The organism is uncultured Lactobacillus sp. (genome assembly GCF_946477725.1).
Classification (GTDB): Bacteria; Bacillota; Bacilli; order Lactobacillales; family Lactobacillaceae; genus Lactobacillus.
Window position 1 is genome coordinate 57672 of the sequence record NZ_CAMKZC010000002.1, and the last position, 57671, is coordinate 115342.

At 34.8% G+C, this 57671-nt stretch carries 60 protein-coding genes (2 of these 60 cut by a window edge); 13 read left to right on the plus strand and 47 right to left on the minus strand.

The features are described 5' to 3' along the window. A protein-coding gene (locus Q0R51_RS01545) for a PD-(D/E)XK nuclease family protein (protein WP_294756208.1) crosses the window boundary here: on the minus strand, nucleotides 1–2891 show its 5' portion. It extends 583 nt beyond the left edge of the window; only the first 2891 of its 3474 coding nucleotides appear in the window; its start codon is at nucleotides 2889–2891; its stop codon lies beyond the left edge, outside the window. 75 nt (nucleotides 2892–2966) lie between these two features. Between Q0R51_RS01545 and mvk the strand changes: the two genes are divergently transcribed. From mvk to fni, 4 genes are read left to right on the plus strand one after another with little or no spacing between them, the layout of a single operon-like run. Continuing rightward, nucleotides 2967–3875, plus strand: coding sequence for a mevalonate kinase (gene mvk / locus Q0R51_RS01550; RefSeq protein WP_294756209.1), 909 nt, complete (start codon nucleotides 2967–2969; stop codon nucleotides 3873–3875). 3 nt (nucleotides 3876–3878) lie between these two features. Beyond that, nucleotides 3879–4838, plus strand: a complete 960-nt coding sequence (gene mvaD, locus Q0R51_RS01555) for a diphosphomevalonate decarboxylase (protein WP_294756210.1) — start codon at nucleotides 3879–3881, stop codon at nucleotides 4836–4838. Between the two features lie 36 nt (nucleotides 4839–4874). Then, complete coding sequence (locus tag Q0R51_RS01560; RefSeq protein WP_122026071.1) at nucleotides 4875–5957, plus strand: phosphomevalonate kinase; 1083 nt, start codon at nucleotides 4875–4877, stop codon at nucleotides 5955–5957. 9 nt (nucleotides 5958–5966) lie between these two features. Further along, nucleotides 5967–6983, plus strand: a complete 1017-nt coding sequence (gene fni / locus Q0R51_RS01565; protein WP_294756211.1) for a type 2 isopentenyl-diphosphate Delta-isomerase — start codon at nucleotides 5967–5969, stop codon at nucleotides 6981–6983. A 69-nt stretch (nucleotides 6984–7052) separates the two neighbouring features. On the opposite strand, the gene Q0R51_RS01570 is transcribed toward fni, so the two are convergent. The 4 genes from Q0R51_RS01570 to Q0R51_RS01585 are packed head-to-tail and all read right to left on the minus strand — an operon-like array spanning nucleotide 7053 to nucleotide 10942. Then, entirely contained in the window at nucleotides 7053–7838 is a 786-nt protein-coding gene (locus Q0R51_RS01570; RefSeq protein WP_122037596.1) for an HAD family hydrolase, read from the minus strand. A 15-nt stretch (nucleotides 7839–7853) separates the two neighbouring features. Further along, complete coding sequence (locus Q0R51_RS01575; protein ID WP_294756213.1) at nucleotides 7854–9239, minus strand: RsmB/NOP family class I SAM-dependent RNA methyltransferase; 1386 nt, start codon at nucleotides 9237–9239, stop codon at nucleotides 7854–7856. After that, nucleotides 9223–10197: a hypothetical protein gene (locus tag Q0R51_RS01580; RefSeq protein ID WP_294756215.1), complete on the minus strand. Its 975-nt coding sequence runs from the start codon at nucleotides 10195–10197 to the stop codon at nucleotides 9223–9225. The genes Q0R51_RS01575 and Q0R51_RS01580 overlap by 17 nt, the downstream gene beginning before the upstream one ends. Further along, entirely contained in the window at nucleotides 10187–10942 is a 756-nt protein-coding gene (locus Q0R51_RS01585) for an SAM-dependent methyltransferase (protein WP_294756216.1), read from the minus strand. The genes Q0R51_RS01580 and Q0R51_RS01585 overlap by 11 nt, the downstream gene beginning before the upstream one ends. 84 nt (nucleotides 10943–11026) lie before the next feature. Here Q0R51_RS01585 and lepB point away from each other — a divergent pair, with 84 nt between their 5' ends. Together lepB and Q0R51_RS01595 are read left to right on the plus strand one after the other, a co-directional pair. Beyond that, nucleotides 11027–11605 (plus strand): signal peptidase I, encoded by a 579-nt coding sequence (gene lepB / locus Q0R51_RS01590; RefSeq protein ID WP_294756217.1) that lies wholly within the window; start codon nucleotides 11027–11029, stop codon nucleotides 11603–11605. Nucleotides 11606–11667: 62 nt separating this feature from the next. Continuing rightward, complete coding sequence (locus Q0R51_RS01595) at nucleotides 11668–11859, plus strand: LBP_cg2779 family protein (RefSeq protein ID WP_046324857.1); 192 nt, start codon at nucleotides 11668–11670, stop codon at nucleotides 11857–11859. Nucleotides 11860–12125: 266 nt separating this feature from the next. Here Q0R51_RS01595 and Q0R51_RS01600 read toward each other — a convergent pair whose 3' ends face one another. The 15 genes from Q0R51_RS01600 to Q0R51_RS01670 form a co-directional block, all read right to left on the minus strand. After that, entirely contained in the window at nucleotides 12126–12965 is an 840-nt protein-coding gene (locus Q0R51_RS01600; RefSeq protein WP_294756219.1) for a hypothetical protein, read from the minus strand. Continuing rightward, on the minus strand, nucleotides 12965–13672 hold the full coding sequence (locus Q0R51_RS01605; RefSeq protein WP_294756221.1) for an ATP-binding cassette domain-containing protein: 708 nt from the start codon (nucleotides 13670–13672) through the stop codon (nucleotides 12965–12967). Before Q0R51_RS01605 ends, Q0R51_RS01600 begins: the two co-directional genes overlap by 1 nt. Beyond that, the gene (locus Q0R51_RS01610; RefSeq protein ID WP_046324860.1) at nucleotides 13672–14037 is read right to left on the minus strand and encodes a GntR family transcriptional regulator; all 366 of its coding nucleotides are present in this window, start codon (nucleotides 14035–14037) and stop codon (nucleotides 13672–13674) included. Before Q0R51_RS01610 ends, Q0R51_RS01605 begins: the two co-directional genes overlap by 1 nt. 140 nt (nucleotides 14038–14177) lie before the next feature. Continuing rightward, complete coding sequence (locus Q0R51_RS01615) at nucleotides 14178–15017, minus strand: hypothetical protein (protein ID WP_294756222.1); 840 nt, start codon at nucleotides 15015–15017, stop codon at nucleotides 14178–14180. A 76-nt stretch (nucleotides 15018–15093) separates the two neighbouring features. Further along, on the minus strand, nucleotides 15094–15921 hold the full coding sequence (locus Q0R51_RS01620; protein ID WP_294756225.1) for a hypothetical protein: 828 nt from the start codon (nucleotides 15919–15921) through the stop codon (nucleotides 15094–15096). A gap of 43 nt (nucleotides 15922–15964) precedes the next feature. Further along, the gene (locus tag Q0R51_RS01625; RefSeq protein WP_122026086.1) at nucleotides 15965–16774 is read right to left on the minus strand and encodes a hypothetical protein; all 810 of its coding nucleotides are present in this window, start codon (nucleotides 16772–16774) and stop codon (nucleotides 15965–15967) included. Next, complete coding sequence (locus Q0R51_RS01630) at nucleotides 16774–17478, minus strand: ATP-binding cassette domain-containing protein (protein WP_294756227.1); 705 nt, start codon at nucleotides 17476–17478, stop codon at nucleotides 16774–16776. Before Q0R51_RS01630 ends, Q0R51_RS01625 begins: the two co-directional genes overlap by 1 nt. 10 nt (nucleotides 17479–17488) lie before the next feature. Continuing rightward, nucleotides 17489–17842: a GntR family transcriptional regulator gene (locus Q0R51_RS01635; RefSeq protein WP_294756228.1), complete on the minus strand. Its 354-nt coding sequence runs from the start codon at nucleotides 17840–17842 to the stop codon at nucleotides 17489–17491. Between the two features lie 76 nt (nucleotides 17843–17918). Then, nucleotides 17919–18683, minus strand: coding sequence for an ABC transporter permease (locus tag Q0R51_RS01640; protein WP_294756229.1), 765 nt, complete (start codon nucleotides 18681–18683; stop codon nucleotides 17919–17921). An 18-nt stretch (nucleotides 18684–18701) separates the two neighbouring features. Continuing rightward, on the minus strand, nucleotides 18702–19457 hold the full coding sequence (locus Q0R51_RS01645; protein ID WP_294756230.1) for an ABC transporter permease: 756 nt from the start codon (nucleotides 19455–19457) through the stop codon (nucleotides 18702–18704). Between the two features lie 5 nt (nucleotides 19458–19462). Beyond that, entirely contained in the window at nucleotides 19463–20350 is an 888-nt protein-coding gene (locus Q0R51_RS01650) for an ABC transporter ATP-binding protein (RefSeq protein ID WP_294756232.1), read from the minus strand. Nucleotides 20351–20682: 332 nt separating this feature from the next. Further along, on the minus strand, nucleotides 20683–21924 hold the full coding sequence (pepT, locus tag Q0R51_RS01655; RefSeq protein WP_122037608.1) for a peptidase T: 1242 nt from the start codon (nucleotides 21922–21924) through the stop codon (nucleotides 20683–20685). 13 nt (nucleotides 21925–21937) lie between these two features. Beyond that, complete coding sequence (locus Q0R51_RS01660; RefSeq protein WP_122037609.1) at nucleotides 21938–22735, minus strand: Nif3-like dinuclear metal center hexameric protein; 798 nt, start codon at nucleotides 22733–22735, stop codon at nucleotides 21938–21940. Then, nucleotides 22728–23411: a class I SAM-dependent methyltransferase gene (locus Q0R51_RS01665; protein WP_294756234.1), complete on the minus strand. Its 684-nt coding sequence runs from the start codon at nucleotides 23409–23411 to the stop codon at nucleotides 22728–22730. The genes Q0R51_RS01660 and Q0R51_RS01665 overlap by 8 nt, the downstream gene beginning before the upstream one ends. 71 nt (nucleotides 23412–23482) lie before the next feature. Beyond that, nucleotides 23483–25072: an ABC transporter ATP-binding protein gene (locus Q0R51_RS01670; RefSeq protein ID WP_294756235.1), complete on the minus strand. Its 1590-nt coding sequence runs from the start codon at nucleotides 25070–25072 to the stop codon at nucleotides 23483–23485. A gap of 180 nt (nucleotides 25073–25252) precedes the next feature. On the opposite strand from Q0R51_RS01670, the gene Q0R51_RS01675 reads away from it, so the two are divergent. Together Q0R51_RS01675 and Q0R51_RS01680 are read left to right on the plus strand one after the other, a co-directional pair. Next, complete coding sequence (locus Q0R51_RS01675) at nucleotides 25253–25693, plus strand: 8-oxo-dGTP diphosphatase (RefSeq protein WP_294756237.1); 441 nt, start codon at nucleotides 25253–25255, stop codon at nucleotides 25691–25693. Beyond that, nucleotides 25680–26933 (plus strand): CPBP family intramembrane glutamic endopeptidase, encoded by a 1254-nt coding sequence (locus Q0R51_RS01680; protein ID WP_294756240.1) that lies wholly within the window; start codon nucleotides 25680–25682, stop codon nucleotides 26931–26933. Before Q0R51_RS01675 ends, Q0R51_RS01680 begins: the two co-directional genes overlap by 14 nt. Before the next feature lie 44 nt (nucleotides 26934–26977). Here Q0R51_RS01680 and rpoD read toward each other — a convergent pair whose 3' ends face one another. The 10 genes from rpoD to rpsU form a co-directional block, all read right to left on the minus strand. Continuing rightward, nucleotides 26978–28099, minus strand: coding sequence for an RNA polymerase sigma factor RpoD (gene rpoD / locus Q0R51_RS01685; RefSeq protein ID WP_084619548.1), 1122 nt, complete (start codon nucleotides 28097–28099; stop codon nucleotides 26978–26980). Between the two features lie 13 nt (nucleotides 28100–28112). Then, entirely contained in the window at nucleotides 28113–29921 is a 1809-nt protein-coding gene (dnaG, locus tag Q0R51_RS01690; protein ID WP_294756244.1) for a DNA primase, read from the minus strand. Nucleotides 29922–29936: 15 nt separating this feature from the next. Continuing rightward, entirely contained in the window at nucleotides 29937–32003 is a 2067-nt protein-coding gene (gene glyS / locus Q0R51_RS01695; RefSeq protein ID WP_294756246.1) for a glycine--tRNA ligase subunit beta, read from the minus strand. After that, nucleotides 31996–32913 (minus strand): glycine--tRNA ligase subunit alpha, encoded by a 918-nt coding sequence (gene glyQ / locus Q0R51_RS01700; RefSeq protein WP_046324875.1) that lies wholly within the window; start codon nucleotides 32911–32913, stop codon nucleotides 31996–31998. Before glyQ ends, glyS begins: the two co-directional genes overlap by 8 nt. 243 nt (nucleotides 32914–33156) lie before the next feature. After that, nucleotides 33157–33912 carry a DNA repair protein RecO gene (recO, locus tag Q0R51_RS01705; RefSeq protein WP_046324876.1) on the minus strand — a complete coding sequence of 252 codons (756 nt, stop codon included), beginning with the start codon at nucleotides 33910–33912 and terminating at the stop codon, nucleotides 33157–33159. Nucleotide 33913: 1 nt separating this feature from the next. Beyond that, entirely contained in the window at nucleotides 33914–34822 is a 909-nt protein-coding gene (gene era, locus Q0R51_RS01710; protein ID WP_294756255.1) for a GTPase Era, read from the minus strand. Next, the gene (gene ybeY, locus Q0R51_RS01715; protein ID WP_294756257.1) at nucleotides 34822–35346 is read right to left on the minus strand and encodes an rRNA maturation RNase YbeY; all 525 of its coding nucleotides are present in this window, start codon (nucleotides 35344–35346) and stop codon (nucleotides 34822–34824) included. The genes era and ybeY overlap by 1 nt, the downstream gene beginning before the upstream one ends. A 5-nt stretch (nucleotides 35347–35351) precedes the next feature. Further along, nucleotides 35352–36302: a PhoH family protein gene (locus tag Q0R51_RS01720; protein WP_110446122.1), complete on the minus strand. Its 951-nt coding sequence runs from the start codon at nucleotides 36300–36302 to the stop codon at nucleotides 35352–35354. Between the two features lie 24 nt (nucleotides 36303–36326). Next, nucleotides 36327–36770, minus strand: a complete 444-nt coding sequence (locus Q0R51_RS01725) for a GatB/YqeY domain-containing protein (RefSeq protein ID WP_046324880.1) — start codon at nucleotides 36768–36770, stop codon at nucleotides 36327–36329. A gap of 138 nt (nucleotides 36771–36908) precedes the next feature. Continuing rightward, entirely contained in the window at nucleotides 36909–37085 is a 177-nt protein-coding gene (gene rpsU, locus Q0R51_RS01730) for a 30S ribosomal protein S21 (RefSeq protein WP_009560161.1), read from the minus strand. Nucleotides 37086–37249: 164 nt separating this feature from the next. Between rpsU and Q0R51_RS01735 the strand changes: the two genes are divergently transcribed. The 3 genes from Q0R51_RS01735 (at nucleotide 37250) to Q0R51_RS01745 (ending at nucleotide 39793) form a co-directional block, all read left to right on the plus strand. Next, on the plus strand, nucleotides 37250–38077 hold the full coding sequence (locus Q0R51_RS01735; RefSeq protein ID WP_046324881.1) for a pyruvate, water dikinase regulatory protein: 828 nt from the start codon (nucleotides 37250–37252) through the stop codon (nucleotides 38075–38077). A 150-nt stretch (nucleotides 38078–38227) separates the two neighbouring features. Beyond that, nucleotides 38228–38764 (plus strand): peptide-methionine (S)-S-oxide reductase MsrA, encoded by a 537-nt coding sequence (gene msrA, locus Q0R51_RS01740; RefSeq protein ID WP_294756258.1) that lies wholly within the window; start codon nucleotides 38228–38230, stop codon nucleotides 38762–38764. 150 nt (nucleotides 38765–38914) lie between these two features. Continuing rightward, nucleotides 38915–39793: a YitT family protein gene (locus Q0R51_RS01745; RefSeq protein ID WP_046324883.1), complete on the plus strand. Its 879-nt coding sequence runs from the start codon at nucleotides 38915–38917 to the stop codon at nucleotides 39791–39793. A 49-nt stretch (nucleotides 39794–39842) separates the two neighbouring features. Here the strand turns inward: Q0R51_RS01745 and msrB are convergent, their stop codons facing one another. Beyond that, a complete protein-coding gene (gene msrB / locus Q0R51_RS01750; RefSeq protein WP_046324884.1) occupies nucleotides 39843–40274 on the minus strand; it encodes a peptide-methionine (R)-S-oxide reductase MsrB in 432 nt (143 codons plus the stop codon). Between the two features lie 144 nt (nucleotides 40275–40418). On the opposite strand from msrB, the gene Q0R51_RS01755 reads away from it, so the two are divergent. After that, a complete protein-coding gene (locus tag Q0R51_RS01755; protein ID WP_294756259.1) occupies nucleotides 40419–41603 on the plus strand; it encodes an aminotransferase class I/II-fold pyridoxal phosphate-dependent enzyme in 1185 nt (394 codons plus the stop codon). Nucleotides 41604–41687: 84 nt separating this feature from the next. Beyond that, on the plus strand, nucleotides 41688–42182 hold the full coding sequence (gene tpx, locus Q0R51_RS01760) for a thiol peroxidase (protein WP_294756400.1): 495 nt from the start codon (nucleotides 41688–41690) through the stop codon (nucleotides 42180–42182). Nucleotides 42183–42234: 52 nt separating this feature from the next. On the opposite strand, the gene Q0R51_RS01765 is transcribed toward tpx, so the two are convergent. The 16 genes from Q0R51_RS01765 to prmA form a co-directional block, all read right to left on the minus strand. Continuing rightward, a complete protein-coding gene (locus Q0R51_RS01765; RefSeq protein ID WP_294756260.1) occupies nucleotides 42235–42735 on the minus strand; it encodes an NUDIX hydrolase in 501 nt (166 codons plus the stop codon). Nucleotides 42736–42809: 74 nt separating this feature from the next. Then, complete coding sequence (xylB, locus tag Q0R51_RS01770) at nucleotides 42810–44300, minus strand: xylulokinase (RefSeq protein ID WP_294756261.1); 1491 nt, start codon at nucleotides 44298–44300, stop codon at nucleotides 42810–42812. Continuing rightward, on the minus strand, nucleotides 44300–45025 hold the full coding sequence (locus Q0R51_RS01775; RefSeq protein ID WP_294756262.1) for a D-lyxose/D-mannose family sugar isomerase: 726 nt from the start codon (nucleotides 45023–45025) through the stop codon (nucleotides 44300–44302). The genes xylB and Q0R51_RS01775 overlap by 1 nt, the downstream gene beginning before the upstream one ends. After that, the gene (locus tag Q0R51_RS01780; protein ID WP_294756263.1) at nucleotides 45006–45992 is read right to left on the minus strand and encodes an aldose 1-epimerase family protein; all 987 of its coding nucleotides are present in this window, start codon (nucleotides 45990–45992) and stop codon (nucleotides 45006–45008) included. The genes Q0R51_RS01775 and Q0R51_RS01780 overlap by 20 nt, the downstream gene beginning before the upstream one ends. Continuing rightward, complete coding sequence (locus Q0R51_RS01785; protein ID WP_294756264.1) at nucleotides 45993–47081, minus strand: PTS fructose transporter subunit IIC; 1089 nt, start codon at nucleotides 47079–47081, stop codon at nucleotides 45993–45995. It lies immediately after the preceding gene. Nucleotides 47082–47091: 10 nt separating this feature from the next. Further along, nucleotides 47092–47406, minus strand: a complete 315-nt coding sequence (locus Q0R51_RS01790; protein WP_110446130.1) for a PTS fructose transporter subunit IIB — start codon at nucleotides 47404–47406, stop codon at nucleotides 47092–47094. Nucleotides 47407–47424: 18 nt separating this feature from the next. Next, complete coding sequence (locus Q0R51_RS01795) at nucleotides 47425–47877, minus strand: PTS sugar transporter subunit IIA (RefSeq protein ID WP_174795453.1); 453 nt, start codon at nucleotides 47875–47877, stop codon at nucleotides 47425–47427. Between the two features lie 18 nt (nucleotides 47878–47895). Then, complete coding sequence (locus Q0R51_RS01800) at nucleotides 47896–48840, minus strand: ketose-bisphosphate aldolase (RefSeq protein WP_110446131.1); 945 nt, start codon at nucleotides 48838–48840, stop codon at nucleotides 47896–47898. 78 nt (nucleotides 48841–48918) lie between these two features. Next, a complete protein-coding gene (locus Q0R51_RS01805) occupies nucleotides 48919–49383 on the minus strand; it encodes a PTS sugar transporter subunit IIA (protein ID WP_174795454.1) in 465 nt (154 codons plus the stop codon). Beyond that, nucleotides 49343–50827, minus strand: a complete 1485-nt coding sequence (locus Q0R51_RS01810; RefSeq protein WP_294756266.1) for a PRD domain-containing protein — start codon at nucleotides 50825–50827, stop codon at nucleotides 49343–49345. The genes Q0R51_RS01805 and Q0R51_RS01810 overlap by 41 nt, the downstream gene beginning before the upstream one ends. A gap of 164 nt (nucleotides 50828–50991) precedes the next feature. After that, nucleotides 50992–52842, minus strand: a complete 1851-nt coding sequence (aspS, locus tag Q0R51_RS01815; RefSeq protein ID WP_294756267.1) for an aspartate--tRNA ligase — start codon at nucleotides 52840–52842, stop codon at nucleotides 50992–50994. Between the two features lie 2 nt (nucleotides 52843–52844). Further along, the gene (gene hisS, locus Q0R51_RS01820) at nucleotides 52845–54131 is read right to left on the minus strand and encodes a histidine--tRNA ligase (protein WP_294756268.1); all 1287 of its coding nucleotides are present in this window, start codon (nucleotides 54129–54131) and stop codon (nucleotides 52845–52847) included. A 270-nt stretch (nucleotides 54132–54401) separates the two neighbouring features. Continuing rightward, nucleotides 54402–54839 (minus strand): D-aminoacyl-tRNA deacylase, encoded by a 438-nt coding sequence (gene dtd / locus Q0R51_RS01825; protein ID WP_294756270.1) that lies wholly within the window; start codon nucleotides 54837–54839, stop codon nucleotides 54402–54404. After that, a complete protein-coding gene (locus Q0R51_RS01830) occupies nucleotides 54839–57079 on the minus strand; it encodes a bifunctional (p)ppGpp synthetase/guanosine-3',5'-bis(diphosphate) 3'-pyrophosphohydrolase (RefSeq protein ID WP_294756272.1) in 2241 nt (746 codons plus the stop codon). The genes dtd and Q0R51_RS01830 overlap by 1 nt, the downstream gene beginning before the upstream one ends. 20 nt (nucleotides 57080–57099) lie before the next feature. Continuing rightward, a complete protein-coding gene (locus Q0R51_RS01835) occupies nucleotides 57100–57453 on the minus strand; it encodes a hypothetical protein (protein WP_194240838.1) in 354 nt (117 codons plus the stop codon). Between the two features lie 43 nt (nucleotides 57454–57496). Beyond that, on the minus strand, nucleotides 57497–57671 hold the 3' end of the coding sequence (gene prmA, locus Q0R51_RS01840; protein WP_294756275.1) for a 50S ribosomal protein L11 methyltransferase. 770 nt of this gene lie beyond the right edge of the window; only the last 175 of its 945 coding nucleotides appear in the window; the start codon falls outside the window, past its right edge — the gene reads right to left on this strand; its stop codon occupies nucleotides 57497–57499.

Here is a 57671-nt window from a genome sequence, read left to right on the forward strand (position 1 = left end):
ATTTGTAAAGAGATACCATGATAAAATAATCCTAAATTAAATTTCTTAGCGGAAGACTTATAGTCAATTACTTGAGCTAGTAATTCATTCTGATCAGCAACCCGAGCTAAATCTACTCGATCTATTTTGCCCCTTAAATTGACGTAATGTCTGCCAGAGAGATTAGGAATTTTCAAGTTAAGTCCCTTGACCAGTTCACCATTACCAAAACTAAGTTCTGAATATTTAGCACGTAACGGCGTTTTGGTGACTGCCTTGTGCCAGTTAGTAGCAACTTTAGTAGTGGTTTGGTCAAGACATTTAAATAAAAATTCGTTAAAGGGATCATTCAAAAGCTGCTTATACCGGGCTTCACTCTGCATTTTAGTGCGCGCCACTTTGAGGAGCTCATTAAGTGTTGGGCCATCAATTTCTTCTAAATCGAGTGAGCGTTCATTTAATTCTTTAACTAACCTGTCAAAAGTTTCATGAAAGTAGTTTCCGGCCTGGATGGTATCAAGTTCATTTTCAAATCTTTTATGCAGATGCAAGCCATAAGTTAGAAAATATTCATATGAATTTTCATAGAATGTTTCTAGCTGAGAAACCGAAGAATTAAGGTTACTGCCGTATAATTTTTGCGCCAAGTCAGGCCCAATGTTTTGGGGTTCATTAATAAATTGGCTTGCGGTGATAACTTTAGTCGTCTTTTGTGGTAAGAGATCACGAGTTAGCTTTAATAATTTTTTTACGCCAATATTTTTTTCAGCCTTATTAAGGTAACCTAAGTAGCCTAAACTTGCTTGGGCATTAGTAATAAAAGACAGTAGCTGACTCGTTTCTTCTGGCAGATTATGCTGCAAAAATTCTGCTGCACTAGCGTTCTTAAACCTTTCATAATAAATTGAAGGCTGAACAGTACTACCCTCATCAGTTGCTAAAGAATAAGTTAAGTAAACTTTATCCTGTGCTAAAGCCAGACAAATACCAAACTGGTAATTTTGATCCCAGTTGCTTAATTCTTGTCTGTCTTCAATATATGAGTCTTCACCAAAATCCTTTTTCAGTTCTGCTAGGTTTTCTGGACTTAAAAACCCGGGAGTGTTTTGTATCTGCGGCAGCCCATTAACCGTTGCGCCCATAATAAAAACTTGTTTATAGCCACTAACTTGCACGATACCCATTTCAGATAAATTGACTGCATCAAGTGTGGCCGGAATTTGCGAAAAGGTAGCTTCCTTAAAACCATTGATCAGTACATCAAAAAAGCTCTTAAGTTCAAAACTGTCCGGATTAATCAGTAAATAATCATGTAAGAGGTTGATCAATAAGTCCCACACCTGCTCAGACTGACGCGCTTCTTGCAAGGCTCCACTCTCTTGAGCATCAGCACGCCATTTTTCTAAAATATTATTCACACCGTTTCGAGTTAAAAAGTCGAAAAAGGTCGTGATTGCTTTTTGGGTATCTGTCTCATCTTTTAAGCTTTGGAACAACTTGGTAATTTGTTTAACAAAAAAATCCTTTAGTTTATCTATTTTGTTAACTTCTTCTGGTACCTTGTCTAAATCAATTACCTCTGCAGCCATATATTCAGTGAAACTTCTGCGCCATAAATTATGGTTAATGCCGTGTGCCAGAACAAAATTTTCCAGCTGATCAACATCGTATATATATGCAGATTCATCTTGATACCACTTCGGGATAATGAGCCTAGTTTTCATGATTGCCAGCATATTTTGCGTTTGAAATGGTCTATTTAGCAACTGCGCAATATTTTCAATCAAAACAACCAGAGGGTGATATTTCATTTCCTGCTGCAAGTCATTAAAAAACGGAATTTGATTCTGCCTTAAAATTGGAGTTAAATAGGTTTCGTATTCATGTAAATTAGGTGCCAAAACCAAAAAGTCCTGGTAACGATAATGCCTTAAAGCAACCTGCTGATAAATGGTATGAGCAACGTAATAAGCTTCAGCGTATCTATTGTCAGCACGCACAAGCTGCACCTGATCCAGTTCACCAATTTCACTAACCGTGCCCGTCCAAAATTCATTGAGTAACTCTCTTTTGGTAGGTTTGCGACTAATAGTTGTCGTTGATATTTGATGAGGCAAATTACGAGTTTGAATGTACTGCAATAGCTTATTGATGGTAGTTTGAATAACGTAATCATAGTCTCCCGGTTCAGGTTTAGGGTTAATTTCACCCTCTTTGGTTTTGAATGCCAAAGTGACACTATGAGCTTTAGCCATCAGTAATTTAACGGTTAAGCATTCTTGCAGTGAAAAATGGGAAAAATCACTGAAGTAAAAGTCGGTTGTGCTTAGTCCCTTGCAGTCAGCCAGATATTCATTTAATTGCAATTGAATTTCATTTGAAGTAGAAAATTTACCTTTAATAGCCTCAATGAAAGCAGAATATAAAATATTCAAATCTGCAACTTTGTTTTTGGTTTCAAGATCAAGAGTATCCAGATCAATCTCGTTAAGGTCCAAGTTACCTTCACGTATTTGCAAGATTGTATCATACAGTTGTTTGAGCAAGCCGGGATTTAAATTGGTGGTTTGAAAGAGATGTAGCTGCTCTTTTTTTTGCTCAATGATTTTTGCTAAAAGCATAGCCGCTGCAGCATCATCCAGCTCTGTTGGTAAGCCCTGTTCGGCATCTTTTAAGAAGAACCAGGCCAACCTGGAAAAAGATAAAACTTGTAAATTTTTCACTGATTGCTCTGTCTGGTTTTTACTGGTAGCCAGCCTGTTAATTGCCCTGACTTCTGTGGTAAACTTAATGTGATTAGGAACGATGACAAAAGTTTTATGATTAGGAAAACGCTGATAATTTTCTATTGCTTCCTGTAAAACTTTTTCCTGCATGGGATCGGTTTGCCGACCTAGTAAAATTTTAATCATCTGTTCTGCGCTCCTTTGCCATTATTTTAGCATAGGAACTAAAAATTTTTAAAAACAATAAGGATCTTAAATAAAATGAAATCAAGTTTTTTAGGACACGGAAAAGTTATTTTAATTGGTGAACATTCAGTAGTTTATGGCTATGATGCTTTGGCATTGCCAATCACTTCTTTGCATATTAAAACAACTGTAGAACCATCTGAAAAAATGTGGATGGATACGGCTCATTATCAGGGGCCTTTTTTTATGGCTCCGGATGAATATGATGGCTTAAAATATGTAGTTAAAACAATGTTAAAAAAAGCCGCAAGTCAAGCAGCTCTTAAAATAACCTATACGGGAGAGATTCCAATTGAACGCGGCTTAGGTTCCAGCGCCACCGTGGCACTGGCGACTACGCGCGCAATGAATGATTATTTCCACTTAAATTTAACTGAAACTGAAATTATTAATATAACTAACCACGCAGAAATGATCAACCATGGTAAAGCATCGGGCCTTGATGCTGCCACTGTTAATTCTGATTGCCTAGTCTTTTTTAATCAAAAAGATGGTCCTAAGCCGCTAAGGTCGAAATTACAAGCTACCTTACTTATCATGGATACAGGTGATTTGGGTAGTACGAAAAAAGCTGTCACTCAAGTTCATAAGCTTCTAAATGAATCCCCGACAGCGCAAAACAATCTTGAGCAATTAGGTAGATTAGCTGATGAAACTAAAACTGCCTGGTTAAATAAAGATGCAGCGACAGTTGGCTTAGCTTTCAATCGGGCTCAAGAAATATTGCATTCATTTAACCTTTCGACTGATAAGATTGATCAATTAGAAAAAATAGCTCATGCAAATGATGCCTTAGGTTTTAAATTATCTGGTAGCGGACTGGGCGGCATAGTGATTGCTTTGTGTCGCAATCAGGATGATGCTCTTAAAATAGCTCATAAATGTCAAAATATCGTGGCACATAGTTGGATTGAGGAAATTTAATTTATGGAAAAAACAGTTCGTGCTCATACCAATATTGCTTTGATAAAATATTGGGGCAAAGCAAACCAAAGTCTGCGTTTACCATTAATGTCCAGTTTGTCTATGACACTGGATCAATTTTACACTGATACTAAAGTTTCTGTTAGTCCAAAAAATCAGTTTTGGTTAAATGGTGTTGAACAAAGCGGACTAAGTTACCAAAGGGTTTTTTCTTTTTTAAAACTGTTACAAGAAAAGTTTGACGTTAAGGGTAATTTAAAAGTTGAATCAGTTAATCACGTTCCGACGGCCGCAGGTTTGGCCTCCTCCAGTTCAGCTTTTGCGGCCTTAGCCGGAGCCTTTTGCGTTCACTATGGTATTAGTTTATCAGCAGTTGAACTTTCCCGTTTGGCTCGTTGGGGTTCAGGTTCAGCCAGCAGGTCAATATATGGCGGCTTTGCGATTTGGCAAAAAGGTACTGATAATGAATCATCCTATGCTTATGCTTTAGATGAAAAACCTAAAATGGATTTACAACTATTGGTGGTTGAATTGAATAAAAACCCTAAAGACCTGTCCTCCACTCAGGGCATGAAACAAGCGCAAACCTCTCCTTTTTTCAGGCCGTGGCTTGAGCGTAATCAAGCTGAGTTGGCCCAGATGGTTGCTGCTATCAAAGCAAATGATTTTTCAAAACTGGGTAGTTTAGCAGAATTAAATGCCTGTGAAATGCATGCTGTTAATTTAACTGCCCAACCGGGTTTTACATATTTTGAGCCTGCAACTATTAAAGCAATCAAATTAGTAGCTGATTTGCGCAGGCTTGGTATAGAATGTTACTTCACAATAGATGCCGGACCTAATATAAAAATCTTAAGTCAATTAAAAAATGTAAAAGATATTACTAAGAGGTTTGTATCCGAATTCCATAATGTTAACATAATAAATGCAAGTTTTGGTCCAGGTATTTCATGTCTGAACTAGTTAATGTAAATTAATTGATTAGGAGATTTAATTCTTTTGATAACAGAACAAGCACCCGGAAAATTATACATAGCTGGCGAGTACGCAGTATTAGAACAAGATTGTCCTGCAATTTTAGTCGCAGTCAATCAATTTATTCGCGTTTCAATCATTAAGTCGAAATCAAAAACTGGTTTAATCCACTCTAAACAATATTCTCAAAGCTCCATTCATTGGGTTAGAAATGGCGCAAAAATGGTTATTGACAATCGTGATAATCCATTCGAATATATTTTGGCTGCAATTTCATACACGGAACGTTTCTGCTTGGAACAAAAAGTCAAGATGAAAGTCTATGATTTATACGTCAATTCAGATCTTGATTCTTCGGATGGGAAAAAATATGGTTTGGGCTCCAGTGCTGCAGTTACAGTAGCCACAGTCAAAGCAATCTTGCGTTTTTATAATGTTGCTTTTAGTAATGAATTAGTTTATAAATTATCAGCCATTTCTCATTATTCAGTTCAAGGAAACGGTTCGGCTGGTGACATTGCAGCCAGTGTTTATGGTGGTTGGATTGCTTATCAGACTTTTGATAAACAATGGCTTGCTAATGAACTTGCTCATAAAACATTATCGGAAGTGGTCAATGAAGCCTGGCCTGGTTTGAAGATACAACTTTTAACCCCTCCCGCCGGCTTAAAACTGATGATTGGCTGGAGTCAAAAGCCTGCCTCCACTTCGCGGCTTGTTGATGAAACTAATGCCAATAAGGCCGCCTTAAACGGACAATATCAAGAATTTCTCAGGCTTTCGCGTAAATGCGTACTAAAGATGATTGCCGGATTTGAACAACAAGATATTCAGTTAATAAAAAAGCAAATTCGAGTTAACCGCAAATTGTTGCAGCATTTTGCACAAATAAATCAGATTGCAATTGAAATTCCGCGACTTTCCCAACTGATCAATATCGCCGAATCATTTGGAGGAGCTGCTAAAACTTCCGGTGCCGGTAACGGCGACTGTGGTATTGTAATCGCTGATGCAAATACAGATACTGCCTATCTTGAAGATAAATGGCGCCAAAACGGTATAATGCCGCTAGACTTTCGCGTTCATCAAATTCGAGTTGCAGACTAGAGGAAGACCATGTCACTTAGATCTAATCGTAAAGAAGAACATTTGGTTTTAGCACAAAAATTTTATCAAGATAATAAACAAAATAGTTTTGATCAGATGCATTTGGTGCGGCCGGCTTTACCAGAAACTGAAGTAAGTATCAAAGCCATACAAACGACAATGTTTGGCAAAAAAGTGGCAGCCCCCTTTTTTATTAATGCAATGACCGGCGGTTCTCATAAATCCTATTTGGTTAATAAGAAATTGGGACAAGTTGCCGCTAAAACCAATATTGCTTTGGCACTCGGCTCTGCCAGTATTTTGACTAAGGAGCCTTCTCTTAGTGACAGCTTTTTGATTGCACGTCAGCAAGATCCTGCTGGCGTTTTAATTGCAAATGTAAATGCTAAAACCTCCGCCGAACAAGCGCAAAAAATAGTTACAGAATTAAATGCGGATGCTTTACAAGTTCACCTGAATGCAGTGCAAGAAATAGCCATGCCTGAAGGAGACCGTGACTTTTATTGGCTAAATAATTTAAAAGAATTGCGTCAAAAAGTAACAGTGCCAATTATCATTAAAGAGGTCGGCTTTGGTTTAGATGAAAGAACAATTCTTTTGCTAAAAAATGAAGGCTTCAAATTTTTCGATGTTGCGGGCAGTGGCGGTACCAATTTTGCCCAGATAGAAAATGCTCGTAATACCAATGATGTTTCTTATCTGAATGATATCGGCTTACCCACTGTCATTTCAAGCTTAATGGCTGCTAAACAGCATGCTTATTTTATTGTCTCAGGCGGCGTGCGTAATCCTTTGGACGTTTTTAAGGGATTATGTCTAGGTGGAAAAGCAGTCGGTATCTCAAATGTTTTTCTGCAAGCTTTAATCAAACATGATGATAATTATTTGCAAAATCTTATTTTAGAATGGCAAGAAGAACTTGCTAACCTGCTAGCTATTTACGGTCAAAATGATTTAACAAAGTTAACCAAAATCAAAAAATATTATGATTTACCGCTGAAAACAGCCATTGATCAGCTATTATAGTTTTTTATAAAAAATAGCCACAAATAACTGTAGTCTTACATAAGTTATTTGTGGTTTTTTGGTCCTTTTTTAATTTAATAGACGCCATATCTCTTTTTGAACAGCGCTGTCGTTGCTTGACCCTATAATGTGAGTAGCAGCCTTCTTAGCCACAGGAAGTGCAGTTCCTGTGGCATAACTGGTACCAGCATATTTTAGCATTCCCACGTCATTGCCACTATCACCAAAAGTTACCATTTCCTTAGGATTAATTTTGAATTTACTACTTAAAAACTGTAAACCCTTTGCCTTATTCATACCTTTTGTTGACATATCTATCGATGAAGAAGAGCCAGAAACAAAATCAATTTCAGGATAATTACGTCTTAATTTTTCTAAAAGATGCGGCATTTTATTTTCAGCAACATCAAACGTAACTTTGAAGATTTGATCATCAAGGTGATTAAAACTCTCAACAACTGTCAGTTTTTCATAGTACTTTTTTAGTTCTTTAGCGTACTCAGGTCCATCTTTTTTTAAAATATAAGCGCTGGCAAGACCCGAAACCGTGACTTTTTCATTACTTTCCTGAATTATCTTCATGATTGTCTGCCAGTCCTTTTCAGAAAGACAATCAACGTGAATTACCTGCTTGCCTTGTGCTACTAGTGCCCCATTCTCCGCTATGTAGAATAGCTGATTGGCCACTTGTGGAAATCGCGAATATAAATTTTCAAACTGATTTCCGCTGGCAACAACAAACTTAATTCCCTTTTTTTGCATAATCTGAAATTCTTGCAAAAACAATTCCTGATCATACGTTTTCTGATCTGTTAACCAAGTTCCGTCCATATCTGTAGCGATTAGTTTAATCATTCTTTTTTCTTTCTATTAAACTCGTAGTCCCTTAGGGTAATAATTCTTAATAATATGATTACTGATTTTACCAAAACCTAAAATAAAATTTTGGCAACTGACTAAAACAAAACCTGTTTCGTTAGCTTGCGTTCTTAATGTTTCTCCGTGTAAATACTTTAAATAGCTTTCCCTGCTTAGTTCAACTACTCTGTTTTGTTTCTGTTCTGCTAACACCATGGCTAATTGATGTCCGGGTTCAAAACGATTTTTCTTTAACACACCCAGTTCAACGCCATTTGCTAGTATCTGCAAATGAAGATTCGCACTATCTGATAATGCCGGAATAAAAACGTGACTATTACGTACTCGACTATTTAACCGCCAATTTTTTATTGTTGCTGGTAAATTAAATTTATCTAGTACTTCCGCTATTAATTGAATTTCAGATTTAGTTAGAGCTTCTTTTTGAGGCCTTCTTTTTTTCTTCTTTTTTTGATTTGGCGAGATTTTGGCTTGAACCATCACGTTTGGTGATAATTTTAATTTTGCAGCAAATTGCCCTTCACCTAGGTCAGCCGTAGGCCAAAATCGTACTGTTTTAATTAAATCAGGGTTATTGTCAGCCCATTCAGGGTGTCCATGAGCAAGAGCGCGCGTTTTTACGTTTAGTGGCATAATAGTCAAATTAAATTTTTGGCTTAGCCACGAAACTATTTGTTCATTTTCCTCTGGAGAATATGTACAGGTTGAATAGACTAATTCTCCTTCTGGTTTTAACATTTGGACAGCAGCATTCAAAATTTCCTTTTGCCGTTTTTGGCAAAGCATGACATAATTTTGTGACCAATACTTAATAGCCTGAGAATTTTTACGAAACATACCTTCGCCACTACAGGGTGCATCAACTAAAATTTTATCAAAATAATGAGGAAAATACTGTACTAATTTTTCTGGCTTTTCGCTGACAATTAAAGAATTTGTTGTGCCCCAACGTTCAAGATTTTCGCGTAATACTTTTGCTCTAGCGTGTGAAATTTCATTTGCGACCAAAAGTCCTTCACCTTTTAGTTGTTCGCTAATTGCAGTACTCTTGCCACCTGGTGCGGCACATAAATCAAGCACTTTTTGTCCCGGACGCGCTTCAACAAATAATGCTGGAAACATTGCCGTTGGTTCCTGTGAATAAACAGCCCCACTTATCCATGCTGGATCTTGACCACTGATTTTACCATAATAGGCTTTGGGTATACCTGAAACCTCTTTTTTTGGATCACAAGAAAGACAGTCGTTTTCTTTTAATGAATTAACGCGAAATGCACTTTTGGGACTATCAGTTAGTGAATTGAAAAACTGCTGTGCTCGACTTGCTCCTAATAACTTAATGTATTTTTCTTTAAAATCTTCAGGCAGTTCTGGCATTATTTTGATCCTTTCGTAATAAATGCAAGACGCATATGCTGTATAAAATAGAAATGATGATCCAGCAGCCCATGAGGAGCCAGATTAAATGCTGCGGCTTAGATAGAAATGTGCGCCATATTAAGAAGAAATATGCACTGATAGTTACCAATAATTCAATCAATAAGATTCTAATACCATGATTTATTAACCAATTACGCAATAAGTTACCCTTTAAGTGAGTTGACTTAACCGTTTTCCAATCTATAAAAGCTAAAACTAAATTGCTAAAAGAAGCAATTAACAAGAAGACGATGATAAATAAAATTTCCCTAATGATTGAAAACTGATGTATTTGGTGGTTTTTCACAAAAAGCGGTGTTTTAGCCTTAACCCCATAATGTTTGGCAATTTGACGAATTACTTTATTTGAACTATCTATTATAATTTGATAATCACGTAATTTAAATTTTCCTGTTGGCTGTTTGGGACTAGTAGTAAGATAATAACTATCTTGTTTCATTTGGCGATAATGTTTTAAAGTACCTATAACTGTATAATATTTCTTATTCAAATAAACATATTCGTTTCCTTGCACCTTATAGGTATGGACTTTCGCATTTAATCCCAGTACAGCAAAAGAAACCCGGCCTTTAAAGTCTTCTTTAGTAAAATATCTGCCAGACTCTGTCGGCAAGTTTAATACATCATGGTTTGACCAGACCAAAGTTTGATTTTTTTTAGATCTGCAAGTCATATGAACTTGAATTTTGTTATGGGGATATTTTTTTTGCAAATAAAGCAAAAAAGATCTAACATTTTGCTTATTTTTTATTTCAATGTAGCGGGTATTATTACTTAGACCATATGCCTCAAGTAGTTGATCCGCTTCTCGTGACTGAACGTTTGACAGCATACTGCCAATTCCTAGAAACGATAAAAATATAATAATAACTAAAATTGTTTTTTTAAATTTCATGTGCTATCTCAAAAATTTGTTCATCAATAAAATCAAAACTTGTAAATGTCTGGTTGATTAGCCTTAGTTCCTTTGAATGAAGAAATGGCTCCTTTTGCCAAAAACTTGCAGAGTTGGTCACACCATTTCTTTCACCTACAAACAATAAATGTGTGGCAGAATTTAATTTTTGCCAAGCGTTAACGACTTTTTCATCACTGTTGCCAAAGTTAGGCGCCCAGGAGCAAATTATCAAATCGACATCACTAAACTGCTTGACAGCTTTTGCAGCATCATAATTACTAACCGGCACAAATGCTTTAACGCCAGTGTTTGAAGTCCTTGACCAATCTAAATTATCCGTGGCAGTCATTTTGACGCCAACCTGAGACAATGCTTTACTCCAATAGCCGTTACCTGCCATTATTTCTAACCCAGTGTTAACTTTTAGCTGATCTTTAATTACTTGGGCTGTTTCTAGATTTGGAATTGACCATAGGCCAAACTTAATTGCTAAAAATTGCCGGGTATTATTTAGCAGCTGATTAATCGTTTTAAAATCTTCTATTTGCTCCCTAGAATTAAATTTGTGGCAAATTTCCTCAGCAATATCGGGTAAAAATCCCAGCTTTTTGGGTGCTCTTTTTAAAACCTGCTTTTGCCTTATGGTAGTAACGATATTATTTATTTCCACTACTTGTTGATGCACTAGCTCAATATTGAGTCTGGCATCCAATTGGTTAATTTTACTTAAAAAATCTGTCATTATCAAATACCTATAATGATTTTAACATTCAAACGACCAGATTTCAGTTATAATAAAGAGTAACATGAAAAAGGAGAATATTTTATGGCAAAAAAAGTTACAAAAAACCAAGACGAAGAGGAAGAAAGCTTAGGCAAATTTATTCTTGATGTCGTCATAATGATGGCAGTAATTTTAGGAGTTTTCTTTGTTTTATTCCATTTCGTACTTTCTAATGATAGAGTTTCAGGGCCATCAATGCAACCAACCTTTGAAGATAATGACCGCTTAATCGCTGTCCGCCATTTCAAGCCCAAGCGCAATGATGTAGTTGTATTGCTAGCCCCTAAAGCCGCAAATGATACCCCTGGTGCTTATTACATTAAGCGCATCATTGGTTTACCCGGAGATAAACTGGTTTCCAAGAATGATAAGATGTACGTCAATGGTAAGCTCTTACCTGAGCCTTATCTAGAAAATCATTTTAAAAAAGCTAATAATGCTCAAGGACAGACGTATACGACCAATTTTACTTATAAAGTCCCTAAGGGTTATTATTGGGTAATGGGTGATCACCGCGATATATCTAAGGATTCGCATATGTTTGGACCTGTTAAAAGACAGAATCTGATTGGTAAAGTCAAATTCAGGTATTGGCCATTTAATAAAATTCAAGGTTTTTAACTTTAATTTTCTTTGAATTTTAGTATTTTTCCGTTAAAATAAATTGTAAAGGAGAATTTAATATGAATCAGCAGTTAGAGGAATTATCCGATGCAATTATTGACTTTCAAGTCAAACATCATGTTACTGATACGGATTTAGCTTTTGCTAGTCATTTGTCAGTTGAAAAGATTCATGCGATGAAAACTGGTGAAGGTGAATTTACTCCTGAAGAAATCAATCAGCTGTATGATTACCTTGCTGCGAATCATTGAAAAGTTTGTTATAAATATAGCCTGCAGTTCATCTTGGATAATTGCAGGCTTTTATTTTTGGTAAATTTAGAAGAATGCTCATTATAGGACTAGTTGCAAAAATATTCTACTTTTGCAAAGTTTAGTAGCTAAAAGCATTGTTGCTTAGACTATATCGCCTTTTGTCTTTTATCTGGTTTAACATTTTTATTATTTGTCTCATGGCTCTTTTTTGGCTGTTAAAAAGACGCTAAAAAATTTTTTAGCGTCTTTTAGTATGCCTATTTTTATTTACCTTCCCTTGCCTCAAAAAACTTACTGAAAAGAATGGTGTCAAAAAACCAAAACAATATGTTAATTAGAAGCATTAATAATAATGCTATAGCTAAATCATCATTTGTACCTGTGGTTTCTCCTAACATAAACCTAAACGGAAACGAAATTATTTGTAGGCCAATGTTACTGGCTTTGATTGCAAGCCAGGCAACTAAAATAATGACTAAAACGGCAATTATTCGAAAATAAGCTTTGCTGAGCGCTTGCGGCAGGAAGTCTAAAAGTGCACGACTTGAGTAATTTAAAAAGCTGATTATGAAGTACCCAAAAAATGCGCAAAGAATAACCATCATAAGTGCACCAAAGAAATTAAACATAATCTCTAAGTCAACTTGTTGCAAATGTCTGCCAATATCAGCAAACATTTCGATTAGGGAGCGATGAAACTGACTATCAAAAGTGAAAGTTACAACACTTAAAATTAATGTGCAGATAATTTCCAATATTACAAAGAAAAGTAAGGCAGCAAATGAACTTAAAATGTTATCAAAGTAGAACTTTTTATCATCAATTGGTATTAAGCGCCAAGTCTGATTACCACTCACTCTTTCATTTTGAAAACAGGTAGTTAAATAAAAGATTCCAGTGAACAGCCATGCTTGTACAATAAAAATAGCTAGCCATAATGTAAAAAAGTTAGAAAAAATTTGTCTGTTGACATAAACGTGGCCGTTATTAAAATTGAAAAAAGTCATCGCAAATGAGGCAACAGTCTGGATAATTAACAGAAGAGAAATCCATTTAGTTTTTAACCTAAAGAGTACGGTAAAATAACGATTAAAAATTGCCATTATTCCTCCTCCTCTCTCTGGTAAAAGCTTTCATAAAAATCTTCTACTGTTTGGTTATCCGCTCTAATTTCTTCAGTAGACTTTTGCATACAAATTGTCTTATTTTTGATAATGACAACTTCATCGAGAACCGCCGCAATCTCATTGACAAAATGATCAGAAATTAAAATAGTAGACTTTTCCTGCTTCCATAAGATGATCGATTTAATAATTTTATTACGAGCCATAGCATCAATTCCGGAAAAAGGTTCATCCAGAAGATATAAATCCGTTTTCCTGGAAAAAGTTAGAGCAATTATCAGCTTTTCTTTCATTCCTTTAGACATTTCAGATAAGCGCAGGTCAGAATCTAAATTCATGAATGTTTTTAACTGCTTAAATTGTTTTAGACTAAAATCATGGTATAAAATTTGGTAAAACTTGACGATTTCATTAATTTTAACGGAGTTAGAAAATCCAGTTAAGCCATCAGTAAAAGAAAGATGCTCTTTTCTGTCAGCCTCTTTAGTAAAACCAGCAACTTTAACAGTACCATGATAATTTTTAGCAACACCACTGATAATTCGCATCAAAGTAGTTTTACCTGCACCGTTTTCGCCCAAAAGAGCGACAATTTTTCCTGGTTTGAGTGTTAAATTTAAATCAGTAATAATTTTTTTCTGGTTCTTTTTGTAAACCAAATCGGTTATTTCTAAAGGGTTTGCCATTATTCACGCTCCTCTTTAAGATATTCAGATAAAGATATGAGAATTTGTTCGTCAGATACTCCTAAAGAATTCATACTATGTACAAACTTATCTAGTTCCGCATTAATTAGTTCCCTTTTTGTTTTATCAAGTAAAGTAGTATCTTCAGTGACAAAATTACCTTCTCCCCTCTTGGTGTACAAAATACCTTCAAAATTCATCTGTTGCAAGGCACGTTGCACCGTGTTGACATTAACAGTGAGTTGCACTGCCAGTTCACGTACAGAAGGGATTTTTTTACCTGGCTTCAATTTGCCGGTAATTATTTGTCGATATAGGTATTGCTTAATTTGTAAGTAAATGGGAATGTTATCTTTAAATTCCACAAGTCCACCATCCTTTGGCCGTAATACACCTATAATACACTATCATAAACTAGATTGATTTTTTCCGCAAACCTTTTAACATTTGTAGTTAAACTACTTTTTGTAAATAGTTGGTAAGTTTCTACTTTTAATTAGTAACCCTACTTATGTTCAGTTGCTTCATAAAAATGATTAATTAGGAAAATATTGCTGCCTAATAAAATAAGATCGCTAATTGCGTTTGCCAAAATTGCAAAAGTTAAACTACTAGAAAGATTAAGTCCATAATTAGTCGGATGAATCACTGATAAAAGAACTTGGTAAACAAAGATATTTTGGATTTTAAAGAAGAACCAGATTAAGCCGAAGATTATGACTATGTGTAATACTTTCACAACTGCTCCATTAATGTTTGCAGGGACAAAATCTAGTATTGCTCGGCTGGCAAAATTAAAGAAACTGATAACAAAATATAAAAAGAAACAACTTAAAATAGCTAAAACGATCGTACCAAGTATTATCCAGAATACATTAATGTCAAGATTGCGTAGAATGCTTTTTAATAAATCGCGGAAAAAGTATACAACAGGCTTGTCGGTCAGATACGATGAAAACAGTAATATCATTACTGTGACGAATTCAAGTACAATAAAGTAAATAAAAGATACGAACGTGCTTAATACATTAACAAGATAAAATTGCCCATCGCTTATTGCAGCTAAGCGCCAAGTTTGACTGCGATTAAATTTCTCGCTTTGTAACGGCGTAATAAAATAAACAAAAAAAATAACAAAAAAGGCCAAGAAGACAAAATATAATGCCCATTCCGGTAAAATTCCGACATTGTTTTGGGGATTTTTGCGGATATGCCAATTGATTACTTCATAATATGTAAAAAAGGCACATGCAAGAGCTGCAATTACCTGGAAAAAAAGTAATATGTGTAATTTTTTAGTTTTAATTTTAAATAATCGATTAAATAACCTGTTAAATTCTGCCATTTTGAACTCCTTATTTTTTAATTTTGCTCGATGCCAAATTGTCGCTCATATAAAATTGGTATTATGCCTCTTTTTTTTACTCTGCTTCAAAGAAATGCTTAAATAAAAAGATATTAATGACGAACACAATTAAATTAACAACTACAACAATTAAATTAAGATAGGGTAAAGTGTTGTTGTAAAACGGATTTAAGTTTAAAAAATGCAAAAGGCTGCCTAAAAATTGGTCGACAAAAATTTTTTCTACTTTGGTAAAAAGCCAGGCTATTAGGATAACAATAAAAATATGTAATAGTTTGACAATTAACCCACTTGAAGCTACAGGAAGATAATCCATGATCGCTTTACTGGAAAAATTTAAAAAGCTGATCAATAACGAAATGAAAAAGCAACATAAAAGTAAGAGTAACATGATATCAAAAATTAAACGAATTGTATTCAGTTCAAAATTTGGTCTAAATTGCTTAAACATTCTTTCACATGAATTACGAAATGCCTTGTCCATAAAAAATGAAACAAATAGTAAAATGCCTGCAACAATAATGTTAAGAATAATGAAATAGATAAAAGTTATAAACGAACTTAAACTATTAGCAATATAAAATTTTTCATCAGTGATTGCAGTTAAACGCCAAGTTTGACAGCGATTAATCCGCTCATTTTTGACAGCCATATAAATAAAAAAGAAAATGATAAAAAAGACACTCAATAGACAAAAACCCATTAGCCAATCAGGTAAAAGTTCAGTGTAAAGATTTAAAAATTCACCAAACTCACCTGTACCAATCAGCAGCCCAAAAACAGAAAATGCTAAGGCACCAACTAATTGTATAATTAAAAATGAATAAACTTTCTTGGCTTTTTCTACAAAGAATCTGCCAAATAAATTTTTAAAAGAGGTCATGCTTTTCCCTTCTCCTCTGAAAACAATGAAACAGTATTAGGTTTTACTTCTCTCCTGCTTCAAAAAAGTGATTGATTAAGAAGACGTTAATGCCAAGTATTATTAAATCAATAATAAACATCATTAATACAACGGATTCCAATCCGGCAAGACCTGTAGATCTTAGTAAAAGTATATTGATAATATAGTTTGCAAAGACACTATAGAGTCTAACTAGTAATCCTACCAAGACGATAATTATAAATATGCGCACAAAAGAAATTAAAATATGACTTGATGCATGTGGTAAAAAGTCTAAAATTGCTTGACTGGAAAAGTTAAGAAAACTAACCAAAAAGTAAAGAAAAAGACAAGTAAGAATTAGCAGTAACATAATGCCAATAAAATCAAAAATTGCAGTACTGTTTAAATCAACTTCAAACTGTAAATTTTTGCCAAATTTAGAATTAGTAAATATTGATAAAAATAAAAAACAAATTGCAATTAACACATCTAAGAGCACAAAATAAACCAATGAAACAAATGAACTTAAGATATTGGCAACATAAAACTTGCCATCACTAATTGGTGCTAAACGCCAGGTTTGATTTCTATTTAACCGTTCATTTTCAACTACAGTTAAAATGAGCAAAATCGGTCCGAACAAGAAAGTTAATGATGCAAACAGTGCCATCCATCCTGGTAAAAACTCGAGATTATTGTTCGAATTAAAGTGAAATCTGCCAGAATAAAAACTAAAATAAGTAAAGAATGCTGAAGCTAGAGAACTAATGAATTGCAGAATAACTAAAAGATAAACATTTTTGGCTTTTTTCTGCAGTAACTTTTCAAACAAATGATTGAAAACGTTCATTATTCCTCCTCCGCATCGTATAAACCTTCATAATAATCTTCAACACTTTTATGAAGCTCGCGGATCTCTTCAGTAGATTTGTGCGTGTAAATGGTTTTGTCTTTAATAATGACGATTTCATCAAGCATACTGGCTATTTCGTTGACAAAATGATCTGAAACAAGAATCGTTGAATTTTCCGGTTTCCATAAAATGATCGAATTAATTATTTTTTTGCGCGCCATGGCATCTATCCCCGAAAAGGGCTCATCTAATAAATAAAGGTCAACTTTGCGCGAAAATGCCAGGGCAATGATTAACTTTTCTTTCATTCCTTTGGACATTTCAGATAAGCGCATCTCTGAATCTAATTTCATAAACTGACGCAACTGTTCAAATTGATTTTGATCAAAATCTTGATAGATGACCTTATAAAATTTAACAATTTCTTTGATTTTCGTTGAATTAGCAAAACCAGATAATCCATCAGTAAATGACAGATGTGCCTTTCTTTCTGCAACATTATTCTCGCCTGAAATAGTAACTGTCCCGTGATAGTTTTTGGCCATGCCACTGATGATGCGCATTAAAGTTGTCTTCCCAGCACCATTCTCACCTAGAAGGGCTACAATTTTTCCTGGTTGTAAATTTAAATTGATGTTATCCAAAATTGTTTTTAAATTTTTCTTGTAAGTTAAATCTCTTATTTCCAATAGATTTTCCATTTTTTACTCCCTACTTTAAGTGTTTAGTTAAAATTAAATTAAGCTGTCGCGCTGAAACTCCTAAGGCCTTCATATTATGCACAAATTTACTTTGTTCAGATCTGATAATGTCTCTTTTAATTTTTTCCAGTAATTTTTTATCATTAGTCACAAAATTACCCTCTCCTCTTTTAGTAATTAAAAGCCCCGACGTAGTCATATGTTTGAGCGCTTTTTGTATGGTGTTCACGTTGACCATTAGATGGGTTGCTAAACTACGGACAGATGGAATTTTTTGACTGGGTTTAAGTTTTCCGGTAATTATTTGGCGACATAAATTTTCTTGGATTTGAACATATATCGGCCTATCATCTTTAAACTTCATATTTTCCCTCTAACTGTATTACATTTATAATACACTATAATATTACAATAAACTTAAAAGTTATGCAATTACTTACTTAAAATCTTTTTCTGCGAAAGATTAAATAGCCGGTAATCACAAAAATAAGAATATAGACTAGACTACCCATAAAAAGCTCTTGGTTATTCAGGTGGGTAGTTAAAACATACATGCCATAATTACCATATTGCCGGGTTAAGTCCACCATATTAAAAGGGTTCCATTTCATAATGTTTACCAGTTTGCCCCCGTTCATTAAGTCGGAAGAAATGTTTTGACCTATGAATGTCACTAACAGGCTTGCTGTAATTACAATTGCACTACTATTAATTAGACACGAGAATAAAAAAACAATAGCAATAATTAACATTGTAGTTACTAAATCTATTAGAGAAGCAGTTATCATGTTTAGCCATACTGGCTGATGATATAGATATGACGCTGACCAGTTAACTTGGTAATTAAATATGGTATAGCGCAGACAAATGGTATAAAAAAGAGCTAGCAGATGCAGAAAAATATCGTATAAAAACAAAACAATATACTTCGATAAGTAAACATATATTTTATTAGAAGACTTATATAAAAGTGTCAAAATCGTATTGTTTTGAAATTCCATCGAAAAACACGTGGCACCAACTATCACTAGGATAAACATTATGAAATCAGATGAATCAAAAGTTAATGTTAAAATTAGCTTTTTACTTTCATCTGCTAAAGCGAAACCGGTAATAAGCATTAGAAAAAATAATATAATAGCTGCAATCCAAGTAATTTTGCGGTGCACTAATTTATATAATTCTTGCTTAATACTATAAATCATTTTATTGATCTCCTCTCTTTATACTCGTCGATGTTTGAATAGATAATATCCCAAGACCATAAAAGCTATGCCGTAAATGATATTGGCTATAATTAGTTCAAGACTTGATAAGTGCGATTTTAAGCTAAGACTTGGATTTGATAATTGCTGAGAAATAAAAGTCATATTTAAAAAGTTCCATTTAATAGTACTTATAAAATGGGGAAAGGTTTGCATTAATCCTTTGGAAAAGCTGGCACCAAAAAATGCTAGTACAATTCCAAAACAAACTACTACGGCATTATTTTTAACCAGCATAATGAGCATAAAGGATAAGCCAATGCTAAAAAAGGAATAAATCAATGCTCCTGCCAGGTTAGCTAATAGACCATTTAAAAGATTATTACCATTTTTGGTAACTAACCAATCATATCTGACATTATTAAAGAACATGCTTAAAATCAATGTAAATAGAAATACGATCACTGTTAAGAAAAAACTATAGATTAAGACAACCAAAAACTTGGCAAAGTAAATTTGATACTTGCTTGAAGTCTTATACTCCAACATGATAATCGTGTTATTCTTGTATTCCATTGAAAAAATTGCAGATGCTACGGTAATAACTATTAAAGGAATCCACTCAATTGCACCAAATCCGTAGCTAAGGGATTGGCTTGTAATAGGATTAGTAAAAAAGTTGTAAATCATTGTTACAATGAGAATAATCAGACCATACAGAGCAATGTTTTCATGCCTTAATTTATAGATTTCCTGTTTAAAGCTTATAAGCATTCTGTCTATCCCCTTTTCTTTTCCAAGACATCAACTACAATTCGTTCAAGATTGGCTTCAAGCGGCAAAATTTCTTTTAAATGAACACCTTCGTTAAAAAGCAGATCTTCTATTTTGTATATGTCGTTTTGACTTACTATCAAATAATTTTCATTTTCTGTAAACGTGATCTGGTAAGCAGCAAAAATCTTTTTTGCAAGTTTATTATTTTCAGTAGTCAAATGGTATTTTTGGTGACTAATTTTTTCAAATTCTGCAACTTCTTTATTCAAAATAATTTGCCCCCCAGAGATTAAGACAACTCTCGTCATTACTTTTTGTAATTCACTTAAAATGTGACTTGAAATTAAAAAAGCTGTTCCTTGGTCAGAATACCTTTTGATTAGTTTTCTTACTCTAATAGTTGATTCAATATCCAGTCCGTTCATTGGTTCATCAAGAATTACAATTTGGGGCTGATTTAATAAGGCGATTGCTATGCCTAATTTTTGCTTCATACCAAGAGAATACCCTTTAGCCTTATTATTAATATATGAATCCATTTGTAATTCGGAAATTAAGTTTGCCATATCTTTTTGATCATGAGCATAAAGGGTCAAATTCTGCATTCCAGTAAGAAATGGGTAAATAGCAGGGTGTTCAATTAACGCACCTGCCTTATCTAAAGCCTGATGATCATTTTCAGAAACTTCTCGCCCATTAACTACAACTTTTCCTTTGAATTTCATTAAACCCAGGATAGTTTTCATAATGGTGGTTTTCCCAGCCCCATTAGGACCTATCAAACCGATTATTTCACCTGGTTTAACTTCAAAAGTAGCATTTTTGACTAGCACAGTTTTGCCAACAAATGTACTAACATTATCCAGTTGTAGTGCATTAATATTTTTCACTCTTAATCATCCTTACTAAAAATTATTATACTAGTGAGCTACATAAGTAATACACTAGTATAATAAAATAAATTTTATTTTTTTGCAAATTTATTTTTAATCAAAAGTCTTAGAATAATTTAAATGTTCCACATCTTAGCTGTTAGTATTACAAAAAATAAAAAAGGCACCTAAAACCATTTTTGATAATGATTTTAGGTGCTCGTTAGCATATTTTTAATAACTGTGCATAATTTTGCTAACCTTTTACAAGCTTAAATTCCTTTATCAGAACAAGCTTTTAACTTTTAATCTTTTTATAAACAGCCTTAAAAAGAGCCGTTTTTGTTTCACTACTTATTAGCGGCAGCATTCATTTGTACCATTTTTATCATGACATCTACAGCTTTTGCCATGGATTCCAGAACGGTATATTCAAACCTGCCATGCATGTTTTCTTGACCAGAGAAAAGATCCGGACAAGGTAAACCTCTATATGTCAGAAGTGAACCATCTGTCCCTCCCCTTACGGGGTCTTCATTGATGGTTAAACCTTCAGCTTGATATGCTTTTCTCGCTAAATTAACAATTTCCATGTGATCTTTAAGAATATCAGCCATATTGTAATATTGATCTCTCATGTTAAGCTTAATTCTTTCTGTGCCGAAATCCTTATTCATTTGATTGACAATAGCTCTCACTTTATTTTTACGATCTTCAAGACCATCTCTTTCAAAGTCACGCACGATGTATTCCATTTGTGCGTTGTCTACTGTACCAGTAAAGTTGGTCAGATGATAAAAGCCTTCTCTTCCAGCCGTCTTTTCAGGAACTTCGTTTTGCGGAAGTTGATTTTGGAAGTTAATGCCAACTTGGATAGCATTAATCATTTGATCTTTTGCAACAGATGGGTGCACATTTACTCCTTGAATATCAAGCGTGAAAGTAGCAGCAGAAAAAGTGCCCCAATCTAACTTTCCAGGAGCTCCGCCATCAACCGTGAAAGCAAAATCTGCACCAAATTCATCAATATCAAAATATTGGGCCCCCATGCCAATTTCTTCGTCCGGAGTAAAACCAAGGCGAATCTTACCATGTTTAATTTCAGGGTGGTTTAACAGATATTCTGCTAATGTAACTAATTCCGCTACCCCGCATTTATCATCCCCACCTAATAAGGTGTCACCTGAAGCCGTAATAATAGTTTGGCCAGCATATTTTCTTAAGTTCGGAAATTCTGCAGGATCTAAATAGAATTCGGAATCTCCAAGGCGAATTTTTGATTTGCCATCATAATTTTCATGAACTTGCGGTTTGACATTTTCCGCATTAAAGTCTGCGGTATCGCAGTGCGCTAGAAGTCCCATTACAGGTACATCATAATCTACATTAGCTGGAATTTCGGCAATAACACACCCTGATTTTTGATTATAATGCACATCTTTGAGGCCAAGCTCTTCGAGATCAGGTAAAATAACATGTTTTTGAAAATCTTCTTGACGCTTAGTTGAAGGAAACCTGTCTGAATGCTCATCAGAGCGTGAATTAACTTTTACATATTTTAAAAATCTTGGTAATAAATTTGGATACTCCATCTTATCTCCTTAATTAAAATAAATCTTGAAATGGGTTAGTTGATACTTCAGATTGGGTAATTTCGACATTCCAAGAATGTTTTTTATTCCATTCAAGCAACTTTTGATAAATTTTTTCTTTAAAAATCTTTTCAGTGTAGTGACCCGGATCAACTACCGTCAGACCGGCAGAAATCATATCGTGGCCCGTATGGTAATAAACATCTCCTGTAATAAAAGCATCAATATTCTCTTCTACTGCTTGATGCCAATATTTGCCGCCATCACCGCAGATAAAACAAACTGAAGAAATAGTCTGCTGATTATCAGCAGTAATTAATCTTACCATTTTTACCTGCATCTTGTCTTTGACGTAATAAGCAAATTCTTCAGCAGATAGTGGTTGAAGCAATCTCCCCTTGCGTCCTATGGCAATTCCATCATCGTCTGGACAAAACGGTTCAACATCTTTCAAACCTAACTCTTCAGCTTGCCAATCACTTGAGCCATCTTCAGCCTTGTCTGAATTGGTATGAATAGAATAGACCGTAATGCCATGAGCAATTATTTTACCGTACATAGCATATTGGGGATTGGCAAAATCCAAGTTTGCAGCGGGGCGAAACATCAAGGGATGATGACTGATAATCAAGTCAACACCATTTTGCACTGCCTCGTCCACCACTTGTGGTCTGACATCTAAGGTGGTCATTATTTTAGTGACATTTTGCTCAAGTGAGCCTATTTGGATGCCAATTGGATCACCTTGGCTAGCTATTTCTTCTGGAAAGTGTTGCCTTAAAACGGCAACTATATCCTCTACTTTAGTCATTTATTTCTTCCTCAATCATTTTTATTTCATACTCAATTTGCTTAATATGTGCACCATCTTTTTCCTGGGCCTTATTTAAATTAGTTAGCAACCTTTGATGGTAAGCTAATTGATCGCGCCATTTTTGATAAAAAACTTGATTTTTTTCTTTTAGAATTTCAGGTCCAAAAAATATTTGCCGGTCAGTTAAACTGATAGTATTTTCCAGCTCTTGTGCCTTAATCAGTTCATATATATGCCCGGCTTCAGCGATAATTTTTTCATTATTAATTTGATATTTATGTGCCGAAAGCCATTCACGCACACCCGGCTCCCCCACATTAGGCTCCAAAATTAATGTAGCAAAATGAAAATTTCTTGACCAAGCTTCGTTTAAAATATTGGTCATTAACTTGCCACCCATACCGGCAATTACCACTGTATCAATTCTGTCTTTGGCGCTAATTGTTTCAAGTCCAGATCCTAAACGAGTTTCAATTTTGTTTTTTAAGCCAGCAGCAATGATGTCTTTTTCAGCATTTTCTAAAGGCCCAGCTGCTACATCACTGGCAATAGCATAATCCACTTTACCCTCTTTTACTAATTGGATCGGTAAATAAGCGTGATCTGTTCCAATGTCTGCTACACGGGCTCCTTGATCAACCATTTGTGCTAAAGTACTTAATCGTAAATTCATCCTCATCCTACTTTCTTTATAATAGAATTTTAGCATAATGCTTTTTATAAGATAAAAATAAAATAATAAATTTAGCTACTCTTATTATTAGTTTCTAAAGCAATCTGGCGGTTAAACATGCTTACCTCGTCTTTAGCTATGTGATGAGCAACTTCAATCACTGTTCCGGGAAATTCTTTTAAGAAAGCGGCGTGGATTTTTTGAGACAATTTTGTGTCCAATGAGGAAGTAGCTTCGTCTGCTAACAAAATTTGTCTTTGCTTAAGCAACGCGCGGGCAATTTCTATGCGCTGATTTTGCCCTCCTGACAAATTTTTACCTCCAAGACCAACTTGATACTGATACCCTTTTTTTCTGACCAGTTCTTCTAGGCCAGCTTTAGAAACCGCCTTATTCAGTTCTTGTTGGGTAACCTTTTGCCCTAAAGTAATATTGTATTCAATCGTATCATTTAATATAAACGGTTGTTGATTGATTAAAGCAAAGAGTTCATGGTCTTTATTCCAATTGCCATTAGCTTTTTCTCCATTTATTAGATAGGTGCCTGAATCCAGCTTATATTTTCCTAGCAAGACTTTGAGCAAGGTTGATTTTCCCCAACCCGAAGGAGCTTGTAATAAAATTTTTTCACCCTGTTTGATTACCAAATTTACTTTTTTAAAAATAGTTTGGTTATCAAAATGGATTGTGGCATTAGTTAAACTCAAATTATTGAAAACTGGAATTGAACTATTATCGCTTGTTTGTTTTGGTTTTTTATACTTTTGTATTTTTATAAATTTAGTCCAAATGGGAGTAGTTGTTTTAATATCATTAACGCACATAAAAATATTAACTATCGGATTCACAAAATTATTCGATAGCTGCACAATCATCATAAAAGTACTCAAGGTAATATTTCCTATAGTTATCAAATAAACTCCAACACTAAATGGAATAATCATGCCAAAACAATATGCGGCAAAAGAGGTTAATTCGTTTGCAATGCCCTTAGCTAAATTCGTTGATTGTAAGGCGTCCTCCATTTCGCGAGCTCTTTTTATTAAGCGCTGAGCAATAGAATTCTCTGAATTATATAAAGAAAAAATGGTTGAGCCGTTAATTGTTTCCGTAACAGTAGTGGTATAATTACTATTTGCTTTTTCCCATTTTTTAGAATTAGCAGAAATTTTTTTACCGGCAAAATTTTGCACTAACGCTGGAACTATTGCTGCAATAAAAAAGATCAGGGAGATAAACCAAGATGCAATCACTGCAGTGATAATAGCAGTCAAAAATTTTAGGATGTAATTAACAATTTTTAATTCGGCTACAACTTTGCTGGCCTCAATTTGTTTAAGGTCGTTAGTCATAAATGACGCATCAAGATTAGCTTGATCATTAATATCAATGATCTGATCGGTTGCTATCTCTTTAATTTTGATGTTAATATCATGGATTAAATTTAAAAAGGAGTATTGAAATAGTATTCCAATTATGCTAAAAAGACTTAATCCGCTAATAGCGAATATAGTTAATCTGGGCAAGTTTCCCGTAGGCTTTTCAGCAAAGGAGATGAATCCTTTTAAAAGATAAGCTAAAAATACTGATTGAAATGAATCAAGAATTGAAATAAATAGAAAAAGAAAAAGTTTCCATTTCTTCGCATATTTGAGAGCCATGTTGTCCTCCTAAAACTTAAAATAGTATTACAAGTATAATGGAACAAATTAATAAAAGCCACAAAATTTCTGGTCTAATTTAAATTTGCTGGCAAAAAAGTGAGAAAAATTTTCTTTTTCTTTCTAAATTGCTATTTTATAATTGATAATAAGATTTAAAAGAAAGAGATTTTTTACTTAATGGATAGAACTGAACCAGTTACTTTAACGAATATGTGTATGATTAAAAAAAACAATAATATCTTAGTATTGGATCGCAATGATCCCTATTGGCCAGGACTTACTTTTCCAGGAGGCCATGTTGAAGATCATGAATCTTTTCATGACTCAGTGGTGCGAGAAGTTAAGGAAGAAACAAATTTAGATATCAAAAACCCGCGCCTATGTGGCATTAAGCAATTTTATGATGAAAATGATCACCGCTATCTTGTTCTTTTTTATATAGCGACTGAATTCACTGGCACAGTCAAAGCCTCAAGAGAAGGCAAATTGACGTGGATGACTAAAGAAGAACTTTTCCAACATAAATTAGCATATAATTTTGACCGCGACTTGTTGGTATACTTTAACGAAGATATTGATGAGCATATCTTGGACGGTAAACGGGATGAATTATTTTAAGAAGTATCGAATGCTTTCTGAACAAGCAATTAAGTGTTGGCATTTAGGACAAATAATAGTCCAAGAAATTCTGATCATTGTGGCATTTGTGCTATTTTTTAAAATCAAACCCCTGACCAAGAGTAGACTAGGAGCAATAATAGTTCTGCCAATTTTGTTCATACTGGTTCTATTGCAACTAACCCTTTTATATGAAAAACATCCTGAAAGAAAATTGGTTTATTTTAATCATTATTTTCAGTCTGTCAATATATTATTATGCTTTTTTGTACTACTCACTTTGGAAGCAGCATTCATCAAAATTTTGAATAATAAGAATGCGATCTTTTTATTAATTCTCCTTACCCTGTATGAACTCATTATGCTTCTTCCAATGGCGGAACTGGCATGGGGCAAAATAAAGAATCCGATTGGCCAGATCATAACTTTATTGTCGTTTGCAAGTTTGATTGTTTCGCTACCTGAAATTTTAACTATGGATAGCCATTCTTGGCTTCAAGTTCTCAACACCACAGGAATCACAGGTAGCATTTGTTTTGTGATTTCATCAATTGTTGTAATGAAAAGCTGGCATTATCAAAATCCGAGTTTGAGAATAAGTCCAAGAGCTAAGTATTCAGTTCTTGCGGTTATATTTATTTTTATTATTACTGACTGCCTAATTAATGCTTTTAATGCTGCAGATAATTTAGGACAATTGCTAACACGCTGGGATTTTCATATAACAACAAAACACGTAACTCAGTATATTTGTCAGGGCATAGAAGCTGGTGTAGCTGAAGAATGGTTAATGCGTTTTTGTGTTTTAAGTATATTACTCAAAATATTTAAAAATTCTAAAAATCAAGTTTTATTGGCAGTATTACTGGATGGTTTGCTTTTCGGTTCAATTCATCTTACTAACGCACTAATGCAACCACTCTCTGCCACAATTTTACAAATGATTAATGCGTTTGCCGCAGGTATTGTTTTTGCTGCAGTTTATTTATATACAGGTTCTTTTTTGGTTAATTTGGGCTATCATGCAGTTTATGATATACTAGCCTTCCTAGCTACTGGCTCAACAGTTATGACAGTACCCCATATCTTTGACTGGGAATATCTCTTTATTACCACTTTGATCTATTTGGCTTTTGCTTTCTTCTTATTATCAGGTAAGCGAAAAAGTGTTATCGAATATAATTTGCAGCAATGGGGACTAGAAAATAATCATGCTGCTAGCGATTTAACTTTTAGATAATAAAAAGACAAGATTTTTTTAAATCTTGTCTTTTGTTTGGCTAACTAATCTAGGAAATCACGTAATTGATTTGACCTACTTGGATGTCTTAATTTCCGTAAAGCTTTAGCTTCAATTTGACGAATACGCTCTCTCGTAACTCCAAACACTTTACCAACTTCCTCAAGTGTTCTAGTTCGACCATCATCAAGTCCAAAACGTAAGCGAAGAACATTTTCTTCTCTGTCTGTTAAAGTGTCAAGCACTTCTTCTAATTGTTCTTTGAGCATTTCGTATGAAGCATGTTGTTCAGGACTAGTTGCATCCTTATCCTTAATAAAGTCACCTAAATGTGAATCATCCTCTTCACCAATAGGAGTTTCCAAAGATACTGGTTCTTGTGCAATTTTTAAAATGTCCCTAACTTTAGAAGTAGGCATGTCCATTTCTGCCCCGATTTCTTCAGGAGTTGGTTCACGTCCTAAGTCCTGCAACAGTTGTCTTTGAATTCTAATCAACTTGTTTATTGTTTCAACCATGTGGACCGGAATTCTGATAGTTCTAGCTTGGTCGGCGATCGCACGGGTGATAGCTTGTCTAATCCACCAAGTTGCATAAGTTGAGAACTTGAAACCTAGGCTGTAATCAAATTTGTCCACGGCCTTCATCAGACCCATATTTCCTTCTTGAATCAAATCAAGAAACGACATACCACGACCTACATAACGCTTAGCGATAGAAACCACTAAACGTAAGTTGGCCTCAGCCAATTCTTGTTTAGCCTCTTCATCGCCCTTTTCAATTCTTTTAGCCAAAGAAATTTCCTGATCAGCATTTAGTAAGGGGACGCGGCCGATTTCTTTCAGATACATTCTGACTGGATCATTCATTCTGACACTTGAAGGTGCCGACATATCTTTTAATTCAGCCTTTTCAACATCTTTTTGCTTTTTTAAAGCTAATCTCGAAGGATTACCCTTCTCGTCAACAATGCTAATGCCATTATCTTCAAATTCCTGAACTAATTGGTCAACTGCTTTTCCCTGTAGTTTATAGGGCTTAATCAATTGAGCAACGAATTCTTTTTCAGTAATAGATTTATCTTTTTTAACATCTTTAACTACCTTTTTGACCATTTTGTCTAAAGATAATTTTTCGGTGTTAGCGGTTTTTCCATTTTCTACCACAATAAGCCCCCCTTTAACCCTGGATTCTTTTTAACTGCAAAATTTTACGAGTAATACTTAATATTTCATCCGTATCAGTTTTACGTTTAGCATCTTGTAAATCATTCATTAGTTGCTGCAATTTAAAATCAATTTTTCGCCTGTTTAAAGCATTAATTTGCTCATCGATTTCGCGGTCTGAAAAATCCTGGGGCATGTCTGTCATTTCAGCATTAACTATTATACCTTGAAGTTCACTAGGAATAAAATCTAAAAAACTATTAACTCCCGGATTTTCTTGATTTTCACTAAAATTTAACCATAATTCCGCTAATTTTTGATATTTAGAGTCTGGAAATAAAAATTGATGTGATAATAAATATTCCCGAGCATGTCTTGAATGAATAAATAAATATAATAACCGAGTTTGAATAGGATCGTTTTTACTATAATTCTGCTCAGGTTCAACAAAAGAACCGGAATAGTTGCTATTTGATTCTTCAGGTTGCGCACTATAATTGGCTTGGTGCCTTCTAGCCGCATTTTGCTGTCTGCGATATTTGGTAAAATTAACTTTGAGTGAATCCTTAGAAACACCTTGTTGTTGCGAAATCTTATCCAAATATAGATCTTGCTCTACTGGATTAGACAATTGAGCAATCTCTTTCACTGCTTCGTCGAGATAAGCCAATTTTTCGCGGTCATTTGCTAAATTATATTTTTGAGCCAACCTTTTAAGAAAAAAGTCTGTAGGAGTTAAAGCACCTTTAACTTCTTCCTGATATTTTTCCCAACCATATTTCTTTACATATTCATCAGGATCCAGCTTTTCCGGCAGAACTACTATCCCTAAATTAAAGCCCCCAATATTATTAAACATTCTGGCTGCACGTTCTTCAGCGTGTATTCCTGGGTCGTCTCCGTCATAATTAATGATGATGTTTTTAGTGATCCTGCGTAACATATATATTTGTTGATCAGTCAAGCTGGTTCCCATAGAAGCTATACCAGATTTAATTCCTGCTTTATAGGCCGCAATTACATCCATGTATCCTTCATACAAAATTAAATGTTTTTCACTGCGGACTGCTTTTTTTGCTTCCGCAAAATGAAAAAGAGTTTTAGATTTAGTAAAAATTTTGGTTTCAGGACTATTAATGTATTTAGCTTCTGTTTTATTTGGCGAAAGCCTTCTACCAGAAAATCCAACCACATAGTCGCCTTCATCAGTGAGAGGAAACATCAGCCGATCTCTAAAGCGATCAAATAATTCACCGGTCTGAGATTGCACAAATAAGCCACTCTCAACCAAATCTTCATCTTTAAATTTCTGGTCTCTTAAATAAGTCAAAAGCAAATTGTTTTGTTTAGGAGCATAACCAATACGAAAATGAGCAATTATTTCATCGTTAAGACCACGCTGTTTGGCATAATTATATCCTGGTCTACCAGCATTTGTTGAAACTAATACTTTATGATAAAAATCGGCAGCCTCCTCATTAATTTTTATTAAAATATTGGAAAACTTTGGTTTTTGGTTATTATATTGCCCGATATCAATATGACCAAAATCAGCAACTTTTTGAACACTTTCAGGAAATGTAAGATTTTCTTTATACATTAGAAAAGAAAACACATTACCACCTTTGCCACAGCCAAAGCATTTAAAAAATTGTTTCCCTTCATTAACAGTAAAAGAAGGAGTTTTTTCTTCATGGAATGGACAAAGACCAACATAATCTTTGCCTTTCTTTTCTAGAGAAACATACTGGCTTATGACATTTACAATATTGACATTATTACGAACTTTAGCAATAGTTTCTTCAGGTATAAGACCGGCCATCTTTGCACCTACTTTTTATTTAATGACTAATTTGCTTAAATCACCCAATCGCTTTGAAAGTTGTGCCACATCACTTAGCTGTGCCAAACGATTATTTTTAACAGCTTCATCTTTAGCCATAATCATATTAGTTTCGAAGTAAAGATCAATTACTGGCTGTAATTTCACAAATCCGTCATAAAGATCTGCTAACTTATCAATTTTACTTAAATCGTTAACGCCCTCGGCAAGTTGGGTTTCGGTATCGTTATCAAATAAGTCCTTGTTAACAATATTCTTACCTTTATATTTTGCCTTTTTCAAAATATTATTAATTCTAATTAAACTTTCTACTACTGGTTTGAATTTATCATCATCATGATGTAATTGCAAAACTTTTGCTGCAGCTAAAATTTGTATTGGATCCTGCTGACTTGAAGCTAAAACTGCATCAATTATGTCATATTTATAATTATTTTTCTGTAAGTACTGTTTAATACGATCACGAATAAATAAAGAAATCTCTTCTTCCTGCTCAGCTTTTTTAGGCAGCTTAGCCGAAGTTTGATTTTCAAGAGCCGACACAATCTCTGGTAAGACATCATTAAAAGGTAATGACCAACTCTGGTTTATTAAAATGCGAACAATACCATAAGCATAGCGGCGAAGAGCGTAGGGATCATTGGATGAACTAGGGATCATACCCACTGCAAAGAAAGTAATTATAGTATCTAATTTATCTGCTATAGATAACAAGGAGCCAACAGTTGTTTTGGGCAAATTTCCTTCAGAAGTGGTTGGCATATAATGCTCTGCAATTGCTGCGGCAACATCATCCTTTTCACCAGCCAATTTGGCATAATGCTTGCCCATGACACCTTGCAATTCAGCAAATTCTCCTACCATTTGAGTTACCAAATCAAACTTATATATTTGGCTAGCACGATCGAAATCACTGACAACTTGCTTATCTAGGTGCCATCTTTTTGCTAAGAAATCACCAATGATATTGACACGCTTCATCTTCTCAGACATTGAGCCAATTTTGTCATGAAACGAAACATTGTCCAATTTTTGTACAAAGTGACTTAAAGGATATTTTCTGTCTTCATCATAGAAGAATTGCGCATCATCAAGTCGTGCTACCAAGACCTTTTCATTTCCTGAAACCACATTTTCTAAGTAATCTTTATTACCATTGCGCACAGCAATAAAATGATTAATTAATTCTCCATTTTGATCATAGACTTCAAAGTAACGCTGATTATCCTTCATCGAAGTGATAAGAACTTCTTTGGGCATCTGCAAATACTTTTTAGCAAAAGAACCTGCAAAAACAGTAGGATATTCAACTAAATTTGTTACCTCTTCAAGTAAACTTTCATCAGGTTTAATTTGCCAATTATTTTTCTTAACCAATTTATTCATTTGGTCAATGATCATTTTCCGACGTTTATTTGCGTCAACAATCACAAACTGATCTTTTAACGCATCTTCATAATCGGAACTATTGGCTAAAACTACGCTATCTCCCAGAAAACGATGCCCTGCCGTCTTTCTACCAGCTGTAATGTCAAGAATTTTTACGGGTATTACATCACTGCCATATAGTGAAACAAGCCAGTGAATAGGACGGACAAATTCGAAATCGTGAGAATCCCACCGCATTTTTGTGGGAAAAGTCATAGACTTAATGATTTCACTCATTCCCAACAGGATATCACTTGTTTTTTTACCCTCTTTTTTTACATGCACGTAAGCGTATTCCGTACCTTTTAATTTGTCAAAATAAATATCGTCAGTGGTCATTCCTTGGCCACGGGCAAATCCCTGTGCGGCTTTGGTCCAATTCTTATCTTGATCAAGAGCAATTTTCTTTGCCGGTCCCTTTTTTATTTCATCAATATCTTCTTGTTTTTCCGCCAAAGCTTCAACTAAGACAGTTAGTCTCCGAGGTGTTGAGAAAGTTTTAGTACATTTAAAGTTAAGACCTTTTTCTTTAAGAAACTTTTCTGTTCTCTGCGCAAGCTGTTTAACACTCCGTTCAACAACATGAGCCGGCATTTCCTCAGTACCAATTTCAAATAAATAATCTTTAGCCATTTTCAAGTCCTGCTTTCTTATCTTCTGCTTTTTTCAATAATGGAAAGCCTCTTTTTTCACGTTCTTCTACAAAACATACCGCTACTTCATGAGCTAAATTTCTAATTCGAGCTAAATAACCCGCTCTTTCAGTAACTGAAACAGCTCCCCTGGCATCAAGCAAGTTAAAAGTGTGTGAACATTTTAAAATATAATCGTATGCCGGTTGAACTAAATTTAAGCCGATTAATTCTTTAGCTGTTTTTTCATAGACATCAAAAAACTGTAAAAGATCTTCCTGGTTTGATTCTTCAAAAGCATACTTGGAGTTCTCATATTCAGCTTCTTTAAAAATATCACGGTACAAAACGCCATTGCCCCACTCTAGGTCAAAAACAGAGTTGACATTCTGTATATATGAAGCTAATCGTTCCACACCGTAGGTAATTTCACTCATTGTGGGTTTAACATCAAGTTCACCAACGGTTTGAAAATAAGTAAACTGACTTACTTCCATTCCATCAAGCCAAACTTCCCAACCAACACCGGCACAGCCCATTGAAGGGTTTTCCCAGTTGTCTTCTACAAACCTAATGTCATGCTCAAGTGTATTGATACCTAGTTCTTTTAAGCTGTCTAAGTAGTATTGTTGAATATTTTCCGGTGCAGGTTTTATCACCACTTGGAATTGATGATGTTGAAACAATCTGTTAGGGTTATCACCATACCTACCGTCAGCCGGACGTCTTGATGGCTCGACATAACATGCAGCCCATGGTTCTGGTCCCACAGCGCGTAAAAAAGTATAGGGACTCATTGTTCCTGCTCCCTTTTCAACATCGTAAGAGGGCATTACCATGCAGCCCTTTGAAGACCAAAATTTTTCTAATTTAAAAACCATATCTTGAATAGTTAATTTTTTCTTTGCCATTTATATTTCCTTCCTGCATCAGACCATAAAAAAAGCCTATGCAAAACATGCATAGGGACGAGATTTAATCGCGGTTCCACCCTAATTCAGGAAATAATTCCTGCTCTTAATTAAATTGACTAGAGGTGCCTTTTCCCAGATGCTCTCCCACTGTTTTGCACTCGCTTAACAGGTACTTTTTTTATCCTCATTATCGCCAAAATACATTATTATTTTACCATAAAATTCAGTGAAGCAGAAGACTCACTCGTTTAATTTAAGTTCATCTAAAAACTTTTTAGTTTTGAGGTTAAGATCAATTGTTTCCTGATATATGCGGTCAATAGCCTTACGGGTCGCCGTTTTGGTAGCAGTATTTATTTTGATGTCGCCTAAGCGTTCAAAAGGAAGTAAAAAGATCGTTCTTAAAACAGCAGTTTCCTTTGGTTTTAAATGTAATCGGCCAGGATCTGTATCAAAATGTTGACTACATAAAATGCCACCACTTTTAATGGAATAATCAAATTCGCCTTGTTCTTTACCACAAATAACGCAATGACGCATTTCTGGCTCAACACCATAAGCTTGCAATAATTGCATTTGCACAATTTGGGTAATCATTTCAGGATCAGTTCCAGCGTTAATTTTTTGTAACGCAAAATTTGCCAGATTATAGTATTTACCCAGATTTTGATATTCAATAAAAGCATGATCTATCAAATCAAGGATAAAAGAAGCATATGCATTTTTAGTTAAATCACTAAACAGGCCATCAAATTGACTGACGTTTTTATAAGTTCTGAGCGTACTTAGACCGTGACCGGTAAAATATATGACATAAGTGCCATAGGAAAAATTAAGTAAAGATGCACCTAGTTTTGATTTTGGCTTAAGTGCTCCATGAGCAAGTAGAGTAACTATTCCATTATTCTTGGTCATTATTTTTGCCAATAAATCTGCCTCACGGTATTTTTGCCTTTTAAAAATAATTCCCTGCACTTCTTTTAATTGTCGTGCCATTTTAGCTAAAATCCTTGGGATTATAGCCTATTTGCTTTAAAAAGCGTGGATCAGAACGCCAATTATGTTGAACTTTAACCCAGAGATGCAAATTGACTTTTTCACCTAACAAATCTTCAATTTGATGTCGGGAATTAATGCCAATCTGCTTCAGCATCTTTCCGCCTTTGCCAATAATAATTCCTTTTTGACCATTCTTTTCAACATAGATGGTAGCTTCAATTTGCAGTTTATTATTTTCATGCTTATTCATTTGTTCGACCCAAACAGCAGCAGCATGAGGAACTTCTTCAGCAGTCAGGTTTAAAATTTGTTCACGAATTAATTCTGCTACCATGAAATATTCAGGGCGATCAGTTATTTGATCTGTTCCATAATATTTAGGTCCTACAGGTAAATATTGATGCAACACCTGAATCAGATCACTAATCCCTATTCCCTGCGTTGCAGAAACTGGCAAAAATTCCTTAAAAATGTCCAGTTGACGGTATTGATCAATAATTGGCAACAGTGCGTTGGGATTAACCTGATCTACTTTATTAATAAGAAGCAAAACTGGAGCCTTCGCTTTTTTCAACAAATCAGTAATATAAGCATCACCTTTGCCCATTTTTTCTGGTTCAACCATAAATAAAATGAGATCGACATCGTTTAAGCTAGACAAGCTGGCTTTATCCATATAATTATCTAAATCAAGGTGGGGCTTAAATATACCGGGAGTGTCAACAAAAACCGCCTGCATATCATCAGTGGTTAAAATGCCAGAAATCTTGTTACGCGTAGTCTGAGGTTTACTTGAGGTAATAGCAACTTTTTGACCTACTAAATAATTCATTAGGGTAGATTTACCAACATTAGGTCTTCCTAATAAAGCAACAAAACCAGATTTATTTTTTATATCATCAGTCATTATTTTCCTCTGCCTTCATCAAGTTGGTCCGGATATAGTGGCAACCCATATTCTTCTAAAACTTTACCCTGAATTTTAAACATTACTTTTGCTTCATTTGGTTTAATATGATCATACCCATTAAGATGCAGAAAGCCGTGAACCAAGGTATAACCAAATTCGCGGTCCCAACCTGTACCATAATCCTTACTATGACGCATAATTACACTCGGACACATAAACAGATCGCCTATATCCTCACTGAATTCTGGATCGTCTTCAAATGTACTGTAATCCAACAGGTCTTCACCATCTTCAATGGCAAACGAAATAACATCAGTCGGTCTGTCTTTGTCACGATATTGCTTATTAATTTCATTGCTTTTCTCTTCATCAACGAAATTAATACTCATTTCCAAGTTATTCTTTTTAGCAATATCATTTTTAGCAAGCAAAAGAAGATCATTAATCCATTTCTTCCAATCACGCGTTTTATTATCAAGAAAACCAACTTCATCATTGAAAGTAATATCAATTGGGTTCATTAATTTTATTTATCTTCCTTTTCATATGCATTAATAATCTTGGCAACAACCGGATGACGAACAACATCGTTAGCTGAAAACCAAATAAATTTTATTTCAGCAATATTTTTTAAAATTCTCTGGGCATCAATTAATCCACTACGTTGTTTTCCAGGAAGATCAACTTGAGTCATATCACCATTAACAATCATTTTTGAATTGAAACCCAGTCTTGTTAAAAACATTTTCATTTGAGCATCAGTGGTATTTTGAGCTTCATCTAAAATCACAAAAGCATCGTCCAAAGTGCGTCCGCGCATATAAGCTAAAGGAGCTACTTCAATAACTCCCCGTTCCATTAAATGATCAGTAGTATTTGTTCCTAATATAGCATAAAGAGAGTCATAGATTGGCCTTAAGTAAGGATCAACTTTTTCTTTTAAATCACCAGGTAAAAAGCCTAATGACTCTCCTGCTTCAACAGCAGGCCTAGTTAATACAATTCTAGAAACTTCTCCTCTTTTAAAAGCAGCAATTGCACATACCACCGCTATAAATGTCTTACCAGTACCGGCAGGACCAATACCAAATACAACATCATTTTTTTCAATTGCTTCTACATACTTTTTCTGCCCCATATTTTTAACTCTAATCGGTTTGCCTTTAGCATCCCGAATTAAAATCTTTTTGTATAAGTCAGGAAAATATTCCGTAGTACCTTTATCGGCCATTTTCATGGCACTCACAACATCAGCGGGACCAATGTTGATATTGGCATTAACTACATTATCCAAAGCTTGCAGAACAGCTGATACTTTCTTGATATTTTTATCTTCACCCTGAATGGCAATGCTATTACCAGTGTCAATTACACTAGTATTATAGCCAGTTGATAACAGATTCAAGTTACTATCATTAACTCCAACTAGTTTTTGGATATTTTCAGGATTTTTAGGAATAAAATTGGTTTGGGCCAAATAACTCTGCTCCTTTTCTTGCGTTTAACTTAACTGCTTACGCACCGCATTAGAAGCTGCTTTACCATCAGCTTTACCTTTTATTTTGGGCATCAAAGCTTTCATCACTTTGCCAAAATCGGACTTGCCCTTAGCTTCAGTTTCAGAAATTGCTTGGGAAACAGCCTGGTTGAGCTCTTCATCTGTCATTTGCTTGGGCAGATAATTTTCAACAATAGCTAATTCCTGTTTGGTTTCTCCTACTAAGTCGTCTCTATTAGCCTTAGTAAATTCTGCAATTGATTCTTCACGCTGCTTCTTTTCTCTGCTGAGAACTGTCAGTTCTTCATCAGCGGTTAAATCATGACCAGCTTTAATCTTTTCATTCATCAAAGCTGCTTTTATCATACGCACTGTGTTTAATTTTACTTTATCACGTGCTTTCATTGCGTCTTTCATATCTGACATTATTTGCTCAGACAAACTCAAATAAATTCCCTCTTTCTGTGTAAAGTCTAGGTAAATTATATCAAATTTGAAGCTTAGTTTAAATTAAATAATGCCTTAAACTTTTGATATTTGTAATGAAAAAAACGACTTCTATCTTTTGATAAAAGTCGTTTATAATTAATAATGTCTACGTTTACGAGCTGCTTCAGACTTGAGTTTCCTACGAACGCTAGGTTTTTCATAGAACTCGCGCTTACGGTATTCTTGTAGAGTACCGCTTCTAGAAACGGAACGTTTAAAACGACGAAGAGCATCATCAATAGACTCGTTTTCGTGAACGACTGTCTTGGCCATATGTGATCCCTCCTTCCATTTCTTGACGTTACCGTCATACATTTAACTAAATTATATCAAACATCAACAATCGGTCAATACAAACGTTCAATATTTTTTAGAAAAAAGTTAACCTGTTAATGACTTTTGTTAAATTGTATAATAAATTAAAAAAGGAGTAAATGATGGCTGAAGAGACACTAAAAAAAGAAGTTAACATTATAATTATTTCAGATTCTGCCGGAGATACAGCGTTTAATAATGCTGTAGCTGCCGCAGCACAATTTCCTGACGCACAAATCACTTACAGAAGATATCCTTTCATAATCAATAAGGAAAAATTAGAGGAGACTTTTGAAGAGATAATACAATACCCTAATTTGTTACTTATATACAGCTTGGTAAAAGATGAAATGCAAATACCAGTTATTCGTTTCGTCAGAGAACATCACATACAAAGTGTAGATATCTTATCACCTGCAATTGAGTCTATCCAAAAATTGACTGGTCTTAAACCTGAGCAAAAAATTGGTGCACAACACAAAATGAACCAAAAATACTTCGATCGGATTTCTGCAATGGAGTTTGCTGTAATGTACGATGATGGGAAGGATCCTAAAGGGTTTTTGGAAGCAGATGTTGTTCTGCTGGGAGTTTCAAGGACTTCAAAAACGCCTTTATCTTTATTTTTAGCAAACAAAAATTTGAAGGTAGCGAATTTACCGCTGGTGCCTGACACCCATATTCCTAAGGAAATATATCAAATTGATCCTAAAAAGATTATCGGTTTGACTAACGATTTATCCGTTTTAAATGAAATTAGGCGGGAAAGAATGATTTCTTATGGCTTGAGTCCTGATACGTCTTACTCTAATACTGATGCGATTAAAAAGGAATTGGATTCTGCACAAAAGCTTTATGATAAATTAGGCTGTTTTGTAATTAATGTTGCACACCGCTCAATTGAAGAAACAGCAGCTATTATTATGAATCATTTAGGAGTACAAAAGTAATTTCTAGGGACATATTTTAAGCTGAAAAGGGCTTATTTAATAAATCACCAAGTATAAGAATTCATAGGCTGATTAATTGCAGTAAAATGGCTCAAAAAATAAAATAGAAGTAGGTAATAACAGCTTTTAGTTCATAGAAAGGGCCAAATTATGCAAGCAAACAATAAAAAACTAGATACTGCGATTTTCGCTGGTGGGTGCTTCTGGTGCATGGTTAAACCTTTTGATTCACTGCCTGGAATTAAGAAAGTGATTTCTGGATATACAGGAGGTCATGTCCCAAATCCTACTTATGAGCAAGTTTGCACTGGAACTACCGGTCATACAGAGGCAGTGGAAATAACTTTTGATCCTGAAATTATGTCGTATCAGAAATTATTGGACTACTATTGGCAATTAACGGATCCTACAGATGCAAGCGGACAATTTCAGGATCGTGGAGATAACTATCGTCCAGTAATCTTTTATAATTCCCCTGCTCAAAAAGAAGCAGCTGAAAATTCAAAAGAAGCTTTACAAAATAGCGGCAAATTCGATGACCCCATTGTTACTCAAATTGAACCTGCTAAACCGTTTTATCCGGCAGAAGATTACCATCAGGATTTTTACAAAAAAAATCCTTTCCGGTACAATCTTGAAGAGTCTGGTGGCAGAGCAGATTTCATAAAAAAACATTGGCAGAATTAATCAAAGTTTTGACCAAAAGTGCTTTAAATTTTACGTAGTTGTGTTAGTATACTTAAGAAAAATACTAGTTTTTATATTTAATATAAAAACTAGTATTTTATTATTTTATAAAAATTAATTAGAGTGCTTAATAAAAAGGATTTATTAACAATGGATCAACTTGACGCGTTCAATCGGCGGTATAACCTACTATCAAAAATTTCTGCATCTTTTTTTTATTCATTAGCGGTTGCCGTAGCTTTAAATTTCTTTTGGACACCCGGCCACATGTACTCTTCGGGGGTTACTGGTTTTGCACAATTGATTAACACTATGAGTGAGCGGTTTTTGCCCTTTACCTTGTCAACTTCAGTCCTCTACTTTGTTCTTAACTTGCCCCTACTTCTTTTAGCGTGGATAAAGATTGGCCATAAATTTACCTTCTTTACCATTATTACTGTCATTCTTGGTTCAATTATGATGAGAGTCATTCAACCAGTAAATATGCATATTGACCCCCTTGTCTGTGCTATTTTTGGTGGTATGATCAACGGACTAGGAACAGGTTTTGCTCTAAAGAATGGTATTTCAACTGGCGGACTGGATATCATTGGAATAGTAATTCAAAGGAAAACGGGTACTAGTTACGGTAAAATCAGTATTTTAATTAACCTGATTATTATTGCTGCTGCGGGTTTTGCTTTCGGCTGGACCCGTGCCCTTTATTCAGCTTTGACAATTTTCATCAATGGCCGTGTAATCGATGCTGTATACACTCAGCATCAAAAATTACAAGTCACAATTGTTACAGAAAAGCCTAAAACAATCATTGATGGCATTCAGGAAAAAATGCACCGGGGCATCACTATCTTTCATGATGTTGAGGGTGCATACAGCCATAACGAGAAAAAAGTTCTCATTACAGTTATTGATAGATATGATATGTATGACGTTTTACATATTGTTAAAAAAAGCGATCCTTATGCTTTTATGAGTGTTACCGAAGTAGAACGAGTTTATGGCAGTTTTAAGGAACAAGAAATAGTTTAAGTAGTAAAAAGGCCTGATTTTGACATCAGGTCTTTTTACATAATTTTTATTATTTAAAAAGTTTACGGTATTCACCATATCCTCTTTGTTCCAATTGATCAAAAGGAATAAAGTCTAAAGCAGAGGAGTTAATGCAATATCTGAGCCCTCCTTTATCACTGGGCCCATCATCAAAGACATGTCCCAAATGTGAATCACCTTCTGGACTCTTAACTTCAGTTCTTTCCATATTGTGTGATTGATCACGGTGATAAACCAATTTCTTGATTGGCCGGGTAAAACTAGGCCACCCGCAACCCGCATCATATTTATCTTCGCTTGAAAACAAAGGCTCTCCTGAGACAATATCAACGTAGATTCCTTTTTGGTAAAAATCATCATATTTTCCTCTAAAAGGATAATCTGTTGCTGCTTCTTGAGTAACTTGAAATTGGTCTGGTGTTAGTTCTTTTAGCCTTTTGGCTTTTTGATCTTGATCCATTTATCTCACGCTCCTTAATTAACTATAACAAAATTTGGGATAACACACTAAACTAAAACTTTATAAAAAACACTTTTTCTTAATTTTATTTAGAAACATACTGGGTTATAATATGGTTTCAATAAAAAAAGGAAGGTTCTTTTTATGCCAACATTAGCAAAAAATTTATCAACAAAAATTAATTCGAAAATTAGTAGTATACCTAATCCAGCGATCAGATCCTTCAATCAAAAAATTTCCACAATACCTGGAATTATAAAATTGACTATTGGTGAACCTGACTTAAATACCCCAGAACACATAAAAAGAGCGGCAATTGAGGACATTAAAAATGATGACTCTCATTATGCTCCTGAAGCTGGAAAAGAAAAATACCTGGAAGCTGTTAGCAAATATCTAGCAAAAAGCTTAGGTGTTACATATGATCCCAAAAGTGAAATCTGTGCTACGGTTGGAGTTTCTGAAGGATTGAATATCGCCGCCATGACTTTACTTAATCCTGGTGAAAAAATAATCGTACCTACCCCTGTTTGGGGGGTCTACTTTGGAATCATTAAAATGGCTGGTGGAATTCCAGTTCAAGTAGATACTTCTAATGATCATTTTCTTTTAACTCCAGAAAAATTAACGGAAACTTTGGAAAATGAAGGAAAAGGCGCAAAGGCTGTTATTATCACTGATCCGTCTAACCCAACAGGACGAGTTTATTCAAAGAAAAACTTGCAAGAATTAGCAGCTGTCATTACTAAATACGACATTTTCGCTGTCAGTGATGAAATCTATGCTGAATTAATTTATGGTCAAAAAAAGCATTATTCATTGACACAATTCATTCCTGAAAGAACTGTTTTATTATCGGGGCTTTCAAAAAGTGTTGCCATGACTGGCTGGCGTATAGGCTATATAGCTGGACCTGCTGAGTTAATGAAATCAATGATAAAGGTGAACTCATTTTTAATTTCTGCAGTGACTGACAATGTTCAAGCAGCTGCCACAGAGGCTTTGAATTATGGAGATCAGGACTATGTTGCCGCGCGAGAAAAATATCAAAAACGCATGCATCTGCTTCAGGATGGACTTGAGAAAAATGGCTACTCTATGGCTACTCCTGAAGGGGCATTTTATATTTTTGCTAAAATTCCCAGTAAATTTGGCTGTGATGATGTGGCGTTTGCCAGTGATTTAGCTGAAAAAGCCAAAGTTGGGGTAACACCAGGCAGTTATTTCGGTGCTGGTGGTCAAGGATACGTACGCTTATCCTATGCTTCGTCTGAAGAAAACTTAAAAGAAGCTATTAAACGTATCAGTAGCTATACTGAAAGCAATTAAAAAGCTGATTTATTGAGTTACTATTCTGCGATAGGTTAAACTTGAAATGGTAATTGTTTTTATTTTTGAGAAAGGGTAATGATTATGCAAGTAACAATGAAAAGTGAGCCGCTGTCAACTAATGGAGAACCAATCAAAATTGGCCAGCAACTGCCAGATTATAAGGTAAAAAAGTCTGATGGTTCAGTTGCATCAAGCACTGATTTGGTTAATAAGGTTACACTGATTAGTGTTGTACCTAATATCAATACTAGCGTCTGCAGTATTTCCACTAAACGCTTTAACAGCGAAGTGGATAATTTTGATGGTATTAATTTCTATACTGTTTCCACCAATACTCCAGAAGAACAGAAAAATTGGTGTGCTGCAGAGGGTGTATCAAAAATGGAGCTTTTGTCAGACGAGAGTTTTGACTTCGGCAAAAAAATGGGTTTGTTTATTGATGCTACGAAATTTGATTCTAGAAGTATCTGGATTGTAGATGCAAATAGAAAAGTCTTGTACCAAGAACTTATTCATGAGTTAACCAATGAACCTAATTATGCCAAAGCACTTGCATTTTTACAGAATTTGCGGTAAATATGAACAAAAAGAAGCGGTTAAGAAAATTTTCCTTAACCGCTTTTTTAGTTTAAAAAACTGGGTGATCTAGTACAATCCAATTAGCAAAAGTTTGGTCTGCTAAGTCAACCTTATCCGGCTTTAACAAAATCTCTTTTGCTTTTAATGCCAAAGGTGAAGAATTTGCCAGATTGAGCTGTTCTAGAGGAACTGATACAGCTCCTAAAGAATCTTGCCCCGTAAACTGTTTAACTGTAGTTTGTAAATTACCACTAAACTTATTGATTTTATAAAAAACACAGATATGTTGATTAAAATGCCATTGTTCATAATCCCAAGGATATCTAAATGAGGTAACACCAATTTGGTCATAGTCTTGCACAATTAATCCAGTTTCTTCCTTAACTTCTCGCTTAACCGTATGGTCTAATGGCTCCCCATCTTCCAAACTACCGCCCGGCAAGTCATACCGATTTATATAAGGCCCACCCTCTTTTTTGATAACAACTAAACTTTGTTGATCACCAATAATACCATAACACCCGAAAGCACGATGAAATTTATCCGTCATAAATTATCCTCCTAGTATAAAAATAATAACTGAATAATAATTCTCTCATTATTTAATACTCAAAGCAATTTTATTTAGAGCATAGTTGCAGCTCTGGCCAGAGGAGCAATAGAATTATATATTTTATGATATAAATGATAGTATTTTTGATAAAGGGCAGTATTATGTGGATCTGGCGCGATAATTTCATTATATTTTACAAATACATTGATGCAGCTATTCCAGTCTTTAAACCAACGGCACCCCATTGCTGCAATCATAGCGGCACCAATTCCAGGTCCCTGTTCATTCTTTAAAGCAACAATATTTTTACCGAAGACATCAGCTTGTAGTTTCAGCCAAAATTTACTTTTTGCACCACCACCAATAGAAATAATATTATAAATAGTTTTATTATTTTGCTCATAAATTGATATTAAATCCTGTAAGCTGTAGGTAATACCTTCTATGACGGCTCGGCAAAAATCATTTTTCGTTGATGTATTACTTATTCCTGTAAAGCTTCCACGAATGAAAGAGTCTGAATAGGGAGTCCTTTCACCATTGATATAAGGTGTAAAAAATAGTTTATCAGCACCTAAGTTTGATTCTTGTGCCATCGAAAGTAAATCACTAAAAGATTTCTGAGGAAAGAAAGTATTCTTAAACCAACTTAAAGATTCACCCGCTGCTAAAGTAACTCCCATTGAATAAAAGTGTTCAGGTATTGCATGGTGCTCCATTTGCAAAGTTCCTTCATAGGGTGTGTGAGGACTTTTCTCATCAGCCAAAACTACTCCTGAAGTACCAATACTACACAGTATATTTTGTGAATTCAGAATACCAGAACCAATCGCAGCGACAGCATTATCCCCTCCCCCAGCAAATATTTTTGCGTCTTGATTTAAACCTGTCTTTCCACAAACTTCATGCAAGGGCAATCCAATAAAATCTGTAGAATTTACCAGCTCGGGACAATAATATCTAGGAACTTCAAAAAAATTCAAAATTTCATTGCTCCAGCAATCATGTGCAATATCCAACATTATTGTTCCCGTAGCATCTGAATAATCAGTGTTTATTTTGCCAGTCATTTTATATCTGACATAATCTTTGGGCATCATGAAGTATCTAATCCTAGCAAAATTATTTGGTTCATTTTTTTGTAACCATAATAACTTAGGCAAAGTAAAACCAGCAGTAGCCTTATTGCCAGTAATTTCTACTATTTTTTTACCGAAATTTTCGTTTATATACTTAGCTTCAGCTGCTGTCCTGCCATCGTTCCATAATATTGCTGGTCGAATAATTTCTTTATTTTTATCCAAAATTACCAGGCTATGCATTTGTCCAGAAAATGATATTCCATCGATTTTTGCAAGATTTCTTATCTTGATCATGATTTTTTTAATGGCTTCTAAAGTGCCTTGAACCCAATCGTTAGGATTTTGCTCACTAAAACCTTCAGCTGAATTATAGACTGGATAATTTTCTTTTTCTTGATCTATTATTTTTCCTGAATGATCTAGGCAACTAACTTTCACTGCACTAGTGCCTAAGTCTATTCCTAATACATATCTTTCCATTATTTATTTTTATAAGGGTTAAATTGAAAATTTAGTTTTTTGGACCAAATGGGATAATCACCAAATAACAAGCGGTAAGGGAGTTCATCTTCCTCTATTTCAGGTATTCGAGGAATAGGTTTATAAAAATTGTTATCCAAATTATCATTATTTGTTTTAGAAACTTCCCAAGCCATTACTTTACCAGTTCCTGCTTCAACATTCCATTTATGATAAATTCCAGGTGTAGCAGTCAAACTTTCACCCGGCTCCAATTTGATAGTTGTTCCAGCTGGAACTACAAGTTTTTCTCCATCCTTAACTATTTTAACCTCTTTTTCTCGATCAAACTCACCTGTTTCAGTTGAATTCCATACTCTGATTAATAAATTTCCTCCACCACGATTAATAGTATCTTCTTCTTTTAATTTATGAAAATGGTATGGTAGTTCTTGCCCTTCTTCTAAGAATAAAATCTTCTCACAATAGGGCTTAGGGTAAACATCAGTATGATCATAATTACCATTTCTAAATGTGAATGCAACCAAGCCGTATTTAGTAAAATCATTGCTGCCAAAATCAGTTACATCCCAGCCTAACATATTATCAACAATTTCACGGTATCTTTCCTCTAAGTTAGTCCAATTATCAATATTCCAACTTGCAAATTTTGGAAAATACACTTGTTTTTCTTTTGCAAAAGAAATATCTTTTTGCAGAATTCTATTAATTTGTGATCTTTTCATTTTTGACCTCACTAAAATCAAATTTCAAGTTAAATTTAACTATTTCATCCGGTTTTATGTATTTTAATTTGTTATTTTTATTAGCCTGAATAAAGCCATTTACATCATTTGTACCTGGCTCTAATCCTAAAACATAGTTTTGATTTCGTTCCAAACGCCATTCATTCAATACGGGGAGTGTTTTACTACTAAATTTAACTTTTAAAGAAAGGCCTGTTTCTGGACTAATTAAACTATATTCAGATTTTCTTAACGTATGAAAATACACTTGCTCAGGTTTGCCCATTTCAGGTTCTTTCAGTCTAAAAGGGTATTCACCTTTAATTTTATGATACTTACGATCACAACTTTCATCAGGCTGAAAAAGTATTTTTGTTTCGGGCGTTAAAAAAGGATAGCCAAAATTGTTATGGTATAAAAGCATGTAAGGGACAGTTTCGTCTCCAGCATTTCTTAAAGCATCATCTATACTGATACTTGTCTTGTTTGTATAAACAGTAATTTTACGGTGTAGAATTAAATTAGGCCCAAACATCTGTGAATCAGCAATATTACCTTCAACTTGAATATTATCTTTAAAAATCTTATAGCTGAAATTATATGCCGGTGTATTGCTAACAGTACCATGTAAACCGCGCTGATTATCAGAGCTTCCCATGTATGTCAAACCGCCTGTTGTTAAGAAACCAACATTGAAATTGCGCAAAAAGCCTTTGTCATTGTTTTCATTAAAATAAGTACTATTTACAAGACCCGTTGCCGATAAGAAAGATATATTCTTGCCGTCTAATTTTAATTCTGTTATATCCATTCCTCTGTCTAATGCAATTGTAATTGAAAAGCCACTGGCTGTAGCTATTTCATAAGCTTTTAATCCAGTAGCCTTTCCTTCAAGAAATTGAATATATTTGACAGAATTAAGTTGTGCTTGATTGCCAATATATTTTTTTGAATTCTTGCTTCTCATTTATCCTATACTAATATCTCCTAAATCAACATCTTTTTCTTCTTTCTTCTCACTTTCTACACTAACTGGTCGTTTTAAAAGAAAGAAAACTATTCCGGTAACCAAACTACCTATAAGAAGAGCAATTAAGAATTGAACAGGCCTTGACATGGTTGGGACTGCAAATAATCCAGAAGCAGGAATTTTTGAATCCGCACCCCATAGCATTGAAAGTCCTCCTCCAATAGCACCACCACAAGCAGTTGAAACTATTGATCTCCATAAATCGTTTAGTACAATTGGTAAACTGCCTTCGGTTATTTCACATAAACCCATTGGAAATGCTGTTTTTAGAGTATTAACCTCGGTTTGAGTATAAATCTTTTTGTGAAAGAGTTTTTCAAGGAAGTAAGCAAAAGTAAAACCAAAAGGTGTTACCATAGAAGCTAAAATTAAAACAGTGATTGGTTCATTAACGCCTTCAGCCTGCATAGCTAACACAAAAGCAAAAACAGTTTTATTAATAGCACCACCGTAATCAACTGATGCTAAAATTCCAATAATCGCACCGTAAAAGAATTTTTGACTTGAAGGCAGTTGCGTCAAATATCTGGTAAGGATTCTTTGGCCTTCAGCAATTGGCGCGCCTAAAATATAAAACATGACAGCAGCAGACAAGATTGATGACAAAAACGGAATAATTAGCGTTGGCATTAAACCTTGAGCCCAATTAGGAACCTTTATTGTCTTAACAATTAAAATTGTGAACCAGCCAGCAACATATCCTCCGATTAAACCGCCTAAGAAGCCGGCTTTAATCATATTTGAAATGAGACCGACCAGAAATCCTGGAGCAATTCCTGGTTTGTCAGCAATCGCAAAAGAAACTCCTGTAGAAACAACTACTGGAAGAAGACCTAGAATTAAACTTCCTGCAGTACTGAAAGCATCCCATACACCGATCGTACCTGTAAAGTTGGTAATGTTTTTACCACCAAAGATATTACCAACTGCTAATAACAATCCACCCGCAACAACAACGGGAATCAAATATGAGATTGCTGTTAAGGCAGGTTCTTTAATTTTGACTATAATTTTATTTTCAGCCATTTTCAAACCTCTATTTAATATTTAAAGCTGAATGTAATTTTTTCATTAGTTTATTTGGACTTTGTATCGCAGTATCCGTTGAAATTTGGACGACTTTTTTACCTTTAAATCTTTCTCTTCCAGTTATTTTTACGTCAACTGCTAACAAAACAACATCAGCTTCTTTAATTTCCTCCGGCGTTAATGCATCTTCAGTTCCAATAGTTCCCTGTGTTTCTATATGAACTGTGTCTCCGCAATCTTTAGCTGCCTGCTCAATTTTTTCTTTAGCTATGTACGTATGAGCAATACCTGCTGAACAAGCTGTTATACCAACAATTTTCATCCATCAACATCTCCTTTATTATTTAAAAGCATCAATCACTTCCTGAATGGATTGAGCCCTTTTTAATTTGTCAACAACTTGCTTATGTCCTAATCTGCCAGCAAATATTGACAATAATTTTAATTGATTTTTTGCTGAATTAGTATCATTGCTTACAGCAAATAAAATCACTATCCTAATTTTTTCATTATCTAACGATTCCCATTCAATCCCATGGCTCAAAATACCAATAGCAACGCCAATATGCTTAACATCATCACTTTTTCCATGAGGGATTGCTATGCCTTGACCAATTCCGGTTAGCCCTTCTTTTTCTCGTAAGTAAATATCTTTGACAAAAGGATCAACTTTATCAATATAATTGGCTTTTTTAAGCAGTTCCGCTAATTGAACTATAACCTCATGCTTATTTTTAGCATTAAGGCCAATCTTTATAACCTTAGGATCTAAAACAGAAGTAATATTTTCCATATGTAAAGCCAAATGTTTTTATGCTTTAAATGTTTCGGTTTGGAAGTTTTCTACTTTGTATGGTACTTCAACCGGTTCTTCATGCTCAAAATATAAATGAGTTGTGTTAACTGCTTTGCAAAGTTCATTCTTATGATGCACTACTTTTTGTTCTTCAATCATTGCTTCAGGAAACATCAGCTTTGGTTCACGCATTTCGTTAGGATCACTATTGTCCAGTAGGTGCCGCAAACCGGTTGCAAATGCAATTTTGATATCACTTGAGATATTTATTTTATTAATGCCATTGTCAATAGCTTCTTGAATTTTATCATCAGGATTATTTGAAGCTCCATGTAAAACTAGGGGTACATCTACAGCCTCAGAAACTTGTTTGGCAATTTCTGGCTTTAATTTAGGCTGTACATCTTTTGGATAAAGACCATGAGCAGTGCCTATTGCTATTGCCAAAGAATCAACATTAGTTTTTTCAACAAAGTCCTTTGCCATTTCAGGTGTGGTGTAATGCACATCATTTGTCAAATGGCCATTGACGTCATATCCAGTATTAGCTATTGTTCCAATTTCAGCTTCAACTGATATTCCAGTAGCGTGAGCTGCTTCAACTACTTTTTTGGTAATAGCTACATTTTCATCATATGGCTTCATAGAACAATCGATCATAACACTGGTAAAACCAAGATGAATAGCGTGTATGCAGTCTTCATAGGTAGCACCATGATCTAAGTGCAAAGCGATCGGTAAATCAGTTTTACTGATGCCCTGTAAAACTTGTCCTACAAAGTTATCACGCAAAAATGCCAATTCGGTTGGATGAATTGCCATTATAAAAGGCGTTTGATCTTCAATACATTTTTCCAGAGTTGCTGTGAAAAGTTGTCCTGATCCTGCATTGTATGCTGGTATTGCGAAGTGATTTTTATGAGCTACATCTAATAATCTTTTTCCTGTTACTAAAACCATTTTTACCTCCAAAAATTAATAAATTATATTTTCTGAAAAACAAACTTTTTATGGTCCACTTTTCATTGTTTTTCTCCTTTATAGATATCTTTCGATTTCTTGTGCTGTCTGACACTGACTTATTCTGATAACGAATTTTTTATCCGCAAATTTGCGAAATATTTTAGTCATTCTTTTGATTCTCTGATCATTGCTTTTAGATTTCCGGCTGATTACCAAAACTAAACAAATATTTACAGCCGTATTGTCCGGACATTTCCACTCATCTATTTTTCTTGTTAACTTACAAATTATTAAAGTAGGTATTACCTCCTGTTCTAAAATAATGTGAGGAAATGCTATGCCATAACCAAAAGCAGTATTTTTGAGGTTTTCTCTCGTTTGCATACTTTTCAAAATCCCCACCTGTGATGTTCCTTTTTGAAATGCAACAGTTTGTGAAATAAGCGAAAAAAGGTCTTTTTTCCCTATTTTTTGGTGAATATTCATTTTTATAAAAAAGTCATTGTTGCTTTTGTATTCTGAGAACTGCTTGTCTGACATTTTTTTCATCTTCTTTTGTTAGAAAAGCACTGACCAATTCAACAGGTATATTGGTCTTGATCGTTATTGGTACTGTACTTATTATTAGATCAATATTTTTATACTTTTTTAATATGTCTTTTATCTCAAAGCTGGAACCTAGTCCGATAACTTTTAACTCTGGCATTAATTTTCTTATTTTGGTCGAGATTATTTCTGATGTGCCAATGCCTGTAGTACAAATAATGTAAACACGTACCTTCTTATTTCTTTCTGGTTGAGCTTCCAAATACTTAACAAAGTAAAGACATATAAAGCCTGTTTCATTATCAGAAATCGTTGGTAAATGAAATTGATGACTTACTTGTTCAGAAGCTAATTTAGTAGCCTCAAAGACTGGCTTGTATTCCAATTTAATATCATTTAATAAAGCATTTGGTAATGAAACTTGCATTTTCAAGCGAATAATCATTGAAAAAATATGATTTTTAATATCATTCAATATGTATCTGCTAAAATTGGTTTTTAAAAAATGTGAAACTGAAGTAATGTATTTTTCAGAAACTTGCTCCGCTAATCTATGATCATCGGATGTTATTTCACTTTTTTTATCACCTAATCGAGATGAAATCAGGTACTCGAATAGATAGTATGTTTCTACCTCTAATGTCAGAGGCCGTACATTTAAATAGTTTTCGATATTTTGAATAATTTTATGACATATCTTAAAAATTTCCGGATTTTCCTGCGATTTTCTTTTTATGCTTGATTTTGATTCAACTGAATAATTTACTGACTTATAGGTTCTGGCTCTGTTTAAAAGAATATAAATATGCGTAAAAAAATTAATATTATAGGGATATGGAAGATTATTGTTTAAAGACTTCACGGCAAGTTTCAATTGCTCTAATGCAAAGTCAAAATCTTGATCGTCATATTTTCCAATGCTATTACGTAAACTACTAATTTCTGTTGTGTTGTTAACATGTAAAACGACTTCAATAATGGCATTTCTAATATTTTTTTCGGTACCTTTGATGCTTAAAAAGCGTTGTTTGCGGACTAATGACAAATTCCATTTTCTAATCTTCGCAGCAATTATTTTTTCATCATTTTGAATTACCGCTTCACTAACATATATACTATTAATAATATCCGTTATTGAAATCGCTTTAGGAGACGCAATCAAAAGTCTGGTTAAAATATTTTCTTGACGTTCATTAATTTGTGAAAATGTAGTTGAATTCCTGTGATCATACTTTAAATAATTTTGATAGACTAACTCAAATCCTTGACTTCGTTTTGATACAATTATTTTTTCTGGGAAATTTTTATTTAGCTGATCGATCCTCCTAATTATTGTTTTACGTGAGACGTGTAACTCTTGTGAAATTTTAGCCGAAGAATTGAAACCATGATTTACTTTTAAATAGTTGATTATGGACTGATTCAAATCTTTAACCATTCCTTTTCTCCTTCCGACATTTTTTATTATATAAGTCTGTGAAAGCGCTACATCATAAGAAAATGTCCTCAAGCAAAATTGAATGAGGACAAATAAAAAAGCACAAGAGCTGTGAAAATTTCTTCACAGTTCTTGTGCTCTAATTAAAAATATATTTAAATCTGCTAATCCCAAGTAGTATTTTGAGCGGCGTCTTTTTCAGCCTGTGCTCTTAAGTTAGCTTCAATCTTTGCAACATCATCATGATACTTATCTTCGACAACTATGCCCAAATCACTTAATTGCTGATCAGATACAGGTGCGGGAGCATGCATCATTGGTTCAGATGCATTAGCGTTTTTTGGAAATGCTAGTACATCACGAATATTGTCTTTTTCTGCAAGAAGCATTGCAAAACGGTCAAGTCCAATGGCAAGACCAGCATGAGGTGGAAATCCCATGTCCAAGGCTTCTAGCAAATAACCAAATTGTTCATAGGCACGCTTTTTAGTAAAACCGAGAGCCTTAAACATTTTTTCCTGAATTGACCGTTTGTGAATACGTATTGAGCCCCCACCAAGCTCATCACCATTCATAACTATATCGTAGCTACGCGCATGAGCCTTATGCGGTTCAGTATCAAGAAGCTTGATGCCTTCGTCATCCGGCATTGTAAATGGATGATGTGCAGCAATCCATCTACCGAAGCCTTCATCGTATTCAAATAATGGCCAGTCCACTACCCAAATAAAATCAAATACGTGCTTAGGTATAATATCAGTTTCTTTGGCAAATTCACGACGTAAGTGATCAAGTGAATCACAGCAAACTTTCCATTTATCAGCAATAAATACTACTAATTCCCCACCTTTTAGCTCAAATTCATTAATTAGTGCGGATTTATTTTCAGCAGTTAAAAAGCGCGAAATAGGTCCGGAAAATTCTCCACCTTCAAATTTAACCCAAGCCAAACCTTTTGCATGATAGCGCTTAATATAGTCTTGCTTTTTCTCAATTTGTTTACGGGAATATTTTTGTGCGCCGCCTCTAACTGCAATTCCTTTGACAAAACCACCATTAGCAATAGCACTAGAAAATACTTTAAAATCACTATCTTTAAACACAGAGCTTAAATCGTGAATCAGCATGCCAAAACGAATATCAGGCTTGTCAGTGCCATACTTATTCATTGAATCAGTCCAAGAAATACGTGCAATAGGTGTTTTTAAATCAATGCCCATTACATCTTTCATAATTTTCTTTAATAGGCCTTCGGTATAGTCCTGCACCTGTTGCTCATCAGTAAAAGACGTTTCCATATCAATTTGCGTAAACTCAGGCTGTCTATCACCGCGCAGATCTTCATCTCTAAAACATCTTGCCAATTGATAATATTTATCAAAGCCTGCACCCATCAATAATTGCTTGAAAAGTTGAGGAGATTGCGGTAATGCATAAAAACTACCCGGATAAATCCTGGAAGGAACTAAATAGTCTCGCGCTCCCTCGGGAGAAGATTTTCCTAATATTGGTGTTTCAATATCGATAAAGCCGTTTTGATCAAAAAATTCGTGCGTGGCTTGCAATATTTTTGAACGCAAAATAATCGCGTTTTGCAGGCTTGGTCTGCGTAAATCCAAATAGCGATATTTTAATCTGGTTTGTTCAGCAACTTCAACATCATCTTTTATTTCAAAAGGTGGGTTCTTTGCTTTATTCAAAATAATAATTTCTTTAGCGTCAATTTCAACTTCACCAGTTTTCATATCTGGGTTAATACTGGAGCGTTTGACTACTTTTCCTTTAACTTGAATAACGAATTCATTTCCCAGTGTGTCAGCGGTAGTCATCAAGTCTTGACCTGAATCATGATTAACAACTACCTGAACTAAACCCTCTCGATCGCGCAAATCAATAAATACCAAGTTACCAAGGTTTCGCACGCGCTGAACCCAGCCATATAAGTTTACTTCTTGGCTAAGATATTTGGGGGTAATATTGCCACAATAATCAGTTCTTTTTTCTACTTGCTTCATTTTTATTCCTTTAATTGTTTCATTATTGCATTCATATTTTCAAGATCATCAAAACTGAACTTGAAAGTTTGCCCATCAGAAAGGCGCTTAACGTTTAAAACTCCGTCGGATAATTCTTTAGCTCCAAGAGTAATAACAAATTTTGCATTTGCCCTGTCAGCCTTTTTAAATTGCGCCTTTAATTTCTTTTGGTCAACATCATATTGCGCCTTTAGTCCGTTTTTACGCAACAAACGAGCAATTTCAACAGTTTTTATTTGTGTTTCTTGACCGATATTAGTAATGAAGAAATCAATGCCTTGATCCGCAAACAATTCTGGGTTTTGTTTTTGTAATACCAGCATTAACCGTTCTTCTCCGATACCAAAACCAACAGCAGGTGTAACTGGTCCGTCAAATTCCTTAACTAAGTTATCATAACGACCACCACCTAAAATGGTTGACGCAGATTCCCAAATACTTTTATCTTCGACCATAAATTCAAAAATGACGCCAGTATAATAATCAAGTCCGCGAACTAAATCATTATCTATCACATAACTAATGTCCAGTTGGTCCAGCATTTCCAAAATCTGATCAAAATTAGCCTTTGATTCCTCATCTAAATAGTCAATTATTCGGGGGGCGCCAGGTAAAAATTGCTTATCCTGGTCATCTTTGGAATCTAAAATACGTAAAGGGTTTTTTTCTAACCGCCTTTTTGAGTCATCTGAAAGCTGATCTTTAAAAGGTGTAAAGTAATTGACTAAAGCATCATGGTAATCCTGACGAACCTTGGCGTTTCCTAAGGTATTAATATGCAATTCATAATTTTTGACACCCAGTTTGGCTAATAAATCATGTGCTAAAACAATTGTTTCTACATCAGCTAAAGGATTATCCGAGCCAAAACTTTCTATACCAATTTGATGGAACTCACGCTGGCGGCCTGCCTGAGGCCTTTCATACCGAAACGTGGACTCGATATAGTAGACATTTAAGGGCTTAACCACTTCAGGAGCATAAAGTTTATCTTCTACATAAGCTCTAACTACTCCAGCTGTTCCCTCGGGCCTTAAAGCAATATGCCTGCCGCCTTTATCATTAAAGTCATACATTTCTTTTTCAACGACATCCGATGTCTCACCACTTGAACGAGCAAAAACGCTATAATTTTCAAAACTCGGTGTCCGAATTTCCCGGTAATTTGCTTGTTTAAAAAAATCACGCAATATTTGTTCTACTTTTTCCCATGAACCAGATTCGTCTGGCAAAATATCAACTGTCCCTTTAGGTCTTTGAACTCTCATTTAATCATCCTTTTAATAAAAAAACGTCCTTGAATAAATCAAGGGCGCTCTGAATTAGCACGGTACCACCTTTTACCTGCTGCGAATAACGCTCGCGATGCGCTTATTATCTGGTAAAGGGGTCACAGTTAGTTTATTTTCCGTCTTCTCAGCAAAACAGACGGTCTCTGAAATTAAAAACTATACTTCAGTCTTTGTCATTGATAATTCTTTTTTAGCTTATAGTTTTCCAGGCAAAAAGTCAACCTGTAGTGCAGTTAAGCCTAATTTTTACAGATCCAACACAATAGTAAAAGGACCATCATTTTGTAAATCAACCTGCATATCTGCACCAAATTCTCCGGTTTCAACAGTTAAGCCCTGCTTTTTGAGCTCTTCATTAAACTGTTCCCATAATTCCGCGGATTTTGGTGGTTTCATAGCTTTGATAAAACTTGGTCGATTACCTTTTTTAGTGTCAGCTAATAAAGTAAATTGACTCACGCTTAAGATTTGTCCGCCAACATCTTTAATTGCCAAATTGGTTTTGCCATTTTCATCTTCAAAAATTCGCATTTTGGCAATCTTAGTAGCAGCCTTTTTAATCTGCTCTACTCCATCGCCTTCTTTTAAGCCAACCAGCAATAACAAGCCTTTATTAATTTGGCCAACCATATTGCCTGCAATTTTGACACTGGCATTATTTACTCTTTGGACGACAACTCGCATTAATTATCAGCCCTCCTTGTTTGGTAAACATCAGGAATATCTCTTAATTTTGATAAAATTCCGTCTAATTGTGCAGAATTATTAACTGCAACTGTCGCATAAATATGAGCAATGTTATCTTCATTTACTTTACCTGAAATATTATTAATATTTGGTGTCAGTGTATTTAATTTGGTAATGACGTCAGTAAGCAGCTTTCCGCGATTGTAACCAAAAACTTCAATATTGGCATTAAATGCTTGAGCACTGTTTTCTTCAACATTTTCCCATTGAACTTCAATCAATCTGCCCTGGCTATCATCGTTATTAACGATATTACGGCAATCTGTTCTATGAATAGTCACCCCGCGGCCCTTAGTAACGTAACCAACAATTTCATCTCCTGGGACGGGATTACAACACTTAGCTAAATGAAGCATCAAGTCACTAATTCCTTGAATCATGACACCATTTTTATGCTTGATTTTCATTGCTTTAGAATCTTTTTTAGTGGTTGTAGTTTCCGAGACAGATTTTTGCCCAGAGTTAAGAATTTCTTCTTCTAGCTGCTTTTGCTTCTTTTTCTCGTTTTCATGGCGTATATCAGCTGTCAGTCTATTAACTACACCAATGGCGGAAAGATCACCAAAGCCGATTGAGGCATACATCTCGTCAGCAGTATGATAATTAATTTGGTCCAAAAGTGGCTCGATATGATCTTTAGACATGAATTCTTTTGGTGAAAGTCCCTGATCACGCAATTTATCAGCAACCATTTGCTGACCCTGCTCGATGCTGTGGTCCCGGTCAAGGTTTCTAAAATACCGCCTAATTTTATTGCGAGCACGGGAAGTCTTAACCAAATCAACCCAATCACGAGATGGCGTCGCATTTGATTGTGTCATAATTTCAATGACATCGCCGTTTTTGAGCTTATAGTCTAAAGGTACCAATTTACCGTTAACTTTAGCTCCAACAGCATGACTGCCAACCTGAGTATGAATTTCATAAGCAAAGTCCAAGGTTACTGACCCTTTTGGCAATTCATAAACTTCACCTTTGGGAGTAAAAACATAAACGCGATCAGAAAAAATTTCACTCTTAACGCTTTTCATAAATTCATCAGCATCCTGAGTTTCGTCTTTTAATTCTAAAATTTCGCGCACCATATCCAATTTTTCATTTGAACTGGTCTGTTCTACACCCTTAAAATTACCTCTTTTATAAGCCCAGTGTGCGGCAACACCATATTCGGCAATTTCATGCATTTGTTCAGTTCTAATTTGTATCTCAAGTGGGCGGCCGCCAGGACCAATAATAGTCGTATGAAGAGACTGGTAGCCATTTACCTTGGGAACAGCAATATAGTCTTTGAAACGGCCAGGCATTGGTTTCCATTTCGTATGAACAGCTCCTAGCACTGCATAACAGTCCTTAACCGTTTTAACGATAACCCGTACAGCTAACAAATCATAGATTTCATTAAAATCCTTATGTTTGTTAACCATCTTTTTATAAATAGAATAGATGTGCTTAGGTCTGCCATATATCTCATATTTAATTCCCAGACTGTCCAGGCTTTCCTTAAGTGTCTTGATGGCATCTTGAATATATTTTTCTCTTTGACTACGCTTAAGGCTCATTAAATTGACAATGCGATAATAAGCTTTAGGATTCAAATAATGAAAACTCATATCTTCAAGTTCCCATTTAACTGTTCCAATACCCAGACGATCTGCTAAAGGTGCATAAATATCCATTGTTTCTGAAGCAATTCTGCGTTGTTTATCGGGACGCAGATGCTCTAAAGTATGCATATTATGAAGTCTATCAGCCAGTTTAACCATAATTACCCGGATATCTTTAGCCATTGCTATTAGCATTTTCCTGTGGTTTTCAGCTAAAAATTCCTGGTGTGATTTATACTGGTATTTATTTAGTTTAGTAACACCATCAACAATAAAGGCAACATCTTTGCCAAATTTTTCTTTTATATCATCATTTGTAACTGGCGTATCTTCTACAGTGTCATGCAAAAAGCCTGCAGCGACAGTGTCAGGGTCAAGACTCAAATTAGCAAGTGTACCGGCAACCTGAGTAGGATGAACAATATAGGGTTGTCCTGAAGCTCTTTTTTGTTCTTTATGCGCGTTTGCAGCAAATTCATAAGCTTTTTCGACAAATGCAATTTGATCATCATTCATATATTTTTTACAGGTATCTATCACCTGCTCATGTGTCATTTCAATGTACTTTGACATATAAATCGACCCTTCTAATACTATGCATAAATTTGATTATCCATTACGCCAAAAATTTCTAAAATGAGGTAGATTAACCCAAACAGAAAGTTGTAATTGGCATATTTAATTAAAACGATTAAACAAAAACACCCAGGCATTAATAACAGCCAATAATGTTTGAGATTACGTTTTTTAATTAGTTTACCAACATGGTAACTGATAAAGCTGTTAGCTAATATAAATAATAAACTTACACGCCAAATAGTCCCTATTGAAAAAAGACTAAATAATAACGGCAGGATCATGACTAAAACGCTCCAGTAAATGACTGGTGTCACCTCATAACTATTTAACTTCTTAATTACAGGTATATTTTTTATTTTGTCAATCAACTTGCTAGTTCCTTACTAATTTAATTATCTATTATAACTCATTTTAGTTATCTTTTCTTTCAATAATTAATCCTATCCAGCGGCCACTTTGCATTGATAGGACAACCTGGAAGCCATTTTCGCTTAAAGCTTTCTTTATTTTGGCAGCCTGAGAACAATCTATTCCTGAAAAAATGACCTGTCCACCCTCATAGAGATGCTTATTTAACTGCGGAATC

What these genes read in the sequence shown, in the direction of transcription:
- Q0R51_RS01630 (WP_294756227.1), bottom strand. Translation starts at nt 17,478, where the DNA reads ATGGAAAATCTATTGGAAATAAGAGATTTAACTTACAAGAAAAATTTA.
- glyS (WP_294756246.1), bottom strand. Translation starts at nt 32,003, where the DNA reads ATGGCTAAAGATTATTTATTTGAAATTGGTACTGAGGAAATGCCGGCT.
- Q0R51_RS01605 (WP_294756221.1), bottom strand. Translation starts at nt 13,672, where the DNA reads ATGGCAAACCCTTTAGAAATAACCGATTTGGTTTACAAAAAGAACCAG.
- Q0R51_RS01665 (WP_294756234.1), bottom strand. Translation starts at nt 23,411, where the DNA reads ATGAATTTACGATTAAGTACTTTAGCACAAATGGTTGATCAAGGAGCC.
- Q0R51_RS01615 (WP_294756222.1), bottom strand. Translation starts at nt 15,017, where the DNA reads ATGGCAGAATTTAACAGGTTATTTAATCGATTATTTAAAATTAAAACT.
- tpx (WP_294756400.1), top strand. Translation starts at nt 41,688, where the DNA reads ATGCAAGTAACAATGAAAAGTGAGCCGCTGTCAACTAATGGAGAACCA.
- Q0R51_RS01600 (WP_294756219.1), bottom strand. Translation starts at nt 12,965, where the DNA reads ATGGCAATTTTTAATCGTTATTTTACCGTACTCTTTAGGTTAAAAACT.
- Q0R51_RS01810 (WP_294756266.1), bottom strand. Translation starts at nt 50,827, where the DNA reads ATGGTTAAAGATTTGAATCAGTCCATAATCAACTATTTAAAAGTAAAT.
- Q0R51_RS01735 (WP_046324881.1), top strand. Translation starts at nt 37,250, where the DNA reads ATGGCTGAAGAGACACTAAAAAAAGAAGTTAACATTATAATTATTTCA.
- era (WP_294756255.1), bottom strand. Translation starts at nt 34,822, where the DNA reads ATGACTGATGATATAAAAAATAAATCTGGTTTTGTTGCTTTATTAGGA.
- dnaG (WP_294756244.1), bottom strand. Translation starts at nt 29,921, where the DNA reads ATGGCCGGTCTTATACCTGAAGAAACTATTGCTAAAGTTCGTAATAAT.
- glyQ (WP_046324875.1), bottom strand. Translation starts at nt 32,913, where the DNA reads ATGGCAAAGAAAAAATTAACTATTCAAGATATGGTTTTTAAATTAGAA.
- fni (WP_294756211.1), top strand. Translation starts at nt 5,967, where the DNA reads ATGTCACTTAGATCTAATCGTAAAGAAGAACATTTGGTTTTAGCACAA.
- rpsU (WP_009560161.1), bottom strand. Translation starts at nt 37,085, where the DNA reads ATGGCCAAGACAGTCGTTCACGAAAACGAGTCTATTGATGATGCTCTT.
- Q0R51_RS01745 (WP_046324883.1), top strand. Translation starts at nt 38,915, where the DNA reads ATGGATCAACTTGACGCGTTCAATCGGCGGTATAACCTACTATCAAAA.
- Q0R51_RS01670 (WP_294756235.1), bottom strand. Translation starts at nt 25,072, where the DNA reads ATGGCTCTCAAATATGCGAAGAAATGGAAACTTTTTCTTTTTCTATTT.
- msrA (WP_294756258.1), top strand. Translation starts at nt 38,228, where the DNA reads ATGCAAGCAAACAATAAAAAACTAGATACTGCGATTTTCGCTGGTGGG.
- Q0R51_RS01625 (WP_122026086.1), bottom strand. Translation starts at nt 16,774, where the DNA reads ATGAACGTTTTCAATCATTTGTTTGAAAAGTTACTGCAGAAAAAAGCC.
- Q0R51_RS01660 (WP_122037609.1), bottom strand. Translation starts at nt 22,735, where the DNA reads ATGACTAAAGTAGAGGATATAGTTGCCGTTTTAAGGCAACACTTTCCA.
- Q0R51_RS01595 (WP_046324857.1), top strand. Translation starts at nt 11,668, where the DNA reads ATGAATCAGCAGTTAGAGGAATTATCCGATGCAATTATTGACTTTCAA.
- Q0R51_RS01780 (WP_294756263.1), bottom strand. Translation starts at nt 45,992, where the DNA reads ATGAGAAGCAAGAATTCAAAAAAATATATTGGCAATCAAGCACAACTT.
- Q0R51_RS01795 (WP_174795453.1), bottom strand. Translation starts at nt 47,877, where the DNA reads ATGGAAAATATTACTTCTGTTTTAGATCCTAAGGTTATAAAGATTGGC.
- Q0R51_RS01645 (WP_294756230.1), bottom strand. Translation starts at nt 19,457, where the DNA reads ATGCTTATAAGCTTTAAACAGGAAATCTATAAATTAAGGCATGAAAAC.
- Q0R51_RS01635 (WP_294756228.1), bottom strand. Translation starts at nt 17,842, where the DNA reads ATGAAGTTTAAAGATGATAGGCCGATATATGTTCAAATCCAAGAAAAT.
- Q0R51_RS01580 (WP_294756215.1), bottom strand. Translation starts at nt 10,197, where the DNA reads ATGAAATTTAAAAAAACAATTTTAGTTATTATTATATTTTTATCGTTT.
- Q0R51_RS01800 (WP_110446131.1), bottom strand. Translation starts at nt 48,840, where the DNA reads ATGGTTTTAGTAACAGGAAAAAGATTATTAGATGTAGCTCATAAAAAT.
- Q0R51_RS01675 (WP_294756237.1), top strand. Translation starts at nt 25,253, where the DNA reads ATGGATAGAACTGAACCAGTTACTTTAACGAATATGTGTATGATTAAA.
- hisS (WP_294756268.1), bottom strand. Translation starts at nt 54,131, where the DNA reads ATGAGAGTTCAAAGACCTAAAGGGACAGTTGATATTTTGCCAGACGAA.
- mvaD (WP_294756210.1), top strand. Translation starts at nt 3,879, where the DNA reads ATGGAAAAAACAGTTCGTGCTCATACCAATATTGCTTTGATAAAATAT.
- Q0R51_RS01680 (WP_294756240.1), top strand. Translation starts at nt 25,680, where the DNA reads ATGAATTATTTTAAGAAGTATCGAATGCTTTCTGAACAAGCAATTAAG.
- Q0R51_RS01805 (WP_174795454.1), bottom strand. Translation starts at nt 49,383, where the DNA reads ATGTCAGACAAGCAGTTCTCAGAATACAAAAGCAACAATGACTTTTTT.
- Q0R51_RS01585 (WP_294756216.1), bottom strand. Translation starts at nt 10,942, where the DNA reads ATGACAGATTTTTTAAGTAAAATTAACCAATTGGATGCCAGACTCAAT.
- Q0R51_RS01620 (WP_294756225.1), bottom strand. Translation starts at nt 15,921, where the DNA reads ATGACCTCTTTTAAAAATTTATTTGGCAGATTCTTTGTAGAAAAAGCC.
- Q0R51_RS01570 (WP_122037596.1), bottom strand. Translation starts at nt 7,838, where the DNA reads ATGATTAAACTAATCGCTACAGATATGGACGGAACTTGGTTAACAGAT.
- aspS (WP_294756267.1), bottom strand. Translation starts at nt 52,842, where the DNA reads ATGAAGCAAGTAGAAAAAAGAACTGATTATTGTGGCAATATTACCCCC.
- recO (WP_046324876.1), bottom strand. Translation starts at nt 33,912, where the DNA reads ATGGCACGACAATTAAAAGAAGTGCAGGGAATTATTTTTAAAAGGCAA.
- pepT (WP_122037608.1), bottom strand. Translation starts at nt 21,924, where the DNA reads ATGGAGTATCCAAATTTATTACCAAGATTTTTAAAATATGTAAAAGTT.
- Q0R51_RS01575 (WP_294756213.1), bottom strand. Translation starts at nt 9,239, where the DNA reads ATGCCAGAACTGCCTGAAGATTTTAAAGAAAAATACATTAAGTTATTA.
- Q0R51_RS01775 (WP_294756262.1), bottom strand. Translation starts at nt 45,025, where the DNA reads ATGAAAAGATCACAAATTAATAGAATTCTGCAAAAAGATATTTCTTTT.
- msrB (WP_046324884.1), bottom strand. Translation starts at nt 40,274, where the DNA reads ATGGATCAAGATCAAAAAGCCAAAAGGCTAAAAGAACTAACACCAGAC.
- Q0R51_RS01765 (WP_294756260.1), bottom strand. Translation starts at nt 42,735, where the DNA reads ATGACGGATAAATTTCATCGTGCTTTCGGGTGTTATGGTATTATTGGT.
- ybeY (WP_294756257.1), bottom strand. Translation starts at nt 35,346, where the DNA reads ATGAACCCAATTGATATTACTTTCAATGATGAAGTTGGTTTTCTTGAT.
- Q0R51_RS01640 (WP_294756229.1), bottom strand. Translation starts at nt 18,683, where the DNA reads ATGATTTATAGTATTAAGCAAGAATTATATAAATTAGTGCACCGCAAA.
- lepB (WP_294756217.1), top strand. Translation starts at nt 11,027, where the DNA reads ATGGCAAAAAAAGTTACAAAAAACCAAGACGAAGAGGAAGAAAGCTTA.
- Q0R51_RS01755 (WP_294756259.1), top strand. Translation starts at nt 40,419, where the DNA reads ATGCCAACATTAGCAAAAAATTTATCAACAAAAATTAATTCGAAAATT.
- Q0R51_RS01830 (WP_294756272.1), bottom strand. Translation starts at nt 57,079, where the DNA reads ATGTCAAAGTACATTGAAATGACACATGAGCAGGTGATAGATACCTGT.
- dtd (WP_294756270.1), bottom strand. Translation starts at nt 54,839, where the DNA reads ATGCGAGTTGTCGTCCAAAGAGTAAATAATGCCAGTGTCAAAATTGCA.
- Q0R51_RS01785 (WP_294756264.1), bottom strand. Translation starts at nt 47,081, where the DNA reads ATGGCTGAAAATAAAATTATAGTCAAAATTAAAGAACCTGCCTTAACA.
- xylB (WP_294756261.1), bottom strand. Translation starts at nt 44,300, where the DNA reads ATGGAAAGATATGTATTAGGAATAGACTTAGGCACTAGTGCAGTGAAA.
- Q0R51_RS01790 (WP_110446130.1), bottom strand. Translation starts at nt 47,406, where the DNA reads ATGAAAATTGTTGGTATAACAGCTTGTTCAGCAGGTATTGCTCATACG.
- mvk (WP_294756209.1), top strand. Translation starts at nt 2,967, where the DNA reads ATGAAATCAAGTTTTTTAGGACACGGAAAAGTTATTTTAATTGGTGAA.